The organism is Paenibacillus sp. KN14-4R, from assembly GCF_052180255.1.
In the GTDB taxonomy this organism is placed as follows: Bacteria; Bacillota; Bacilli; order Paenibacillales; family NBRC-103111; genus Paenibacillus_AM.
Map to the genome: position 1 here is coordinate 1,913,773 of NZ_CP197466.1, position 56,520 is coordinate 1,970,292.

The following is a 56,520-nucleotide window of genomic DNA, read 5'->3' on the forward strand; positions in this document are numbered from 1 at the left end:
TCGACGCTGCTGAATATGCTCGCTGGCCGCATCGAGCCCGATAGCGGGCTCATTGAAACGGGTCAAACCGTTAAGCTCGCCTACTATACGCAAGAAAATGCGGAGATGGACGAAGACATGCGTGCCATCGATTACATCAAGGAAGTCGCTGAAGTGATACGCACGGCAGATGGGGGTACAATCAGCGCGGGTCAAATGCTCGAACGGTTTCTTTTTACACCAAATCAGCAGTGGACACCGATCCGCAAACTCTCAGGAGGCGAGCGTCGTCGATTGTATTTATTACGTACCCTAATGGGAGAGCCGAATGTATTGTTCCTCGATGAGCCTACGAATGATCTGGATATCGAGACATTGACAATCCTTGAAGATTACTTGGATACCTTCCCAGGTGCAGTCATTACGGTATCTCATGATCGGTATTTCCTAGATCGTACTTGTACGCACTTGTTCTCATTCGAGGATAAGGGTCACTTAGAGCCTTACATCGGAACGTATTCCGAGTATCTTGAAGCTCGTAAGGAACGTGAAAGTACTACAACCTTGCAGAAAAGCGGAAATGCTTCAGATAAAAACACTTCCAACCCAAGCGCGAAATCAGCAATCCCATCCACTTCTGACTCCGATCGTCCTAAGTTACGCAAGCTGAGCTTCAAGGACCAGAAAGAATGGGATGGAATTGAGGACCTGATCGCTTCATTAGAAGCCAAATCCGAAGAGTTGAAGCAGCAGATTGATCAAGCTGGAAGTGACTCGATGCTTGTGCAGAAGCTGTTTGCAGAAGATGAAGAAGTCGCGCAGCAATTGGAACAGGCAATGGAACGTTGGACGATTTTGTCCGAGATGGTTGAAGAGATCGAGCGTAATAAATAAGCGATCAAGGAAATGTCGCTATCCGCTGCTTCTTGGAATGAGGAAGCAGCGGATAGCGTTTCGTGTTATAATAGAAGAAATTTTGAATAAGGGTGGTTCTTGAATTAATGATAACAGTAACAGATGTAACTTTAAGATATGGAAAGCGTGCGCTTTTCGAAGACGTAAATATTAAGTTTACGCCAGGCAATTGCTACGGCCTAATCGGTGCGAACGGTGCAGGTAAATCTACTTTCCTTAAAATTCTTTCCGGTGAAGTGGAGCAAAACAAAGGTGAAGTCCACATCCCTGCGAACGAACGTATGGCTGTTCTAAAGCAGAACCATTACGAATACGATGAGTTCCCAGTACTTGAGACAGTCATTATGGGACACGCGAAGTTGTATCAAATCATGAAGGAAAAAGACGCAATTTATGCGAAGCCTGATTTCAGTGATGAAGATGGTATGCGTGCTGCTGAGCTTGAGGGAGATTTTGCAGAGCTAGATGGTTGGCAGGCGGAGTCCGATGCAGCTGAATTGCTAATCGGTCTTGGTATTAATCGTGAATTGCATGATCAAAAAATGGCTGAGCTAAGTGGTAACGAGAAAGTCCGCGTATTGTTAGCGCAAGCGTTGTTCGGTAGCCCAAACATTCTACTACTCGATGAGCCTACCAACCATTTGGACATGGAATCCATTAAATGGTTAGAAAACTTCTTAGCACGGTACGAAGGTACTGTAATCGTAGTATCTCACGATCGTCACTTCTTGAACCAAGTATGTACGCATATTGCGGATATTGATTTTGGTAAAATCCAAATGTATGTGGGTAACTATGACTTCTGGTACCTATCTTCTCAATTGGCATTAAAGCTTGCACGTGAGCAGAACAAGAAAGTGGAAGAGAAACGTAAAGAGCTTGAAACGTTTATCGCACGTTTCTCCGCGAATGCTTCTAAATCCAAGCAAGCGACATCCCGTAAGAAAACACTCGAGAAGCTTACATTGGAAGATATTAAGCCATCTACTCGTAAATATCCGTTCATTAACTTTAAACCTGAGCGTGAAGCGGGTAAACAGCTTCTTGCAGTGGAAAATCTTTCGAAATCCATTGATGGTGAGTCAGTCCTTAATGACCTTACTTTCACAATCAACAAAGGCGACAAAATTGCTTTTGTAGGTCCGAATGGACTTGCGAAATCGACTCTTTTCAAAATTTTGATGAATGAGCTTGAAGCTGATGCTGGAACTTACACATGGGGTGTGACTACATCACAAGCGTATTTCCCGAAAGACGCTTCGGAATATTTTGACGTCGATATGAATCTGGTTGACTGGTTGCGTCAATACTCCAAAGATCAAGATGAGTCCTTCATTCGCGGCTTCCTTGGACGTATGTTGTTCTCAGGAGAAGAAGCTTTGAAGAAAGCGAATGTCTTGTCCGGGGGCGAGAAAGTTCGTTGTATGCTATCCAAAGTGATGTTGAGTTCTTCTAACGTTCTTTTGCTTGATGAGCCTACCAATCACTTGGACTTGGAATCCATTACGGCATTGAATAACGGTTTGGTTGATTTTGACGGTACACTCTTGTTCGTATCCCATGACCATGAGTTTGTACAGACAATCGCTACACGGATTATGGAAATTACACCTAAAGGTCTCATCGATAAGATGATGACTTATGATGAATATTTAGCAAGTGATGAAGTGAAAGCACTTCGTGAAAGCATGTACGCTTAAGTAAGCGAGGGATGTTCACATGTTCGATCCGACTATTTTTGATAATTTAAAAGTCGTCCTTGAAGGCGCTGTGTACGATCTTGATTTGGAGGGGACCATTCTGGTAACCTCCCGTCAAGACTTTGTTGATCTATCCAGTATGTCACGGACGTATCAGATTGGATTTGCAATGAAGGGTGATCAACCCGTTGCGTTCGCTGAACTGTCCCTACATGCATCTTTAAAGGACTTATCGGTTGAAATTCTTGAAAATGATTCCGAGCAAACAGGATGTACGCTGGGGATTAAGTTTCTAACACAAACCCGAGACCCACAAACCTTGTGCAACTTGATTGAGCAAGAGATGACTTTACAGTGGAGCGGTAGACCTAGCTTAGAGCAGACCATATCTTATACGCATGGAGCAGCTCAGCCTATGTTTACGATCATGGTGGCTCTTTCGTTCGGTAGAAAAGTGAATGAAGCGCACGTACAGGATTTTCCGGAACTGATTGATTACGCGGCTCGGAGTTTAGAATGGTTGACAGAACAAATTAGAATGCAAAATTAGGTGAATAAGGATGAGAGAGCTTGCTCTTACAGAAATTCAGCGCAAGCTGACGACGGAATCGGATGTATTCGCTCTATTCTTGTATAGTCCGCTTTGCGGAACGTGTCATGTTGCTCATCGTATGCTCGATGTCGTACTGATGATGGAACCTGAGCTTCCGCTTTTTAAAAGCAATATCAATCTCATACCGCAGCTATGCGAGGAGTGGCAAGTCACGTCTATCCCGAGTATTGTCATCTTGGAAAATGGTAATCTCGTAAACAAGTTCAATCGGATGGAATCCGTAGAGCGCCTCTTAATTGCTCTGCGACCTTTGTTATCCAAGTAACGCGAATTAACGATTTGAAAGAAGGCTACTGTTCATGTTAGAAGTTGGAGAAATCGTAACAGCAACTTATAAAACGGGTGAATACATCGGTGAGATTGCAGAACCTGCTGGAATGAGCAAAGTTGCGGTCAGAATACTTGCTGTACGCAAACATCCTGAGCAAGGGAACCTACATCAACCTCATCATGGTGGAGCGGTGATGTTTCATCAACGTAAGGCACTTGCTCATACGGAGATTGCACTTGTTCCTTTGTACGCAGTGGAGCGTTTTAACGGTGAAGTTCCTGACTACCAAACTTCGCTTCAAGCAGCTTTTGAACAAGTCGTTATGGAACTGAAAATGATGTCTACACAGTGGGCGGAGCGTTCGCTCCTTGAACTGGAAGATCTTCGCAAAGAATACAAATTTAATTAGGTCTTTCTCTTAATAACGATAGAGTGTAAAAATTCTATCGTTATTTTCTACGTTAAAAATATGGACTGATATACTGAATCATACTTGAGATGTATTGTTTTAATAAGTTATTTTACATATAATTTTTTATGGATAAAAGCGGTAAATTAAGAGATGAGTAGAGGGAGGAACTTCAATGTCACATAATGAATATGCATTTGAGATTCAGGGGTTAACGAAGCGTTACGGAACCCAAACAGCGCTTGAGAGCGTTGGATTTGCCGTGAAGAAAGGATCTTGTTTTGGCTTACTAGGTCCTAATGGAGCAGGGAAATCTACAACGATGAAGATATTAACTGGGATCATTCAAGCAGATAGTGGGAAAGTGGTAGTCCTGGGTCAGGAAATCCAATCAGAATCTGACTTGATTCGTAAACAGGTGGGTTATGTTCCACAAGAAATAACACTTTATGAGACACTTAGTGCCCATCAGAATCTAGTGTTTTTTGGTGAAATGTACGGTGTACGGGGTGCAGAATTAAAGGTACGTATTAAAGAAGTGCTTGAGCAGGTTGGATTGTCGGATCGGGCCAATGATGCGGTCAAGACATTCTCTGGCGGGATGAAACGTCGTATTAACATCGCAGCAGCACTCTTACATCGTCCCAAGCTTGTGATTCTAGATGAGCCAACTGTAGGGATTGATCCACAGTCACGTAATCATATTTTTGAAATGATTCGTCAACTGCGAGATCAAGGAATTACGATTGTATATTCGACTCATTACATGGAAGAAGTGGAAGCATTATGTGATGATATTGCGATTATTGATCACGGCAAAGTTGTGATCCAGGGCAGCCTAGATGAACTGCTTCATCAATATGCAACGAGAGCGATCTATGTGGAGATAGAAGGCAGTGAGGAGCCTCCAAAGCTTACGAGAACGAAGAACATGATAGCACAAGATCGTGGATGGATTGTAGAAACAGATGAGGTGCTCCCAGCACTACAAGAGATGAGTCAAGCTTTAATCGAACGTGGGGATATCGTGAAATCGTTAGAAATATTACGGCCTTCATTAGAAAGTGTATTTTTATCTTTAACCGGCACATCGCTTCGGGATTAAGTAGTACCTAATTGATACATAAAGGAGCCCTTAATCGATGATTAAGAATATGATTCGGAAAGAAATTTTATTATTATTGCGTGAAAAAGGAACCTTTTTTTGGTTAATCATACTGCCAATTTTATTCATCCTAATCTTCGCTTCAATTCTCGGCAATCAGGTAGATACGATCAAGGTCCGTTATTATGATGCGGATCAAAGTAAAAGCTCACAAGAACTGGTAACAGGTCTGAAGGAGTTAAAAGGTTTCGATGTTGTGATGGATGACAAGGTGCCACTTGAAGAGCAGATTGAAAAAATTAAGTCTGGAAAAACGACTTCTTTATTAGTTATTCCAAAAGGTTATGAACAGACGCTTAAAGCTGCTCAGAAGCCAGCTGAATTAGAATTTTATCGGGATGTAACTGCGGATACAGCTGTTGCGCCAATTAAAAGCGTGCTACAAAATGTCTCATACAACTATAGAGAAGTGAAATTGCAAGGTGAGCTGAAGAAGACTGGCAAGTCAGATAGTGAAGTGACGGCGGCTATGGCGTCTCCTTTTACAATTAGAGAAATGAAGGAAGATGTTAAGAAGGTAGATATCATCTCTCAAGTCGTGCCAGGCTATACGGTTATGTTCGTATTCTTCATTCTGATTACGATGGTACGCCGTTTGATCAAAGATAAGGAATCTGGCATGCTTTCTCGATTACGCAGCACAACGATGAAGCCTGTTCAATATCTAATCGGCATGTGGGTTCCTAACATGCTGGTTGTCATTGTTCAATGTGCAGTTTTGCTATTATTCGGTAAGTTTGTATACGGAATGAACATTGGGAATCCAATTGCAATGGCTTTGATCGTTCTTTGTTTATCTTTTTGTGCAACTGGAATTGGCCTAGCGCTTTCGATGATTGCCAAGAGCGAGAACCAAGGTATGGGGTTCACACAAATCATCACCATGGGCGGTGCAATTTTAGGAGGACTGTGGTTCCCTATTGATTTTATGCCGTCCTTTGCACAGATTATTGGTAAATTTACACCTCAATATTGGGCCCAACAGGCTTTTCAAGATGTAATCATTCGTGGATCGAATATGGGTGGCGTATGGGTCAATCTTGTTATATTAGTGGGAATTGGAATATTAGGTTTATTAATAGCAACTGCTAGATTTAAAAAGTTTGTTACGAGTGCAACGAGCTAGATTCGAATAGTATAGAGATTGACGGAGGCAGATAGAGCACATTCTATCTGTCTTTTTATTGGAGAAAAAGCTTCATAACCTTAGTGTCGTGCCGTGACCGCGATGAATGAAGTAGAATACTGTAGGTTTATAAAGTGCCTATCGCAAATTGATAGGCTTTTTTACTTGGTTTATCAAAGTGAGGTTGATGACGGATGGTGCTACCAGTCTATCATATTAAAGTGAGTCAAAATGTGCTGGCACAGCTTCAGAAGGATGTTTGGAGTAATACATTTGTTCCTGCTTTTATCATGAAGAATGGACGGTCCGAATCAATTCGAATTCGGTACCGAGGCGGTCATACACGTGACTATCCGAAAAAGTCTTATGAAATAATAACGAAAAATAAACGCATACATCTGAATGCAGAGTATGATGATCCTTCCATGATTCGCAATGCACTTTCCTTTTATTTTTTTGAACAAATTGGGGTGCCGAGTCCTAAAACTAGACACTGTCAGGTGATGATGAATGGTGAGAGTTTAGGGGTATATCTTGAGATCGAAGCAGTAGATCGTCAATTTTTCAATCGCAGGCATATTGCGGTTCAATCTTTGATGTATGCGGTGAATGAAAATGCGAATTTCGACACAAAAGTAGGGGAGTCACAGCGACCCAAATATAGTTTATTTGATGGATACAAGTTGATGATGGGGAAAGATCGAGATCGACAGCATTTCAAATTATTTATTTCGCAAATTAATCAACTTCATTATCGATTATTGAAAAGTTATTTAGCTGAAAAGCTAGATGTGAACAATTATTTATTGTGGCTAGCTGGCGCTGTATTAACAGGTAATTATGATGGTTTTGATCAAAATTATGCTTTCTACCGCCATCAAACGAAAGGATTTTATCGGATTATCCCTTGGGACTATGAAGGAACTTGGGGAAGGAATTGTTATGGGCGACCACGTGAAAGTAATTTAGTTCATGTGATGGGATATAATTTTTTAACCAAGCGAGTGCTTGATATCCCGTCGTATCGCAAGAAGTATAAGAAGATACTTACTCATCTATTAAATACTCATTTCACATTAGTTAATATAGAACCTATTATCAATCAGATGTATGATCGTATATCATCTGCTATTGCTAATGATTCAACTCGTAAATGGTCGATTTTTATTTTTGAACAGGAGCCTGAAATGATAAAGAATTATATCATAAGCCGAAGAATAGATGTCTTACAAGCTTTATCCAAACTTTGAATATATAAAATAGACACAAACATTTTGATTGCGTAGCTAGATGACTCATTCTATAATGGAATGGCTAATTGATAGAGACATAGGACTGGAGCGGGCAGACACAATGGATTGGGAGATTTTAAGTATGATTGGCACGATTGCCTTTGCCCTCAGCGGAGCAGTCATTGCCATGGAAGAGGAGTACGATATTTTAGGCGTTTATGTATTGGGCTTGGTAACGGCGTTCGGAGGCGGAGTAATACGAAATGCACTAATCGAATTGCCGATGAGCTTGTTATGGCAGCAAGGCTTGTACTTTAAAATCGCACTCATTAGTATTACAATTGTATTTATTGTTCCAAGGCGTTACATTACGCACTGGCGGACAATGTGGGACCCATTAACTGATGCGATTGGATTATCGGCTTTCGCGATTCAAGGGGCAATCTACGCGACGAATAAGGGTTTGCCGATTTCTGCAGTCATTGTAGCTGCAATGTTAACGGGTATTGGCGGCGGCATGATCCGCGATGTGCTAGCTGCACGTAAACCTCTTGTTCTGAGAGATGAGATCTATGCGGTGTGGGGATTGTTAGCTGGGTTATGTATTGGATTTGGATGGCAACAAAATGCGCTGATGCTGCTCTTGCTCTTTATTCTGATTGTGGGTCTTAGAATGGTGTCATTACATTATAAATGGAAGCTACCGCGCCGTTCATTGCGCGAGAAAGCGAGGGTCCAATGAATTCGTTTCAAGATGAAGTGAAGATTGATGCAAGTCAACTTGAAGAGCGTGTCCAAATCGTCAAAGAACTGCTTGATGTAAATCATGAATACTATTCTGTCGTAAAAGATAGCTTTACTGGCGAGCATTACTTACATTACGCCTACATGCATCTGAATGTAGTAGAGGCTGGTAGTGAAGAGCAGTTTCATCATCTCATGCCGATCAATGAAGAGGATGTCATGGGACTTTTATTTGGTGAACAACCTTATTCCTATCCAAAATATTGGACAAGATCTTTTTTGCGTAATGGACCATCCGGTTATTATGTATGGTTTGATCCTACTTTTGAAGCAGAGCAAGACAAGAATGAACAAATCGGTGAAGGAATTATTACAAAACTGCGAGAATTCAAGCAATCTGGTTCGATGAATGAGGATGCGGTTCGTCGTTTGCTCGATGAATTAGATAAAGCGGGGCAATAAGGGGGAGAGTCTATTTGCTAGACTCTTCTTCTTGCATATAGGGTGTGTTCAAAAAGTCTAGCGAAGGAGCACTTTTTGGAACACTCAAAGATAAGTTTATCAGGGAGGGTTTTCATTTATGTATGGTGCACCACTTTCAGCTCAAGCGAAGAAAATATTACTACTAGGTTCAGGTGAATTAGGGAAAGAAGTTATTATTGAAGCACAGCGCTTAGGCATTGAAACAATTGCAGTGGATCGTTATGAGCATGCGCCTGCGATGCATGTTGCCCATCGTTCTTATGTGATCCCAATGCTTGATGAAGAAAAGCTGCGTGAAGTTCTGATAAAAGAACAACCTGATTTGATCGTTCCAGAAATTGAAGCGATCGCAACGAACGTACTTGTCGAGTTAGAGCAAGAAGGTTTCCGCGTCATACCAACGGCGAACGCTTCGAAATTGACAATGGACCGCGAAGGGATTCGCCGTATGGCAGCAGAGACATTAGGATTACGTACAGCCCAATACGCTTTTGCTGATTCGTTAAATGAACTGCAAACGGCGATTGCACAAATTGGTACACCATGTGTGATTAAACCAATCATGAGTTCATCAGGTAAAGGTCAGAGTGTTTGCCGCTCCATGGATGACGCGGCAAAATGTTGGGAAATCGCGATGGAAGGCGGACGTGCGAAGAAAACAAGAGTAATCGTGGAGCAATTCGTTAAATTCGAATCCGAGATTACACTGTTAACTGTTCGCTCCATCTCAGGAACAACTTTCTGTGCGCCAATTGGCCATGTTCAACAAGATGGTGATTATATTACTTCTTGGCAGCCACACGCGATGAGCGAGGAACAAATTGCAGAGGCACAGCATATCGCGGCGCAAATAACGGAAGCACTAGGTGGTTATGGACTTTATGGGGTGGAACTATTCCTTGCTGAAGATGGTGTTTATTTCAGTGAAGTATCCCCGCGTCCGCACGATACAGGAATGGTGACGATGGTCACACAGGATTTATCAGAATTCGCTCTTCATGTTCGAGCGATTCTCGGGTTTCCAATTCCAGAGATTCGAATGATTGCCCCAGGCGCCTCGCATACATTGAAAGCGACAAGGGAAACTAGTCATTATACGATTTCGGGTGTTGAACAAGCCCTGTCTCTACCTCACACACAAGTAAGAATTTTTGGGAAACCAGAGACAAAAGTAGGTCGTCGTATGGCGGTTGCACTCGCGACTGCAAATACGGTTGAAGAAGCGCTGCAGACGGCTGCTAAAGCTGCTGGATATCTGCAAGTGCACGATGAAGAAGAAGGAGTGGAATAATATCATGACAACGAAGCATCCAAGTGAATCTCGCTCTATCGTGACTGAGCTAATCATGCCTGGTCAGACAAATTACCATGGGACTGTTTTTGGTGGACAGCTTTTTCATTCCGTTGATTCAATTGCGTCGATTGCAGCAATGCGTCATAGCAATGGGGGGGTTGTTACGGCTTCCTGTGAAGCACTGCAATTTCTTTGCCCGGTAAACATCGGCGAAGCAATCGAAATTACAGCAGCTGTCATTTGGACACACCGTTCTTCAATGGAATTGTATGTTACTGGCATTGCGGAGAATTTATTTACAGGTGAAAAAAGGAATGCACTTACCGCCCATTTGATATTTGTGGCACTTGATGAAAAAGGGAAGTCTAGACCCGTTCCTCAAATTGTCCCTGAAACGGAAGAAGAACAACGTTTATTCAAGCTTGGCGAAGCCAGATACGCTGAGCGTAAACGCAAAATCGATGAAGAACGTCTGAAGTAATCTAGCCCTAAAAAAAACCTCTTTTTCCATCTTTGGTGGAGAAGGAGGTTTTTTTGTGTCCACAGCCCATCCACTTTCATAGGCTAATGCTATGTGGCCCAATCAAGTAGCAATTAAGGGGGTGTCGGTAATCAAGAATGTGAAACTGGGTGTATGGAGTGGGAAAAAATGGATGGTTATTCCCTTGATCGTTCTATTGGCATTAACAATTGCGGCATGCGGGTACTCATCGGCCCCAAGCCAATCATCAAAACCACTTGAACTAATTAATGTTTCTTATGACCCAACACGTGAATTTTATCAGAGCTTCAATCAAGCTTTCGAAGCGTATTGGAAACAGCAGCACAATCAGACTGTTGTGTTTAGGCAATCCCACGGGGGGTCTGGCAAACAAGCAAGGACCGTGATTGACGGTCTTCAAGCCGATGTTGTTACTTTGGCACTAGAAAATGATATTAATCAGATTAAGAAAGCAGGACTGATTCAAGGAAATTGGCAATCGCGATTACCGGACCGCTCAGCTCCATACACTTCTACAATTGTATTTCTTGTGCGCAAGGGGAATCCGAAAGCGATTCATGATTGGGCGGATTTGATCAGGCCGGGGATTGATGTCATAACCCCAAATCCCAAAACATCGGGGGGTGCGCGCTGGAACTATATGGCAGCATGGGGGTATGCACTTCGAACGAATAAGGGAAGTGAAGATAAGGCGAAGGACTTTGTCACGTCCCTTTACCGCAATGTCAAAGTCCTTGGAACGGGTGCACGAGATTCAACTACGACCTTTGTTGAACAAGGTATAGGCGATGTATTGATTACGTGGGAAAACGAAGCGATGTTAACTACAGCGGATGTTGGTAAAGATGACTATGAAATTGTACTGCCATCCATGTCCATTTTGGCAGAACCGCCGGTTGCAGTTGTAGATAAAGTGGTCGATAAGAAGGGGACTCGTGAGGTAGCAGAAGCTTACTTGCAATATTTGTATACGAAAGAAGGTCAGACGCTTGCAGCTCAGCATTATTTTCGACCAACAATGCCAGAAGTAGTCGAACAATTTCGCAATACGTTTCCAAGAATTCCTTTATTTCGAATCGATGATCCCGATATAGGTGGATGGGATCAAGTTCAGAAAAAGCATTTTAGTGATAATGGAGTCTTTGATTCTATTTATAAGTTATCGAAGTGAAGTGAACAAGGAGTTGTGAAGTATGGCTAAGCAAGCAAAAAGACGCTCAATATTACCTGGTTTTGGCTTATCCCTTGGTTTTACACTGTTATACCTAGGGATGCTTGTCCTGATCCCTCTTTCGACCGTATTTATCACCTCATCTGGGATGTCATGGTCAGATTTTTGGCTTACCGTCACAAGTGACCGTGTAGTGGCCTCCTATCAATTGAGTTTTGGCACGGCTTTAATAGCAGCTGCGGCAAATGCTGTTTTCGGATTTATCGTTGCATGGGTACTGGTCAGATACTCTTTTCCTGGGAAAAAGATTCTTGATGCACTTGTAGATATGCCTTTCGCACTACCAACAGCTGTAGCGGGTATTGCTTTAACCTCTTTGTACTCACAACATGGCTTCATGGGTAGAATCTTAGAACCGATGGGAATCCATGTCGCTTTCACACCTTTGGGAATTATAGTTGCTCTTACATTTATTGGAATTCCGTTTGTCGTACGCACACTTCAACCTGTTATACAAGAGTTGGATCTTGAGGTGGAGGAAGCAGCCGTAAGTTTAGGAGCAACACGCTTTCGGACATTTGTAAAAGTAATCTTCCCTTCATTGATTCCACCTCTTTTAACTGGATTTACACTCGCTTTTGCAAGAGGCATTGGAGAATATGGCTCAATCGTATTTATCTCGGGTAACATGCCGCTTAAGACCGAAATTACACCGCTTTTTATCATGACGAAATTAGAGCAATACGATTATGCAGGAGCAACCTCTATTGCACTTGTTATGCTCATCTTTTCTTTCATTTTATTACTTCTTGGTAATTATTTACAATGGCGCGCAGGAAGGCGCGTTACGCTGGGTTAGGGGGTTAACATGTCGAATCAACTTACTTCTGAGCTTCGAATATCACCTGCAATCAGACGTCCCCATTTAAGTGAGTCACCAGCTATTCGTGTGCTATTAATTGGTGTTACGTTAGTGTTCTTAATCCTATTACTCGTGCTGCCTCTGATAACCATTTTCATTCAAGCGTTCTCCAAAGGGGTATGGGTGTATTTCGCTTCCCTCTTAGATCCAGACGCAATGTCCGCAATCCGTCTTACATTGACTGTAGCTTTGATTGCAGTACCGATGAATGTATTGTTTGGCTTGTCTGCTGCTTGGCTCGTCTCGAAATTTAAATTTCGAGGCAAAAGTATTTTGCTCACGCTCATTGATTTACCTTTTGCCGTGTCTCCGGTAATCGCAGGTCTTGTGTTTATCTTATTATTCGGAGGTCGAGGTTGGTTTGGGCCGTGGCTGGCGGATCATAATATTCAGATCATTTTTACACTATCAGGAATGGTTATTGCTACGATTTTTGTGACAAGTCCACTTGTTGCCCGTGAGTTGATTCCATTAATGCAGACTCAAGGTACACAAGAAGAAGAGGCAGCTGCATCATTAGGTGCAAAAGGTTGGCGAATTTTCTTTCGAGTTACACTTCCGAATATTAAATGGGGTCTTTTGTATGGAATTATATTATGTAATGCCAGGGCCATGGGGGAATTTGGGGCAGTATCTGTGGTATCCGGGCATATTAGCGGGTTGACGAATACGATTCCATTGCATATACAAATCTTGTACAACGAATACCAGTTTGCCGCATCATTTGCAGTTGCGTCATTACTCGTTTTACTTGCAGTAATTACATTGATAGTAAAAAGTGTTTTTGAATGGAAGTATCATGGACATGGAATTCACAAAGAAAGTGGGGAACGTTAGATGCAGATCGAAGTTCGGTCTCTGCGCAAAAGCTTTGGGGGGTTCCAAGCGGCAAGAGATGTGTCTTTTGAGATAGAAAAGGGACAGTTAATCGGCTTTTTAGGTCCGAGTGGCGGTGGGAAAACGACCATGCTGCGTATGCTTGCAGGACTGGAGCAACCAGATGAAGGTGATATTTACTTTGAAGGTCTACGGGTGAATGACTTGACCCCACAACAGCGCCACATTGGATTTGTTTTCCAAAATTATGCTTTATTTAAGCATATGAATGTGTTTGAGAACATTGCGTTCGGTCTTCGAGTCCAAAAATGTACAAAGAAAGAAATTACGATGAGGGTTCAGGAACTGCTTGAACTAACGGGGTTATCCGGTTTAGAGAAACGTTTACCTCATCAGTTATCAGGTGGTCAGAAGCAGCGGGTTGCATTTGCACGTGCACTTGCGCCTCAGCCCCGGGTACTATTACTTGATGAGCCATTCGCAGCTATTGATGCCAAAGTACGGAAGGAATTGAGAAGTTGGTTAAAAGAAACGATTGAGCGTGTCGGAATTACGACGATTTTTGTAACACATGATCAAGAGGAAGCGATTGAGGTTGCCGATGAAATCATGATAATCAATCATGGTTCTATCGTTCAAAAAGGCAGTCCTTATGAGATTTATAAAAACCCACTGACACCATTTGTGGCTGAATTTATCGGCGATTCCACTGTACTAGGGGATATTTCCTATTTACGCGGTTTTGAACACGTCGAAGGCGATGCGATAATACGACCGGAATTTGTTGAAATTGGCAATGAAGATGAAATTTCTTGTCTCCATGCAGCGGAGCTCGGAATCGTACGTAATGTTTGTTTTCGCGGCACGAGTTGGCAGATTGAACTTGAAGTTCGCAGTCACGTACTTGTCGCTTATCGCTCCTTAGAGAAAGAAATGCTTGAGCCGGGTTGTGAAGTATATGTACTGATTCACCGTGTATATGTGTTTAATGAAGTGAAATCAGGTGCGGTTGAGAATACATGCAAGCACGTAAAGGTGAAACCCCCCGTATTAATTAGCAATATCCGTTAAAGAGTAGCTTGCAAGCATCATGTATTTGGCTGTTTCGCATCTTGGGATTTTAGAATGCGAAGCAGCTAAGCACAAGGTGATCAGAGAAACAGTAGCCAGTAGGAATTGTAACCTAATTCTGCGCATATGTGGTAAAATAAAAAAGATTAGCTTATGCAGAATGTGAGGGAATGATTCAATGATTACAGAAAAATTTACTTTTATGGATCCACAAAATAATGATATATTCGTTTATTGTTGGAAGCCTGAGGCTGAAGTAGAACCTCGTGGTGTCGTACAAATCGCACATGGTATGGCAGAACATGCCTACCGTTACAAAGAGCTTGCTAAGCAATTAACGGCAGCTGGGTATTTTGTCTTTGCCAATGACCATAGGGGTCATGGCCGCACCGCCCTTTCTCCAGATGATTACGGTTATATTGGATATGACGGGTTCTATTGGATGGTTCATAATCTAGGGCAATTATCGGAACTGATTCGCGATCGACATAAGGACCTACCTCTTATTCTTATGGGGCATTCCATGGGTTCTTTTATGGTGCAAAAATATATGTATACATATCCAGAAAATGTAGATGCCTTTATTTTATCTGGAACCAATGGGAAGCAATCGTCACTTCAGCTATCACTTGGAATCATGCTGGCTCGTATGCAATCAAAGCGCAAAGGTGAGCGTCATCGTAGCCTGCTCATGAACTCATTATCTTTCGGAAGTTTTAATCGTAGTTTTAAACCGAATCGTACGGAATTTGACTGGCTCTCTCGTGATGAAGAGATCGTGGATCAGTATATCGATGACCCGATGACCGGTTCTGTATTTACAGCAGCCTTTTTCCGCGATTTCCTCTCTACCTTAAAAGAATTGCACAAACGTAAAAATATGGACCGTATTCCGCGAGATAAGCCTGTATACATTTTTGCAGGAGATAAAGACCCTGTTGGGGGAAATGGTAAGGGAATATTAGATTTGGTAGCGCGATACAACAAGCTAGGTCTAACGAATTTCAGCTATAAACTGTACCCGGAAGCGCGCCATGAAACCCTTAATGAAATTAATCGCGAGGAAGTAATGAAGGATTTAATAGAAAAAATAAATGAAATGGTTGATAGCATTACGGCGTAACAAACAAACTCCCTTCACATTGAACTTAAAGTTCAAGGTTGTAAGGGAGTTTGTTTGTTGATGTTGATAGGATTGATATCATCCATATTATCGGGATCGGAACCAAGTGCGTAAGTTCCAGATATAAAAACGTCTAATTAAGTGTCTCATCGGCTGCATCAATAAATATACAGCAATGAGAAGAAGAATACCGAACCCACATATCGTAATCGAGAGGAAGAATTCAGATCCAATAAACATACCAGCAAGCATAAAATCAATTACCGCGATTAAGGGTGCGCTCGTTGCAATAAGAGCACTTAAACCTAAGCAAAAGTATATGGCTAATATAACAATACTAAGTGGCAGCGTGAAAACAATATGAAAGAGTATAAAGCCAATTAATCGGGGGAATGGAACATATCGTTTATTCACTTAATCACCTTACCTTTGAATGACCGTGATATTACCCACGTCCGAATGCACTTTAATGATATCTTTGGTCAATCCAGCTGATTTGGGCTCTGTAATTTGACCAAGATTCGTTTTTAAATCAAAACTTCCCTGAAATCGGCCGGGTAAATTGACTGTAACACTGCCGACAGAAGTCTCAATTTGGGTGGAAGCTGGAGAGTCTTGAAACAAATTAACTTCACCAGAGCGTGTTAATATGTTGGAATCACCGGACATGTGATCAATATCAACGTTGCCGCTGCTAGTAATCGCATAGAGCTTGCCATTTATCTTATTGCCCGTGATGATTCCCATATCGGTTTGAGCTTTAACTGCAAGTGCCGTTAGATTGCTTAAGGTTATTCCACCAAGTGCGGTATGAATTTCAGCGTTTTTCACAGATACATTGTTTAAGACAACATTTCCGTTATCTGCTGTCACTTTGAGATTTGAAATCTGCGCTTGATCGGTTAATGCTACAGTTACTTGATGATGGAGAGACGTTTCTGTTAGTTGCACATGAAGGAGTCCAATATTTTTCTCGACTTTAGAATTGATCTCTAGTTTTTTGTTCGATATGGTGGCACCTTGAATTTGATTGATTGCTTTTTTGGGCGCATTGCCTTTAATTTCAATATAGTTCGTCCCATTTGTGCTTTTTGTAAATTGAATAACAGATCCATAATTGCTATTAATAATTAATTGATCGAGTTCGTCAGCGTTAAAAAGCCACTTGCGCTCATAGTGAACTGCCGGTTCTTCTTCACTAAATTGAAATCCATAACAGAGCATACCCGCGACACCAACAACAATTAACCATACGGCCGTCCAGACTAGCTTTTTTATCATGGTTTATGCGTCCTTTCCGTGGGAGTGCTATGCTATCCTGATTATTTCCTACGTTTCCACGGTTTGATACATCTTGTCACAAATGTTTGCTGCCAAGCCCTTGTGTAGACTGTGTATATCACTTATCGTAACACTAGTATGAACAAAATGAAAGTTAACACAGTCAGCGAGGGATATGGATGTATCGGATTCTAATTGTTGAAGATGAAGAAAAAATTGCAGTGATTATGCAAGAAATGCTTCAAAAATTCGGCTATGAAGCAGTACGCGCGACTCAATTTCGTGATTTGAAAAATGAATATATGAAGGCTCAGCCTCATTTAGTGCTTCTGGATATTAATTTACCTTTTTACGATGGATACTATTGGTGCAGGCAAATCCGTACGGTATCGAATGTTCCGATTCTTTTTGTATCTGCCCGTTCAGGGGAAATGGATCAGGTGATGGCGATTGAAAATGGCGGAGATGATTACTTATGCAAGCCTTTCTCTCTCGAAGTAGTGTTAGCCAAAGTAAAAGGTGCGCTGCGCCGTGCATACGGTGAGTATGCGGCTGTTTCATCCGCTACAAGAGAAATTATCGAATATGGTGATTTACAACTGCATATTGCGAAGCAGCAACTTATCTATGGCAGTAAAACCGTTGATCTGTCCAAGAATGAAAGTCTTCTCGTGCAATGCCTGATAGAAAATGGTGGTTATATTGTTGGACGAGAGCAGTTATTAGAAGCGCTATGGGACGATTTGACGTTTGTGGATGACAATACATTAACGGTGAATGTAACGCGTGTACGTAAAAAGTTAGAGGAGATCGGACTTGCTCACAGTATTGAAACCGTGCGGGGTCAGGGTTACCGCTTTGAAATTTCCCAACAAGGCGAGGATCAGGAGTTGGCTCGTTCATGAGTTTTTGGCGGTTTATTTCGGATCGAATCTTATATATATGTGCTTTTTATATGGCGGCAATCTTAATGTTACTTGTCGTGTGGCTCGCATTCTCTCAACAATTCACTCCAATTGGATGGGAAAATATCACTTACATGTTCCTCCTATGTACAGCTGTGGTTGTCGTTACATTAGTCATAGACTGGCTAAGGCAGTATCGTTATTTTGAATCGATTAAACGGGCTATCGAACACGAAAACTCACTGGAGGCAAGCGTACTGTTATTACCACCCGTCACGAATGAACAGGCGCAGATTCATGCTTATATACGAAAGGGCAATAAAACATATACCGAAGAATTACTTCGTTTAAGCAAAAGACAGGAGCTGCAGCAGCATTTTACAAATCAGTGGGTGCACCATATGAAAACGCCAGTATCTGTAATTGAACTGTTAAATGAACAAGCATCAATTACAGAAATGAATGAAGAACAAGGTCTATTATGGAAAAGCGTCGCTGAAGAAAATGTAAGGTTAGCGCATGGTTTAGATATGATGCTGCATACCGCTCGTCTCGATAAATTCGAGCTTGATCTTCATGTTCGTCGGTTGCCACTGGAGAAAATTGTTCGTGAAATCATTCATTCATATAAAAAGTCATGTATTCGTGATGCTGTTTTTCCTAAAATTGAGGCACCTTTAGAGACTTACATAGAAAGTGATGAGAAATGGCTGCGCTTGATTATTAACCAGCTTGTATCAAATGCTATTAAATATTGTCGTAAGCTACCAGGAAGTAAAACCTTACATTTTATAATTGAACAAGACTCCCAAGAAGTTCGTTTGCGTGTACGAGATGAAGGAATCGGGATTGCATCACATGATCTGCCACGCGTGTATGATGCCTTTTTTACAGGTGAAAATGGACGGACATCCAGTGAATCAACAGGCATGGGGCTATTCTTAGCTAAACAAGTTTGTGAACGACTGGGACATCAAATCGAAATTCAGTCAGAGCTTGGCAAGGGAACGGAGGTTACGTTAACATTTACTTCGTCCACATTTCATAAAGCGTACATGACAACTTTGTAAGGTTCACTCGTAGAATGAAAGGAAATTCGATGGGTAGTCGTGGATCAATCCTCTATACTAAATTCATAACCACAACAGGTAACGAAATGAATGGAGGAACAAGATATCATGAACGTACTAAAAGCAGAAGGTCTATCTAAGGTTTATGGTTCGATGGGAAAGCTGACATATACAGCACTTGAGAACTTGAATCTTAGTGTAAATAAAGGTGAATTCGTTGGCGTAATGGGTCCGTCAGGAAGTGGTAAAACAACACTACTTAATCTTTTATCCACAGTGGACAAGCCAACTTCAGGCAGCATCCTAATTAATGGAAAAGAACCTGGAAAGCTTAATAATAAACAACTTGCGTTATTTCGTCGCAGAGAACTCGGATTTATATTTCAAGATTTCAACCTATTAGATACATTGACGATTAAAGAAAATATTTTACTTCCGCTCGTATTGGAAGGCGTATCGATCAAAGAAATGAATACTCGTGTTGCACACTTTGCGAAGTTCCTCGGGATTGAAAAAATGCTAGACAAGCGTACATACGAAGTATCAGGGGGTCAACGCCAGCGTGCGGCAATTGCAAGGGCGATGATTCATGATCCCGCAATCTTGCTTGCGGATGAGCTTACAGGGAACTTGGATTCGAAGGCTGCGAAGGATGTGATGGATTCCTTGCAGCAGCTAAATGAAGAGCAGCAGGCAACGATCCTTATGGTGACGCACGATCCTTTTGCGGCGAGCTATTGCGAGCGAATTATTTTCATCAAGGACGGTCGATTGTTCACCGAAATTCGTCGTGGAGACAACCGTCAGACATTTTTTCAACAGATTTTAGACGTGCTAAGTGTACTAGGAGGGAATTTCAATGACGTTTCTCCAGTTCGCGTCTAAAAATATTCGTGGAAATTGGCATCAATACATCGCTTTTTTCTTGAGTAGTGTATTCTCAGTTCTCATTTTCTATATTTTTTCAGCATTTATCTATCACCCCGATGTCGTGAATGGCTACATCCAAGCGGCAGATAAAGTAAAGTACGGCTTAATTGCTTGTCAGGTCATTATTTTGATTTTCTCGTTATTTTTCGTGTTGTATTCGATTCATGCGTTTCATAAGTCTCGAAATAAGGAATTCGGTCTATTGCATCTGTTCGGTATGACGAGAGGTCAGTTAAACCGTATGGTGATTTATGAGAATATTGGCATCTCGATTCTTTCGATTGGAGTCGGCATTGCTGCAGGTATTTTATTCTCAAAGTTATTCTTTATGGCCCTGTTCGCGTTGCTGGATATGAACGTTCCGATTCGTTTCTATGTGGTTGCTAAAGCGATTTTATACACAGCGGCATGGTTCTTTATCTTATTCATGTCGATTACATTGATGTCCCTAAAGCGTATGGGCAAAATGGAGGTCATTGAACTTCTTCATGCAGCAAAAAAGCCAAAAGATTTACCGAAAACGCATTGGTTGCTTGTGCTTCTTATGATTCTATGTCTAGGTGTTGCTTACTATTTGGCTTATCACGTAGATATGAGTAATATTCTTATGTTCATTTTACCTGTAACCGTCTTAGTTATTGTGGGTACGAACTTGTTCTTCTCACAAGGAACGACCGCGATTTTACGTAGGCTCCAAGCATCATCTGTATTCTATTTCCGTAAGACGAACATGATTATTGTGTCCAACATGATGTTTAAGATCAAAGATAACGCGAGAGTGCTGTTTATCGTATCCATTCTTAGCGCTGTCGTGATGACTTCATCAGCAACTCTATATGTGATTTCCCAAGGGGCAAAAGAACAATTCATGTCTCATATGCCACAGACGATTAGTTATTCAGAAATAGGTTGTAAAGGTCATTCCGTCATTGATCCAGACAAAATCAAGTCTTTTATGGAAAAAGAAGGATTTGGCATGGAATACGAGCTGCATGTGCAAGGGATTCTTGCAACAAGTCCTACTCATCCCAAAACAGTATTCGTAATCTCAGAGGATGATTACAATCATGCAGCTAAGTTGACACGTGGTGCTGAACCCGTTCATGTGAAGCGCGGTGAGACGATCTTCGTCTATCCGTATATTGAAGCGAATGATCAGTTCTACAGCAAGGGTGGGGAGTACAAGGGTACTTTACTTGGTAAGCCATTCGATATTCATGTAGCTGGACAATTAAATGGAGCTGTCATTTCACCGCAAGGGGAAGCGTCTTACTTATTCATTATGAATAATGAGCAGCACCAAGACTATATGAAGGCTGCGTCTGACCAAGAGGTCATTACGATTCATGGTTTGGAACCTCAAAATTGGGAAAAATCATTGCCAGCTATTCAAAAAATGGAAAAAGAATTATTCAATTCTCAGCAACAAACGGACGTAGTGGAGCGGGTATCTCAATATTTAAATCTTAAACAATTAAGTGCATTAACGTTGTTCATAGGTTTGTTCGTCTCGATCCTATTCTTCATTGCTTCTGGTTCGATGCTTTACTTCAAATTGTTCACAGAACTTGCGGAGGATCGTCGACAATTCAATGCCTTATCCCGAATTGGAATGTCCGTACAAGAAATATCTCGTGTTGTAACCATGCAAACAGGCGTCCTATTCTTCATCCCGCTTGTCGTCGGCGCAGTTCATATGCTATTTGCGATGAAAGCACTGAGTAACATCTGGAATGACAACACGATTTGGTATGGCGTGGGTGTCATGGGCATTTACATTGTGATGCAAATGATTTACTTCTTTGCTGCTCGTAAAATGTACCTCAAGCGTGTGCTGAGCGGCATCGTGGATTAATACAGAGTGCAACTTGTGGGGGCGAGTTGTCTAAGCCCTTCCATCCGCTGTTCAAAAGGTATCCTTGGATACCTTTTTAAAAGGCGGAGCGCTTCGCTTTCCAGGACTTAGACAACTCTACTTTTAAAGGACCTTCGGAAAATGTGAGTCAAGTTCATAATTACCTACTTACTAATTGGCTTAAACATAATGATTACCGATTATCTGAAGGTTGGAACGGTGATAGGGGCTCTTGGTCCAACCATCTAAATCGAGGTATGAACATTACAAGGGTTGAAACACTTTATAAGGGCGAGATCTCGTCCCAACACTTCATTCGTTTTTGACCCAGTGTTAATCTTTTAAGTATAAAAGAAAGCTCATCCCCGATGAACTGGGATGAGCTTAATATATCAACAATATATTCCTGCTTCGGCATGCATCCTCGGTTGCTAGAGGCATTTCGGAGAAGTTGATTCCGGTGAAATGACCGTTTGAATTTATAAATTCGTATAAATAAATGGATCCAGCCCTTACTTCCTCCATTCAAAGGAGGTAGAAGGACAGGACCAATATTAGTAATTACCCCAAAGTTACATAAATTTTTCATTTAAATAATGTAATCGCACCAGTAAACAGGTAAACAATAGCCCAATATTGCAATGGGATAAAGAATAAAGTGTGTTGATTACCTAATTTAAATTGAGCTCCTGTTTTCTCACTAGTAAAAACTTCGTCTTTACGGCTATTTAAACGTTTTCCGATTGACCAAACTGCAATACCCGATAAAATTAGACCTACAAAATTAATCCATGAAGCTATACTATCATTAAGTTCCATCGAATTAATTAATACTAAAACCAGAAATGGAATTATTAAACCCAAAATGCCCCAGCCTTTCCAAATAACCATCATAATCTCCCCTTTTAGTGTTTGCAAAAAATTACATATTAGCCTCATTAATTTAATATTATTAACTATTAATTGTCAAGGAAAATGGTGGGAGATAGACTAGCAAATGAACAAGTAAAAGAGTTAGTGTATAAATTCTACAATAAAATCAAAAAGGAATATCAGATGTGATCTTATTTAGAAAAAACTATAAAATTATTTTTGATATTAAGTCGAATAAAATGGAAAAATATTATATAAATAGCTAAGAGATAAAGGAGAAGAGCAGATTTGGTGGCAATTCTAGAAGTCAAGGACTTCGTATAATACCGTATCTCCTCAGCGGGTTGCACCCTTCGTTCGCAAGATGTGGTAGATTGAGAGTGGGTTCAGCGAACAACCTAGCGAGGCTAAGTTTTCGTTGGACCCGGTGCGTACGCGCCTTTAAGCCACTCGGGTTCGTAGAAACAAGAATGTTAGCTGAAATACCCCCAAATCAAATCATAAACCTTAGCATCAATGAGTAGATGAATTAGCTTGATTTGTGACTTTGAATTCGAGTGGGGTTACATAAATATTTAGGAGGGAAATAGTGTGAGTGATAGATTTCAATTAGGACACGTTACATGGACAAAAAACGCCCGTTTCAGGGCGTACTTTTTAGTGTCTTCCTCTGTAACTTTCCCATACTTGACGGTTAGAATTTTAAAATCAGGTTGTCGAGGCATTTCTACTTTCGCGTTTTCCCAAGACACATTTAATAAAATATCGCCTCCCTGGCCATTTAAGATAATGTAAGCTTACGAAAAGAAGTGTTAGTATATCGATTTTCATCATATTTGCTATTGTATTCTCATATTCCTTGCTATCTAAATATCGGAACCACGACAGATAATGTTGCTGATACTTAGTGAGTCAGCCCTTTTGAGTCTCATAGGAACTGAATGCCCTCCACGAATCGGTTCAAAGAACGTTTGAATTAACAATAAGATTTAACATAGCCATAAACAAAGAAAGCGACCCTTATGGAGGTCGCTTTTTTGCTGTGCAACGAATGCTTTGAAAAAAAGCATCTTCGAGTCGAACGGAGAGTGATCAAAGTTCTGGAAAGCGAAGCGCTCGCCTTTGAAGAAATGTTCCAACACCAGCTTCAATAAATTCAGGGAACATTTCTTCAACAGCGATGGAAGGACTTTGATCACTCGGCTTTAATCACGTAAAAGTTTCTATGTACAATCCTGCATGAAGCAGTCGCGGTAAACCCGCAATTTACAGCCATGCAGTTACAAGTGGTGCGAGAGCAAGCGTTGATCCACCCGCAATAATAATCGATAAACTTGAAACGGAGCCTTCAACCGTACCAATTTCATACGCTTGAGCAGTTCCCATCCCATGAGCACCCATACCAAGTAGGGTACCTTTGGCAAGTTGAGATTTGATTTTCAAGTATCGAATCATGAAAGGACCCATAATACTTGTAAGTCCCGTAACGATAACGAAGATAGCCGTCATACTTGGAATGCCGCCAATCGTCTGGGAAATATCCATCGCAATCGGAGTCGTCACTGAACGTGGTACCAAACTTTTCAAAATCGATGAATCAAGATGCATCAATTTACCTAACCATACAGTTGATACGATCGCAGCAAAGCTGCCGATAACCAGACTGCTAATAATTTCTATGGCATGTTTCTTAATGATGGATGCATATTTGTATAACGGTACAACGAAGGCCACGGTTGCAGGGCCTAACATGCGAGAGAGCCAGACATTTCCTTCCATCCAATGCGTGTAATCTATATGTGTAATCTCTAGAATTAAGATAATCGTAATCATGGACAGAATAACAGGTGATAAGAACGGATAAGACCAACGTTTATATATTTTCTTCGAGATGAAGTAAACCGCAACTGTCAGTAATAAATAGGCAACTGGTAACATTATAACTCCACCCCGCCTCTAAATTTGACTAATATTTCGGTAATTTTTCCTGTAACCCCCATCACGAAAATCGTACTTATCACAATAATCAATAAGAATTGCAAGCCGTATGAGCGTACAAGGTCGCCGTAGTTCACAATACCGATAGCCGATGGAATAAAGAATAATAGCATTTCTCCAATCAGCCATTTGGAACCTAACTCCAACCATTCAACCTTGAGTATGCGAAAATGCAGCAGAGCAAAGACGAATGCAATTGCTACAAAGGCTCCAGGTATTTTCCAATGTAAGGCTGTGACGATATAATCGCCAATTAGCCAGAACAAGTAGAACAGAATAACTTGGGCAGTTCCTACTATAAATTTTTTCATCGATGTCATCTCCTCTTGTTGTAAACCAAGTATACAATGACCAATGTATAAGGTAAAATATATAGATCGCATGTGATCCATGCATTCTATCTATAGATGGGGGAGTTTACATGGAGCTTCATCATTTTATTTATTTTAAAGAAGTAGCTGAAAAAGGTGGATTCACGAAAGCCAGTCAGCATCTTCACGTGAGTCAGCCAACCATTAGCAAGATGGTTAAAGATTTGGAAGACGAACTTGGTGTTCAATTATTTGAACGTAAGGGCAGGAGCATTCATTTGACTGATGCAGGGAAAGTGCTGCTCGATCAAGCCAATAAGGTGCTGGATGCATTTAACAATGTGCCCACAGAATTGTCTGAAGTCATTCACCTGCAAAAAGGTTCCATTCGACTCGGACTGCCGCCGATGATCGGGTCGATCTTTTTTTCAAAAGTAATCGCCCAATTCCATAAGCAGTTTCCTTCGATTAAAATTCAAATTATTGAAGCGGGAGCGAAAAAGGTAACTGAATCCATTGAAGATGGCAGTTTGGACCTTGGAGTCGCTATTTTGCCAGTTGATGTATCCAAGTTCGAAATTTTCTCCTTTTTCAAAGAGAATTTAATGGTACTTGCTCACCCGAGTCATTCGATTGCAAATAGGCCTATATTGGAATTGCATGAATTAAAGGAAGAGCCGTTTATTTTACTTTCCGAGGACTTTGCCCTGCATGATATTATTCTAAACTTGTGCGCACACATCGGATTTACCCCGGAAGTCGTGTGTAAGAGTTCACAATGGGATTTTATTGGCAAAATGGTATCTGCAGAGCTAGGGATCTCCTTTTTACCTGAGACAATCTGCGGTTTGGTAGAAAAAGAGAACGTAAATATCATTCCGCTTGTAAATCCAAGTATTCCGTGGCATTTGGGTTTGATTTGGGGTAAAGATCGATACTTGTCCTATGCGGCCAAAGAATTTATTCAAGTGACACGTTCTATGCTGCAAGAGGAACCTAAGGTGTAAGGTCTTGGTTATAATTGGTTGTCGATAATTATGTTGTTGGTGTATTCTAAGAACAAATGCCCACAGAGAGAAGGTTACATAAGCATGTTAATAAAGCTATGGGAGCTGTTCCTAGGGTTCGGAAGATCGACACTATTGGGCTACGGTGGGGGACCATCCATCATACCGCTGTATGAGCATGAGGTAGTAGAGAAATTTCATTGGCTAAGTAAAGATGAGTTCGGTCAAGCACTTGCTTTCTCAAATGCACTTCCTGGTCCGATTGCAACTAAATTAGCTGCTTATGTTGGGTACCGGGTGGCGGGTTGGATCGGAGCAGCAGTTGCTTTAGGAGCCGTTGTATTACCGACAGCACTGCTGATGATCGTCTTGGTGTTCGTCATGAGTAAGTTGCAGAACAATCCTGTCATTAAGGGGATGATTCGCGGCATTCAGCCTGTAATCTTCGTGATGATGGCTATGCTTGCTTATGAATATGCCAAGTATGTGTTTGAACCAAGTACAGGAACGATTAATTATGTTCCCTTTCTAATTGCAGTTGGATTCTTTATTCTGATTCAATATATGGGTATTAGTGTGATCTGGGGGATCTTAGCTGCACTTGTTGCAGGGGCGCTCTTTCTTCGATAGACGCAAATTAGTAAAGATTGCAATTTTTTACGTGGATTTTGAGGCAAATATTACTTATACTAAAGGAAAAAACAAAAGGGAGAGAAAACCGATATGAATTATCAAGAAATTACGACACTTGAAGAGTGGAACGCACTTTTGCAAGACTCCGAACATAAAGGGATTGTTATTTTCAAACATAGTACGACTTGCCCAGTATCGGCTTCAGCACACGAAGAGTTTGAACAGTATTTAGAAGGAACACCGAATACGGATGTGGCCTATTACTTGGTGAAAGTCATTGAGTCTCGCCCAGTATCGAATCAAATTGCGGAAGATCTACAAGTAAAACATGCATCCCCTCAAATCATTTACTTTGAGAAAAAGCATTCCGTATGGAACACATCCCATTGGTCCATTACAGTAAAACACATGACGGCAGTTTTAAACTAAAGGTGCGATAAATGGTATCTGACTCCTTGTAGGGAGTCTTTTTTCATGTCAATTCGATGCTATTGTTCAGTCATTCGTGATGAGGAGATTAATCATGCACACAACAAATAAACCGCGGGTTCCGCTTTCTTTATTGATGGTCGTTGGGATTATCGCGATTTCATTTTCAGCTATTTTTGTCAAGTGGTCGGAGGCTCCTGCACCTGTCATTGCGATGAATCGCTTGTTGCTGACGGTACTTGTGATGCTGCCATTTATTTTTAAATATGTACCCGAGTTTCGTAAAATTTCACTTAAATCTTACGGTTTACTGGTTGCATCGGGTGTTTCATTAGGCCTACATTTCTTATTCTGGATGGAATCTCTTCGCTTTACATCCGTTGCATCTTCTACTGCTATATTAACCTTAGAACCTGTTCTGGTGATGGTAGGTTCCTTCTGGATATTCCGGCACAAGACGAGTAAAGTTGCTTTGTTTGCGATGGCAATTGCTGTCTTTGGAGCAGTCTTAATCGGTTGGGGAGATTTTAAGTTTTCAGGGGATGCGCTTCAAGGGGATATTCTGTCTTTCCTGGGAACCGTTGCGGTTGCAGTCCATATGATTATTGGTAAAAGCTTAATAGAGCACATGTCCGCTTACGTTTATTCACTCTTCGTGTTCCTAATTGGAGCAATTGTCCTCGGTATTTATAATGTAGGAGCAGGCTATTCCTTAGTCGATTATCCTGCACATGAGTGGGGCTTGTTCTTGCTGCTTGCGATTGTACCGACGATTTTCGGACATTACTTGTTTAATTGGCTGCTGAAATACATGCAAGCGACTTCAGTGTCGATGTCTGTACTTGGTGAGCCGCTAGGTGCTACGATCCTTGCTTATTTCCTCCTGCATGAGAACATTACAGCTATTCAGCTTGTTGCCGGTTTGCTGCTATTAGTTGGAGTAGGTGGGTTCATTCATAGTCAGGAAAAAGGCAGCTCAAGCGAGCACCCGCCACTTGCTGAGCGTGCTCTTCAAAAAGAAGCAAGTATATAGAAAAAGACGTGCTGACTTCATCGTTAGCACGTCTTTATAGTTTTTTACACTTATTTCGCTGCCAGTGCTGTTTCAAACTCTGCCTTTATAGCTGCAAGGAGTTCAGGCTGTGTAAGGACATCGTATGCGGTAGAAGCAAGTACTTTACCTGTAAGCACCATCGCATCTAGTGCCTGATCTAACATCGCTAGATCACGGAATTCTTTGGTGTGCAGTAAATGTTTTTCACTGATCACTTTCATAAATGGATGAATCGTTGGACAGTAGATCGATACATTGCCAAGATCAAGAGAGCCGTGGTCCTTACCATTTTCGATTTGATCTTCACGAATACCTAGTTCGAGCAGATTACGCTCGTATGTTTGAGAAAGTGTCTGATTGGTTAGCAATTCATCATAAGAGTATTCATAATTGCTAGTTGTTAGTGTACAACCTGTTTGAAGCGCAGCACCTTGGGCACACGCCATTACTTTTTGTACAACTTCATTCGTATAAGCACGTGTTCCAGCACGTACATAGAATTGAGCAACTGCGTAGTCTGGAATAATGTTCGCTGCTTTACCACCTTCGGTAATAATACCATGGATACGAGTATCGCTGCGCAGCTGCTGACGAAGGGCATTAATGGAGTTAAATAATTGCAAAACTGCATCTAATGCGTTAATGCCTTCATGCGGGCTTGCTGCGGCATGAGCGGGTTTACCTCTGTATTCGAATTGAATGGCATCGATCGCAAGCGACTCACCTGAACGTTCATAGGTGTAATAAGGATGAGCCATAAGTGCAGCATCAACGTCCTTGAAAAGTCCTGCTGCAGCCATTGGCACTTTAGCGCCCTTCGTTTCTTCTGCAGGGGTACCGTATACACGAATCGTACCACCAATTTCATCAATAACTGATTTAAGCCCAATCGCAGCGCCGATACTCATTGTACAGATTAAATGGTGACCACAAGCATGTCCAAGTTCAGGCAAAGCATCAAACTCTGCGAGGAACGCAATAGTTGGGCCTGGTTTTGTTGATTTATAAGTAGCAATAAATGCAGTTGAAATATCAAGTACCGCGTGTTCAACCTCAAAACCTTGATATTCTAGTTCTTTAGTCAATTTCTCGTAGGCTTTAAATTCTTCATGTCCCAATTCTGGATTTTCTCCAATAAATTGAGATATTTGTTTAAGACGCGCCGCATTGGCATCAATTGCTGCATGTATAGTAGCTTTCATTAGCCGCATACTCCTTTCAAGAGTCAGAAAGTTGTGTTACTTGAATATCTCTATTGTAATACAAACCAGATATGGCTTCCACTGCAGCTTCCTACTCCTCCATTAAGAACGCTCCTAATTTATTGCCCTTACGAATATATATGACTAAACAGAGTGTGTTCAAATGGCAGAGCTAAGCGCGAAGAACACAGTCAAATAACCAAATAGGGAGTGATGTATCTTGAATCTTTCCTATTCTTATTTAGCATTCGGTGATTCCTTAACAGCTGGTAATGGTGCTGCAGATGGTTGTGGTTATGCCCCTACGGTGCATCGTTTTCTTGCAGCTGATTTTGGAGAGCGGGTTCCATGTTCAATATGCGGCACGAGCGGTGCGACTTCAGCTGAATTGTATGAACAGTTGCAGACAGACGAGAGCTTAAGACAGCAAATTGAACAGGCGGGGATCATTGCAATTACGGCAGGTGGTAACGATTTGATGCAAGCAGCAGTCCCTTTTTTCACTGAGGGAGAATCCAGGCCATTAACTTCAGCGCTTCAGCAATTTGTCACGAATAATCGTAAGATCCTTGCACAAATTCATGCGATTAAACAAAGGCAAGATACCCCTCCCCTTATTCTCCAAATCGGCTTGTACAATCCATTTCCACAATTTCCGATTGTTGTTGAGTGGATCACGAGATTTAATCGGCATATGCAGCGATTTAAGCGTTCAGGTGCTATATATGTGAATGTATACGACGCTTTCTTGGGCAGGGAGAAGATGCTGCTATCTGATGATCTCGTGCATCCGAATGAAGAAGGCTACCTCGTGATGGGTGAACAGGTGAAGCAAGCGCTAGCTGAACCGCTGCACCGTGAGGTGCTTCAACGTATTTTTACTTGATCGATGATCTATTCAAGACTTCACTGCACCCATAACAAGTAATTGTTGATCACGATAAAATGACAGATCGACCCACCAAGGACGAACAGATGCCACACCGCATGATGATAACGTAATCTTTTCCACATAAAGAAGAACGTACCTACGATATAGAAAAGATCGCCAACAATCAGCCACATGACACCAATCAAAGGAATAATCTGCATAAAGGGTTGTATAAAGAGAAGTGTGAACACGCCCATCGCCACATAATAATAGGTTGTAAGTAGTCGATATTTCGTAAACCAGCCCCAGAAAGTTAGTGCAATACCGACTATGGCCATCAGCCAAATAATAGCAAGCAAGGTCCAGCCAAGGGGTGTTCGCATCCCAATAAAGATGAACGCTGTATAGGACCCAGCGATAAATAAATAGATGGCTGTATAATCCAGAAGCTCAAATCGGGGACCCCACTTGGTGGAAGTCACACTATGCAGCAAAGTAGAAGATGTGTAAACATACAGCATCGTAACACCAAAAATAATGTAACCGGCGATGTGCCAAGACGTCCCATATGTATAAGCACGATAAAGTAAGGCGTATAATCCTACAATAGATAAAGGGATACCAATACCATGTGTCACGGCGCTATATAACGATTCACGGGATAAGGAATTCATCACAAGCCCTCCTTGTTTCCTTGCAGATCGTACATCATACTGTTTTTCTAGGCGGAATGTTCCTGTCCATCGGGATATTCGCCTATTTTTTTGCAAACACTGCTTGTATAACTGTTTCAGAAATTGTCAATTATTAATGCCTTTAAATGTATTGTATATTTATAAGTTTGGATGTATAATAACGCCTATATTAATTATCAGATGATCAATAACATCATGTATACAGAGGGGTTAAGTCAGATGAAAAAAATCGTACTTTCTTTATTATCACTTACTTTAGTATTTGTATTAGGCGCATGTGGACAGAAGAATAGCGCAAATCCAGCCGCGTCAGACGCACCAGCGAAGAAAGAAAAATTAGTACTCGGTACGAGTGCAGATTACCCGCCATATGAATTCCATAAATCCATTAATGGTAAGGATACAATCATTGGTTTCGACATTAGTATTGCTGAAGAAATTGCAAAAGAAATGGGTAAAGAACTTGAAATTAAAGATATGAAGTTTGATGGTTTGCAAGCTGCACTTCAAGCAGGGAACGTAGATATGGTTCTTGCTGGATTTTCCCCAACAGATGAGCGTAAAAAAAACCTAGATTTCTCTAACATTTACTACACGGCGAAGCAAATGATCGTTGTTCGTAAAGAAGATAAAGATAAATACAATTCACTAGCAGATCTAAAAGGGAAGAAAATCGGGGTACAAAAGGGCTCCATTCAAGAGCGTTTAGCAGGCGAGCAAATTGAAAATGCAGAATTGAAACCACTTGGTAAAATTTCTGATATCGTTCTTCAATTGACGAATAAAAAAGTGGATGCGATTATTCTTGAACTTCCAATAGCTAAATTCTACACAGATCGCCAAAAAGAATTAAGTTTATCCAATTTTGAATTGGTGGTAGATGAAGCAGGTTCTGCAATCGGAATTAAAAAAGGCAATGAAAAGCTTGTTGAACAAATCAACAAAACTTTGGACAGACTAATCCAAGAGAAGAAGATCGATCAATTTGTTCAAGAAGCTAACAAGCAAGCTGAAGACAATTAAGCATTACCCTGAAATAGCGGTACGCTGCCGCTATTTTTTCTATTTAAAGATTAGATCGGACGAGGTGAGAGGTTAAAGATGAATTTTACTTGGTTAGATAAATATTGGCAGTATTTTGTGGATGGAGCATTGACAACTTTAGAGCTATCTCTATGTACGATGGTTCTTGGTATCGCGGGTGGTATCATTCTTGCGTTAATGCGTCTGTCATCCATAAAGCCGCTCAAATGGTTTGCTGCATCCTATATCGCATTTATTCGTGGTACGCCGCTGCTCGTGCAGTTATATATTATTTTCTATGGAATGCCACAAATTGGCGTGCAAATGCCAGACTTTATGGCAGGTGTACTCGCATTATCCATTAACTGTGCGGCTTATGTAGCGGAAATTTTCCGTGGCGGTATCCAATCTGTGGACAAGGGTCAAATGGAAGCGGCCCGTTCACTAGGTATGTCTAATGGTCTTTCGATGCGTTTAATTATTCTGCCACAAGCATTACGTAACATCTTACCTGCTCTAGGTAATGAGCTTATCGTCATCATCAAAGAGTCTTCAATTGTATCGATTATCGGTATTTATGATTTGATGTATAGAGCAGATACGGTAAGAGGCAACACGGCACTTCCATTCGAACCGCTTATCGTGGCAGCGCTCATTTATTTTGTTATGACGTTTACCCTGTCCAAGTTGCTTGGAGTTGCTGAACGGAGGATGAGGACTAGTGATTAAGGTACAAGATTTACACAAGCATTTTAAGAAATTAGAAGTCCTTAAAGGGATTGATATGAATATTAGCAAGGGTGAGGTTGTCGTTGTTATCGGGCCGAGTGGATCGGGTAAAAGTACATTCTTACGCTGTCTGAATTTGCTGGAAACACCGACTCAAGGCGAGATTATTTTTGATGGCGTCTCGATTACGGACAAGAGTACGGACATTAATAAAATGCGTCAGCGCATGGGTATGGTGTTCCAGAACTTTAACCTTTTTCCTCACTTGACGGTGTTGGCCAATATTACACTTGCTCCGCGCAAGTTGAAGAATATGTCACCTAAAGATGCCGAGATCATTGCTCGTGATTTACTTCGTAAAGTTGGTCTTGAGGATAAGGCGAATAACTATCCAGGGCAACTATCTGGTGGACAAAAGCAACGGATTGCCATTGCACGTGCACTTGCGATGCAGCCGGATGTTCTATTATTCGATGAACCGACTTCCGCGCTTGACCCTGAGATGGTTGGCGAGGTGCTTGAAGTGATGAAGAGTCTAGCTAAAGACGGTATGACGATGGTCGTTGTTACACATGAAATGGGCTTCGCAAGAGAAGTGGGTGATCGTCTTATTTTCATGGATGGTGGAGTCGTTGTTGAACAAGGCGACCCTACACATGTATTTACAAACCCGAAGCACCCACGTACGAAAGAATTTTTAAGTAAAGTACTATAGTGGGAATGATGCACGATATAACCGATGTTTCCTTAAAAAAGGAGCATCGGTTATTTATTGTGGTATAATGAGGAAAATTTAAAGGAGGATGTTCCAATGAGCCTATATTCCATTCCAGTTACAACAGCAAAAGGTGAACAGACGTCACTTGAAACATATAGAGGTAAGGCCCTTCTTATTGTAAATCTTGCTTCGAAATGTGGATACACACCACAATATGCAGGTTTGCAAAAGTTGTATGAACAATATAAAGATCAAGGATTAGCGATTCTTGGCTTTCCTTGTAATGATTTCGGCGCACAAGAAGCGGGTACGATGGAAGAAATTCAAGCGTTCTGTTCTTTGAACTATGGTGTGACATTTGATTTATTCGAGAAAGTTACCATTCTAGGCGAGGACAAACATCCGCTATATGTTTGGTTAACCGAAGCTGCTGAGCCGCAGAGCGATGTGCGTTGGAATTTCGAGAAATTCCTCATTTCCCGTAATGGTGAAGTAACTGGTAGATTCGGCAGCGGGGTTACACCGGAATCCGATGAGCTCGTACAAGCAATTACTCAAGTGCTTTCTCAATAATTGGAATAAGAATCGCCATGTGCCTGACAAGTAGACTTTTTACGTTTCACTGCTTTACCCAGTACGCACTGCAATCCTCTAGGCGATCCATAAACCCATACTCAATTAAGTAGCGGCGTAAAGTCACATATTCAGTCGGATGAATCTTTTTCAAAATCGCATTGACTTCAATTTCAGTGTAATTATGATTTGGTTCGAAGAATGTATGAATATGTTTCAGAATGGAAACTTTACGCTTCTCCTTCTTTGGGAACTCACGTAGTTGACCTTCTAATCCATCTGGAAAATAGGACCTGAGAATCTCCTCATTCTCCTGCTCCGTAATCGCATATCGTTCATCAATCATCGTTGCGGTACGATGAATATCGATGAGTCGCTGAGAAGGAACTGTCTGATCTTCCAGCGATTCCATAATCGCGAGAAACAGTTTCGCCTGCTTTGCTTTCTCACGGAGAGTAAAGCGATGATTACGGATCGTAGAAGCGCTGCCTCCACCTAGTTGTTGAACAATTTCCTTATCGGTTAATCCTTGTTGAAAAGATTGAATTAATTTTTTTTGCAAATCAGTAAGTCCAGTTAACTTCTTATCTAATGAAAGTAAATAATGCCCCATTGAAATATGCTGTGTCTCAATATGTTTACGGATCGACTTGTGTGCACTATAAAATTGTTCTCCAGCAGGATAGATAACGCCATCCTCAAAGGTTTTTCCACAGACTAAACAGATAAATTCCTCTGCGATTTCATCAAATACATATCCTTGTTTTATTTCTGAAAGGGAAGCGGTCCAGAATCGATCATTTGTATTTTCCATAAACGAATACCACCTATGTTTGTTTAATATATAGATATGATATTACATTGTTTATTTGCATTCAAGTGAGTTGGGGGATCGAAATGAGTCTGTGGTGAGCTTTCACTGCAGACTTTTTTATCGTGATCATTATACTTGAGCACCACTTCATGGTATGATGGAGTTTAAACCCCCATTTTTCATCGGTGAACCGAGCCAAAGTGGGGGTTCATTCTCGCTAAACGAGGGGTTAGTCGTTTGAAAACGTTAATTATTGCTGAAAAACCGGATATGGGTCGCAATATTGCGGCTGCTATTGAACCGCGCTCACTTAATAAACGAACCTATATCGAAGGTGACAATTACATTATTACATGGGCAATCGGGCATTTAATTGAACTTGCTGAACCTGATGCTTATGACCCTAAATATAAGAAATGGAACATCGGTCATTTACCTATTATCCCAGAGACATTCCGCTTGATTCCGAATCCACGGACTAAGGATCAATTAAATGTGATCGCAGATCTAGCCAAGCGATGCGAAGCGATAGTGAACGCATGCGATGCCGGGCGAGAGGGGCAGCATATTTTTGCACTTATTATGCGTTACTTGCAGCTTCGATTACCAGTCAAACGCCTCTGGATCTCGGACTTAACTCCAGAGACGATTCGCCAAGGGTTCGCTGAGCTTAAGGAAGGATCGGAATATGCGAATTTAACGAAAGCTGCACGAGCAAGAAGTGAAGCTGATTGGGTAATCGGGATGAATGGAACAAGAGCGTTCACGACGAAACATAATGTATTGCTTTCTGTGGGACGCGTTCAGACGCCAGTACTGGCATTGCTTTATGAGCGTCAGAAGTTGATCGAATCATTCGATTCCCTAACCTTTTATGATCTGGAAGCAACCTTTAAGCAGAACGAGACGGAATATAAGGGCATGTGGCAAGGGGATCGGTTAACCGATCCGGAACGTGCAGATAAGCTTTTACAGAAGGTCAAGGGAAAAGATGGAATCGTCCAATCATATGAAGTGAAGGAAACGAAGGAATATCCGTTTAAGCTCTATGATCTGACACTATTGCAGCGTGAGGCAAATGCACGTTATGGATTTTCGGCGAAGAAGACGCTCGATCTTGCGCAAGCTTTGTATGAGAAACATAAGGTCATTTCTTATCCGCGTACGAACTCGAACTATGTGACAGAGGCGAATATTCCTCAAATGCATAGTGCATTAAATGCGCTGCGCGGAACTGCCTATGATCAATGGGCACAAGGTGCGAACAAGTCACTCGTGCATGTGAATAACAAGTCGATCTGCAACCCGACGAAGGTTGAGGATCATCATGCCATTTTGCCAACAGGTAAACGAAGTACAACGCTTTCTACCGATGAGAATAAACTATTCGATCTCGTGATTCGCAGATTTTTATCTCAGTATTACCCGGCAGCCATGTACAAAGCGCACACGGTTATGACAGTGGTCGAGGGGGAAGAATTCAAGACGAATATTAAGCAATTGCTATCCAAGGGTTGGAAAGCGATTTATGATGAATTGAAGCAGGAGAAACGAACCAGTAAGAAAAAGGAGGAAGATGAGGAAGAAGAAGCGGCTGAAGTGACAGATGATTTTTCCGTTGTGGAGGGACAAGCTTCAACATGCACAGACGCACTTGTGAAAGAGAAGATGACCCAACCGCCTAAAGCATTCACGGAAGGAACTTTGCTTAAAGCGATGGAGAGCGCTGGGAAATCGGTTGAAGATGAAGAATTGCGCGAAGCGATGAAAGACTCTGGTCTTGGAACGCCTGCGACACGTGCAGCAACGATCGAACGATTGAAGAACGTCGGGTATATCGAAGCACAGGGTAAACGGATGATGATCACACTCAAAGGTCGAACGGCGATTGAACTGATTCGAAATGCGGGTGTTGAGCTGCTAACTTCTCCTGAGATGACTGGGCAATGGGAGCGGCGATTGAATGCGATTGCGAAAGGCGAAGCTTCTGACGAAGCCTTTATGCAGCAGGTAAAGAAGTTCGCTGGATTTATCGTGGAAAAAGTAAGACAACAAAGTCGCGCTGCACAGACTGATTTTGGTGAAGTGCAAGACGGGGCTGACAGTGGAAAAAGCGGTAAGGGCAAGGGTACAGCTGCATCAAAGCCAGCAAAGGGTAAGTCTGCAAGTCGAGGAAAAGCAGCAGAAGAAGCGAGTGGAGAAAGAAAATCTCGTGCATCAGCCTCAAGTGCTATCGCAGCATGTCCGCGGGAAGGGTGTGGAGGCACCATTTTTATGGGGAAAAAGGGTTATGGGTGCTCGCATTACAAAACAGGCTGCGGCTTCGTCATATGGAAAGAGAGCTTTGGCAGAACATTGACTGATACGCAAGTTAAGGCTCTAATTGAGAAAGGCAAGACTGCGAAGTTGAAATTGAAGACCGATAGCGGAGATGAGATCGATGGAAGAATTCTGTTAATGAACCCATCAGCAGGCACGCTATCAATTGAGAGAGTTTAAGGGGAGTAAGTAGATGGATCAGGTGATGGTGTGGAAGAATCGATTGCAAAATGATTGGAAAACCGTAATGAATAGCGAATGGGAAAAACCTTATATGCAGGATCTGATTGCATTTTTGGCTGATGAGTATGCGGAGCATGAGGTATTCCCAGCGCAAGAGCATATTTTTGCTGCACTGGATGCTACGTCTTTCCAGGCGACGAAGGTTGTTATTCTCGGGCAAGATCCGTATCATGGAGCAGGCCAAGCACATGGAATGAGCTTTTCTGTGCAGCCTGGAGTAGCGGTTCCTCCATCACTACGCAATATGTATAAAGAGTTACATACCGATCTGAATATCCCGATTCCAACACATGGATGCTTACGTGCATGGTCCGAGCAAGGTGTGCTATTATTGAACACGGTGTTGACAGTTCGTTCAGGCGAGCCATTGTCTCATCGAAAACGGGGTTGGGAGACTTTTACAGATGTGATAATTCGTCAATTGAACGAAAAAGAGCAGCCTATCGTCTTCATTCTTTGGGGAAATGAGGCCATCAAGAAAGCGGCTATGCTAGACAGCTCCAAGCATCATATTCTGACTTCTGTTCACCCGAGCCCACTGTCTGCTCGTCGTGGATTTTTCGGGTCACGACCTTTTTCTAGAACGAACGACTTCTTAATCAGCCAAGGTCTTGCTCCAATTGAATGGTCCATTTCGGATTATGAGATTCCTGCAAGTCCACTATAGTCAATAGACATATTATTTTAGGATGAGTAATGCGAATGGGGATCTCCCTTAATGTGTTGCTCATCCTCTTTTGATGCAGCAAGAATTATACATATCACTCACCGTCCGGGCAGGTTAACAGAGAAAGGATATAGACATGAGGGTTATAACTTTGTGTGGTTCTACAAAATTCAAAGACCAATTTGAACAAGCAAACGCATTTCTTACACTTCAAGGTAATATCGTTATTAGCGTTGCCTTCTTTGAGCAAAGCGATGGTTTTGAAATAACACAAGAACAAGCCGAATTACTGGGAAATATTCATTTTAGGAAAATTGATATTTCTGATGAAATATTCGTTATTAACGTTAATGGTTACATAGGCACTAGCACAAGAAAAGAAATTGAGTATGCTGAAAAGAAGGGGAAAGCGATTCGTTATTACTCTGATGGAAAAATTACTTCTTACGAATGCTCGCTAACGGGAAACTATAGCTTCATAAAGACAAGTTAAAAAGGAGTTGTGTGTCAAATGCAAAAAGCAATAATTGTTAGTTACTTGACCGAAAAAAGGAATAATTTAGAAGAACTTAATGAATTGTCATCTCAGGGATGGAAAGTAGTTAGTCAAAGTTCTATGGGAAGTGGAGGAGTGAATACGGTCTATTCCCTCGTAATAGTAGAAAAATAGCTATTCAGCTAAAGGGTAGTTTAGTTGAATATTTCCAAACTATACCTAGTATTTCTATCACTCGAAATAGTGCAATTGTTGAAATATATGGGAAAAGTTCAGGAGGCAGTGAAAATGGCACAAAGACCAGATGTTAACAATATCATTAAAGACCTTCGTGAAACAGGTGTAATTGATTCAACCTCAAAGGTTACTAATAAGATGAAGGGGACCACGGATGGACTTGTATATACTCTTACAGTCAACGACGAACCGAAATATGTGTTGAAGTTGGATAGTGCACAAAATATATCCTTGGTTGAACAATTGCTTCATACTTATAGGCATGCCACTCTACTACCTAAACTTCTCTATACGGATCCTGCAAAAGCATATTTTGTTTATACATACATTACTGGTACAACCCATTATAAAAGAGGATCAAAAATAAACTGGCTGACACTTTTGATCAATGGGCTCATCAATCATTATGAAAATTTTCAACATACGGACAAGTGGGGATTCTGGTTGGAAGATCCGTGTGAAACTTGGCGTGATTTTATTGATCAGGGTGTGGAATATGCTCGAATTAATGTGGGGAGCCTTTTGCCAATTGAGGATTATCATAAAGTGAAATCTTTTGTTAGTAATATATCGAAGGGTGAAGGATATGAAAGATTTTTACTTCACGGCGATTGTGGTGTTCATAATTTCGTGTTTGATCAAAACGCATTAAAAGGAGTTATTGATCCTTCACCGATTGTTGGACCTGTGTTGTATGATTTCATTTATGCTTTTTGCTCCTCTCCTGACGATTTAAACCTAGAAACTTTAATTCCAACATTCACTTTGCTAAATCATGTGCCACCTATGGAAAGATCAATGCTTATCGAAGAAGTGATCATTCAGCTTTATTGTCGTATCGGAATCTGTTTAAAACACCATCCACATGATTTAACTGATTACTTAAAGGCATGGGACTACTGGAAAGCCCTTGTACCTTAAGTGGCCGCTTACGGACCAATCTTCCTGTGCTTATCGACGTGTTTAAAAAGGTCTGGTGCCAAGAGTTGAATAAAAAATCCAAGTGCTTTACAGCACTTGAACTTATCGATCACATAAATCTCCATAGTCACACAATATACTATAGGAGAGGTCAAAAACTATTGAATGTTAAAAGTATCGTTCTCAACTATTATTTTTAATTCGGATTGATCATGTTGAATATGTTTGATGAAAACATTATTAATGACACATATTTTCAAACTACCTGTATAACTTAACTTTCTAACTTTATTTATTTTATTCCAAATAATATTTGAGTCTATGAGATTAGATGTTTTATTGGAATCTGAATTGTAAAATCCATAGTATGATATTCCACCATAGAAGAACCAATATAGGTTATCATATTCATCTTTTTGTATATGACTTATAACCCAATTCGAAGGAAAGGTGTTATTTATTATTTGAATAATTGAATTATTGCTGTCTTTACGGGGTGTTCTTTTGTTGAATACATAAACGAAGGGGGATCTAATTTATTTATAAGTTTTGCTTGATGACGTATAAAGTATGTCTGCCTCATATAAAAAGATTATCAAAATAAGGTCTACAATTAATGAATATAAAATCATTTATTACAAAGAAACTCTGAGAATCATATTAACTTCTCGTAAATTTACGTCAACATTCCATAGTAACATTCCATAGTCCAGATAACTTCTTTGTTCGCAGTAGGGCCATCTAGGTTAGTTATGTTAATTGGTATGTCTTATAAGGAGGTTCAAGCAGTTAATAAGTTCAAAAGTATGCCTCAATTCAAAATGTTTAATATTTCCATTGCTACAGGAACTGGTAGAATACTCAAACTATAAAGAGGTACTCAATACTTCTCATTAGAGTACCTATGAAGTAAACGCAATAAAAGTTTAGAGCACTTACCTAATAGATAGCGCTCTGTATACTATATTTTTGTGCAGAAAAATTCGCTGTTAGAATGTTACGGTGAACCGTATCATAAGTGACGGCGAAAAACATGAGATTGAACTAAACCTGGACTACTTAATTCAAACTCAAAATGAAGATGGTAGTTGGTCACCAAATTGGTCTTGGGGCGGTGGGGATAACGAGGAAGCGTGGCAGTGGACAAAAGTGAAGTGGCAAGGTTAAGCGCACTCTATGGCTCCTTCCAAGGTCTACAATGACATCGCAGTGTTCCTCACTAACAATCCTGAATAACTAACTTTCCGGTCGTCAGATCCTCATTCACAAACGCAAAAATCGTTGGCGAGGCGCCCACCTGCAAGCAGAACGGCTTGAAATTCGCATGTAATTGCAGCAGCAACCGCCAGTTGTTGCTGTCATCCGGCCAACCATCGCCTTGAAAAAAATAGGGCACCCCCCCAATTTTATCGCCATCAACTTCGTCGCTATAGGCGTTTTGCTCATTCTTAGTGAGCGAGATGTAGGACTCGCAAGGGAGAAATTCGGGGTCTTGGGCTTCTTGCAGCTGAGGGATGCCTTCATAAGATCCACCATTGTCATCCCACAGCGTTGGTCCGTTAGCCAATGGGGCTGTATCGACCAGAATCTCGCCTTCCGGCTGGATAATGATCGCATTTTCACCACCATCCGGGTCGATAATATCAGGATCAAAAAAGCCTTCCTCCATATTTTGCGCATGTGTAACAAAGAGATAGGCCATTCGGGAGTCAGGAACGTTTGGGGTGGGGAATAGTTGCGGGTTTAGCTCTATCTGACCAATAAACATCATCGGGCGCTTGTCCCACCCGCTGCTAAGCGGCCATTGCGGTTCTGTCAGCCACACTGGTTGTCCTCCGAATTTCGTTATGGGAGTCCGGATCGGTTTACTGACGCGGGTAACACTGTCGATCTTGTATTTCTTCAATAGTTATCGTATCCCTTCGTTCTGGCATAACATGATTATAATTGATCCATGCTATTTTAAATAGAAAGACAATAGATTTTCTTATTCAGTGCTGAAACAGGCAGACAGTATGTTGCCATATGGTGAGCTTGTCCTTCATCTCAATGGCCTTGATCGCGGTCACAGGGCGGATCACTTCCATCATGTTCAACGTGTGGAAGCCCATTTGAATAACCTCGTCTAGCAGCTCCAGGTCATGCTTGATGCGCTTTGGGCTTTCCTGGTTTGCCAGTGTCTGTTCAAGTGTGGTTTTGGCCCTTGCACGGTCTTTTGCATAAAGTGGGCGACTTCAATTGAATCGAATCGCCATTTTTCCGGTCGTAGGCATAGTGCTCACCGCTATGCCCTTTCAGGAAGATATCCACGTTCGATTTATTTCCCGAATAGAGTCCGGCGATGATATCCAATATACCGCCCTCGGCATTAAGAATGCCCATTCGGTTATGATTTTCGGACATGGCCTGAATTAGCTTTTCGGGGGTGATATCTTGCTTCACGAGTGCGGGCGGGAAAAGCTCCCTGGTCGTATCCAATTTCTTCTGAATGTCCGCCAACTGGAGTCGAGCATCCAGATTAGGCCGCCGATTACTTCGGTGGCCTTCCGTGCATGTAGAAACACAAAAACGATTTTTAGCCAAATTTAAAGAATTGGATGTTGGAAAACAATTGGCTGTATGGCAAGCTAAATAAAGCATGAGAATTTCTTACGCATGAAATGGGACTTAATGAATTCATCCTGATAACAGGATTTGCAGGGAAGGAGATTAACCTATGAAAGATGCGTTGATGGAGAGATTAAAGGTTTTTCTGCAACGGGAGGACAATAGCACACTAGTAGGCATTCCGGCGAGCCAAGAGGAAATTGCTGAGGCACAGCGGCAGCTGAATGTAAACTTTCATGAGGACTATGTACATTTTATCAGGACGTTCGGGGGAGCATTTGCGGGTCTTGCGGTACATGCATTCTCTAATGGCTCTAGTCTTGGAAATGAAACGGTTGTCGATTTGACGCTGGGGTTCCGAGAGCAATTCAAGGAGCTTCCCCTTGCAGAGGTTTTACGAACCGGTTATGTCATCTCTATAGATGGGTCCGGTGATCCGATTATCATCGATCGGGAAGGAAAAGTTTGTATCTGTTATCACGATACCAGGGAAATCAAGTTATTAGCGGATTCATTTGAGATGCTGATCGAGGATAATTTTTATGAATGGTGATTAGTGCAATCCGGTAGACCATCTGTCCGCGGCGGTACCGATAATAAGCCATGAGTGCTGGCGGTAAGGCACCGCGGCGGATTTTTCGCCGATAGACCCGTTAAGCTGAACCGTACCATAAGTGACGGCGAAAATTTTTGTTGTTGATTTGCCTAGAATTGTGGATGATGATGTCTAATAGTGGAGTATTAAGGATCCTGAGACCATTGAACTTAGGATGCTTTTAGTTCTTTGTAACTAGAAATTTGTCCTCAATTTTACATTGACATGGTATGATAAAGGTAATAAATGGATCAGTTAACAGGTCAAAAACGCAGCGTCTTTCGCTGTTCAAACGGCGCGGCGATGAGCACCTGATAAAATCCATGAATCAACTCGCGCACCTGCTCGAAAACGACAGGAGAGGTATTGTCTTTGGCTAGTTCAAGCCCCAGCCGTGACTTTTCTGCTTGTAGTTTGCTTATATCAGCTATGCCTAACCTCTTAATCTGATAATAAGAGGTGGTAGCATGTCGGATTTACGTGTTTTGGTCGGTGAAAGAATAATAGCGATCAGGAATTCACAGGGACTTACCCAGCTTCAAATGGCGGAGATTTACAGCTTAGATGATGCTTATATTGGTGCGGTGGAGCGGGGAGAACGGATCTTCAACGTAGATGCTTTGAAGAAATTATACATTGCAATCCAAGTCGATGCAGCTGATTTATTTCGAAATGAAACTAGGCCATATGCTTATGCATAAGGTTACAATTGATAGCCAAATGTTGATGAGTCCCCAGGAATTTAAATAAATGGAGGATTAGGCAAACCGGTTTTCTTCCTCGTTCTTGTTACCGAAAGAGGGCTTTGAAAGGTCAGTTGGTTCAACAACATTAACTCACTTTACCGAGCTAAAGTCTTATTGGAAAACATCAATCGGTGCAAAGATTTAAATATCATTGATGATGTAAGGTATACTTCGCTTCAAAAACAAATCTCGACGAGAAAGATTCGGACACGTGAGCCCGTTGACGATGTTATTCCTGTTTCTGAACCAAAAGTATGGAAGCAAGCGACTGAAATGATCATTAAAGCTGATGTAAAAACAGCACGTGACCTGTTGTTAGATTTCGATCTACCTGCTGCTATTGTGGAAGAAATCTGTAACCTTAAGCAAGGATTTTTTGGTAAGGATACCGCTGAACCTAAGTTGAAATTGATTAATGGCGGACTCAGCTAATCAATCTTGATAAAATGAGGGGGACATGAATATGGCTGGAAATGAAGGCGGACATCGTGACATTGCGAGCGAAGAGCTGACGGAGGCCGATTTGCCTGGAGAAATGGCAGGCTGGGCGAAAATTGCATCGTTCGCGATAACTTTCGATGAGTTCGATTCTTTCGAAGAATGTTTCGAAGCGTCGGACCGGATCGAGCGAGCGTATGAACAGAACGGTAATATCGCTGGCTGTTCGCTTTGGGATTTGCGGGCATTTCTGCTGATGGAGGAAAGGGGATGCCAGCATCGCGGTGATTGGCCCTTACCGGAGCGTATGCGGCTTATTTACGATGTTGTCAATGCAATACGCGATAAAGTGAGATAATACAGTCATTGACGATCCCGGTTTTTCCAGAATAGGTTAAAGAAGTGATTCTGGCGATGGGGTGAACATAGGAAGGGCAATAGGATAAGAATGCCGAGCGACAGATGCGGATGTGGAAACTGATCGCCTGAAAAGCCAAACATGTTCACCATCGTGAGCGGTAGAAGCTGATCGATCTTGTACAGCTGCACCATACAACCGCTCTCTCTGAAATGAATTGATCATAGTACGAAGGAGCTGCCCGCGACAGCTCCTTTTCGCATTTTTCGCCGATATACCCATTAAGCTGAACCGTACCACAAGTAAAGATAACCAAGGAACGGACAGTGGAGCGTAGTGCGGCCGAATTACAGCAACTGCGGGGATTGCAATTTTCACGGGATAATGTCTGACCGGGATTATGCAAATGAGGATTTGAACGTACTGAATTTCGAGAGGGTCAAATGGGGAGGCGTCCGTTTGAACCACTTTCTTTATTGCTGGCTGGATCTTAAACTATTCAGCAAAGAAGAAGACTTCGAGATTACCAATGAGGATGTTGCCATATTCTGCAAAATAACCAAAGCGTTTCAAGGCTGTGCTGATCATGAAAGTGCCAGGCAGTTGGAAAAGCGCTGGAAGGATGCGATTCCTTCAAATAAGTAGGAGCGGGATGGCAGGGGAGTGATGGTTACTCTCGGGAAGCGATGGAGTTTTACTTCGGCGCGTTTCTGTAGGTAATACTGAATTAACTTATATACCTGCCCGCCCTAATAAGCCCTAAGTCTGTTGTATTTTTCCAAGAAGCTCTCTATACTACTCATAAGACTTGAGGCGGGAGAGGGTAATGGATGATCACTCTGAAAGATATAGGGAAGTTCGCAGAGCTGCCGGAAATTGCGATGCATATATACGAAGGAAATATGTCGGCTCTGGAGACTGCAATTGCAGCAGGCTGGGATATTGAAGAGGGCATCGTACTTAGCAAATATACGACGTTAAGCCCGCTGGATCTGGCACTTGTATCGGAGAGATTGGATGTTGTAAAGCTGCTGGTGGAGCATGGCGTCAATCTGAATGTCAAAAATAATCCGGCTTTTTTGCTGGCAGTACGCTACTGCAAGGAAGACATCGTTCGCTATGTCGCAGCGCAAGGCGCCAAGCTGGACAAGCTCAATCAAGTCCGGTCAGGCGCATATTCGCAGGCCTACTATGGCAACAAAAAGAATATCCCGTTCATCCACGAGCTGGGATTGGATATTAAGCAGCATGCCGGCGCAGTATTGCGTACAGCCGTGTCGGACCATGACCGTGAGACAGTCGCTTATTTACTCGATAATGGGGTGGACATTAATTATAACGAACCTAATATGGTCTATCCTTATCAAGCAACCCCGTTAACAGTTGCAGCGCGTATGGGCAATCTGGCTATGGTAAAATACTTGGTTGAACGCGGTGCTGACGTTACCTTGGCGGAAAAAGACGGCGAGCGGCCGTATACGATTGCGGTCAGCAATAAGCATACGGAGCTGACTGACTATTTGAAATCGCTGGAGCCGGCCGATTTTCATAATGTGGAGAACAAAAAGTATGAGCTGCGAAAGTATAAATTGACAGATGAACTGGTCAGCTTCCTTACCGGAGACAAGCTGCACCTTGAGCTTGCGCCGAATGAATACGGAATCGCGTATATCGATTTCTTCACATTGACCGATACGATTGAGATGAAGATCGGCCGGCAAAAGTTGCTGCGTCTGTCAGCCGATATCGATAATTACTCCCATCTGTATCTAGTGTGGAATCCGAAGAAAAAAGGTCAAATAGGCTGTTATGACGTGGAACATAAGGAGTATGCGAACTTTTGCAGCTTTGCGGAGTTTCTGGTGCAGCCTGAAATGTACCTTATCAAGTATATGGAAGGTGAATTGTAAATTAAGCGCTTCTTACATTTGTGTAACTCCTCCACTTTATTGATTTAATTTGATAACGTCACAATGCAGAGAAGATCAGAGATAAATCCTTCGGGCCTCCTGGTCGAAGAATTCGATTACATTCTTATATTCGGTAATGTCTATATGGTTTTGCTTCATAATCTTCCGAATAAAGATGGCATCCGTAAAGATTTTATTGATAATCATTCCGCACCATAACGGAGTGCCCTTAAAGTAATCTACCAAATCGTTAATTTCGTCAAACTCAAAATAAAGGATATATGAGACATAATTCTGAAGCAGAGTACTGAAACAATGATCGCGATAGGGAGTGGAGCGATTGTCTGAGAGAAAATCTCTCATGATACCGAATAACGTTGTTTTGTTTTCGGAGTAGATATGAATCAAATAATCAACGTCATTGATAAGCTGTATTACAGCCTCTAGCCCTTTTTCCGGAGGCATTGTCAGCTTGGTCGATTTACCCTCTAATGACCTTAAGAGCTCCATAGTAAGATTTTTGCTGGCATTTATTTCATGTGGTGCTAGGGACAATTTATCTCGATGCTTGTCCAGATTCTCGATGTAATAATCGTGAAATATAGAAAAATAATGCTCCATATTTATATTGGTTTTCGTATGAACCAAATCTTGTCCGCTGAATGAAAAGGAGTAGAGGGTCTCCTCATTAACCGGATGAGTATAAAGGAAGAAAAAGAAGAAAAAGTCTCTTAATTGATGTCTCTGTTTGTCGTTCAATCTGGAAGTATCAGTAAGTTGAGCCAACTGGAAGAAACAGTAGTTTTTCATAAAATCATTCATTGCATTGAACGGATTGATCTTGACAATGGACGTCGTGGTGTTGATGGTAAACAACAAATAATATAATATCAGTTCATCATAGACATCGAGATGTTTAAAAATAGTCGAGAGCATAGGCTTCCAGTCCGGGTTCACGGTGTAGTTGGGATCTCTCGGTTGTAATTCGTACACCCACTCTGTAAACGACTCGTTCTTACGATCGGCAAACAATAATTGTGCGCTATTGTCTTCAAGAAGGTAGTATTCCAAACAGTTCGTTCGAACGGATGGTAATCCCCTGTTGAATTTTATATTTAGATATTCGTTGTATAGTAATTGAAGCTTCATCATTCATATCCTTTCATAGTATGATTCTTAGAGATATTCGATATGTAGTCGAGCATTCCTCTTAGTCCAATGATCGACGGGCGTGCCAGGAGAAAAGCTAGGCTTATTCAACTATTCCGTTGATCGCCCTGTTAAGCTTTACAATGTTGATTTGAATGTTACATAGCCTCTTGGCATTCGGAAGTCTCTGAAGGAGGAATTAGTTGAAATTAGGCGTGTTGGGCACTGAATCCAGTGTTTTTCATGTGATGCAATAAGTGGAAAGGATAGAAGTTGGCAATTAGGAGCGGAGGGAAAGCATGCTTAAGTGGAATAGCGATGTATGGGGAAAGCTGACAGGACCGTACAGTTCTGCAGACAACGTGCCTGTGTTATTGCAGCAACTAATGCAGGAGTATAGTCAGGAGGTTTTTGACGAACTCTTTCAGGAGTATTTGTTCCATCAAGATACGATATATACGGCTACCTACGCGGCGATGCCGTTTTTGGCACAGCTAGCATGCTCCACATCGGATGCGGAAGTGCGCAAAGAACTGTTTATCAATTGCGGTATTATCGAGGCAAGCCGCGATGTGCCAGATGAGGCGACATTCCCAGCATCTTGGGCTGAATTAGCTGAGGATGTAGGCAGCTCCGTTTGTACGGAATTGCATCGTGAATATGTAGAGGCAATTGGCAAGCTCAGGGCGCTTACAAAGGAAGTATTTGCCTATACAGCCCAACATTCCATAGATGAGATAGACAAGCGTTACATTCTTGTTGCGGATGCTGCTTATCGGGGCTCATATATCCCTGCCAGCATGTTGAAGACGTTTAGTAGTGGTGATGAGTATGTGGCCGTGTGTCCGGCCTGCAAGGAAGATGTGTTCATATGGCCTAATGAAGATCATGCAGGAATTCTTCAAGCCTATGAACATGATCCCGTGTTTCACACTGGCCAGGAATCACATCTAATCGTTCCGGCAGCGTCATTTGCAGATGAAGAAGTACGCGCACTAGCGGAGCGGGCGGCAGCGATCGGAGAGCAAATATTGGCTGAGCATCTGCATTATTTAGCGGGGGAAACCGTATGTCCGTCCTGTCGTGAGAAAATTTCCGTATGGCCGTCTTTACTTAGCACATTTACAATGTAGAGCGCAAGTTAAGGGAACGGCGAAAAAAGAATATTGTTTACGTTAACCAATCGGATGTTTCTGGGGGGAAGACGGGCCTCACGCACCGCACCCAAATCGCCATTCGAGGTAAGATGCGTGATCCGCACCACGAATACTATTTCGTGGTTGTAAAATAGGATTCCCCTAGAAGTTCCTTCACTTGATAACTGCCTGGTGGAAGTTCTTTTTCAACAAAAGTGTGGATTTCCGACTTTTCAATATCATACATCACTTCAATTTCTTTAGAAAATAATAGCTTTTCTTTTTCAAGCAAGTTAGAAAGGGATGGTTGTTGTTTTGGTTGTATTTCTTCCGTCTCTAGAATTTGCTGTAGGCCCTCAACATAGGACTCAAACGGACGACTACCTACGATTTTCACTCCTTTATTTTCCCTATTTACCATAATGATTGTCGGGAAACCTCTAACTCCAAGTCTTTTAGCGAGACTAAAATCTTCATTCAATAATTGTTGGCCGGTTTGTTGTTCGGCATCTTCTACAATAGCTGCTCCATCAAGTCCAAGTTGATTTACGATGTCTATCATAACGGATTCTTCGGCGATATTCCGATTAAATGCGAACAGAGCTTCTCGTGATCGTCTTAAGTAATCATAGGCTAATGCATCGTTATTATTTTTTTGAATCACTTTAAATACACGAGAAGGCGGGAAGGAGGATTGGACCGGATTGCCCAGCATCAGTGAACCGTCAATCGGCATGCGCGAATATTCGCCAACCTCTCTCCAGTGGCCGAAGACGTCAGCAGGTCCTGATATTCCGTTACGTGGGTCGACAGGTTTATCACTCCATTTTTCTAGTAACCCGCCCATTACCGTGTGAAAGTTAAAATAATGCCCATACTGCTCTTTAAATCGCCGAAGAACAGGATCAAGCGCCCAGCAGTGAGAGCAAATAGGATCCGTTACATAATACACTTCAATGGATTTTTGGGGTTGATTAAAATCAATCATCTGCATTTCTTCCTCCCCAGCTACTCCACATACACCTGTTTCCAAATCGCAAATCATATGATTATCGTTCGCCTTTCGTTTATCCTCATTTACCATGATTGTTGCCTCCTTGAAGTGTCATAAACAAGCGTTACTAGAAACATCGCTTTGCTTTACAAGCCAATTTTAGCCATAATAAATATGTCGGAACACCAATAGATCATTCGATTTGTCGTTTATGCAACACATGGATACAAATGTTTAAAATGTTGGAGGGACATGACATGACGCAATCAAAGACAGATCCCCGAATTTTACGAACTCGTAAGTTAATCATGGACTCTTTTATTGAACTTTCAGGTAAAAAAGAATTCAAAGATATTACTGTTAAGGATATTACAACAGAGGCTATGATTAATCGTGCAACGTTCTATTATCATTTTGAAGATATATATGACTTGCTAGACAAGGTGTTATCGGAAGTTTTATTGATTAATTTAAATGTCATAGACTTTGAGAAAAGCGAACTAAATGAAGCATCAATTATTGATATTTTCGTGGCCGTAACGGATTTCCAAAAAGCTTTATCCAGTCGGTGTCACAGAGGATACGATGAGACCATAGCCCGCATTATTAGGGAACAACTTGAAATCATTTTTTATGGAATGTTGCGAAAACAACATACAACGGAAGAGGATGAATCTCTAAAAATTACAGCTGTCATTTTAAGTTGGGGCGTTTATGGTGCTTCTGTGGAGTGGAGGAGAAATAGTAAGGAATTATCGCCGGAACAATTTATCAAGTCGGCTATTCCTTTTCTGATGTCTGGGATTGAACACATTTGAGACTTTGTTGACTTCAGGAGACGCTACGGAACTCTCGATGGTACCCTTTGATATTGCCGTAGATGGGCCAATAGAACGTGCTTTCCCTTATGATTGACACAGAAAAAATAAAAGTGGTAAAGTTATCCTATTCTAGCCATGTTATTGGAGGATCATTTCATGAAAAAACTAAGTTCTGACTTTGAATATTTAAAAGATATGTATATGGATGGATATTTCCCTAATTTTCTGGTGGATAAAGTCAAAGCCGAACTAGTTAAAGTTGTTGAATTTTTGGAACAAGGTAATCAAGATATTGAGGAAATTCAATTAAAGCTTAATTCCGCCATCCATGCAATCAATGATCTTGCGGAAGAGTTTGACGAAAATGACAGCGAAATTGAAACAGTCGGCAGAGAATCAATTGCACAAACTGTTGAAGATATTTTAGCCTTTTTTGATATCGAAATAGATACAGAAGTAGCCATTCGTGAACGTGATTGGTAGTTTGATAGGGAAATATAAGGCTATTGAAATTATTATTTGATTAATGTTAGAGGAGAGGATACAAAGATGGATACGGATCTATTGAAACAGCTCACTCTTTGGCATAACAAGGACCAGTATGAGAAAATCATTATAAAAATTAAGGAAATACCCGAAGCAGAAAGGGACTATGACTTGGTTTGCCATTTGGGAAGAGCATTGAATAATCAAGATAAATATAATGAAGCCATCAAATGTTTTTTATCTGTGCAAGAGCAAGGTAAGCACGACTCTCTTTGGCATTTTCGAATAGGTTATGCTTATTATTACCTTAAACAGTATAAGGAAGCGGTCGTTGCTTTTGAACAATCTGTAGCGCTAGACCCTAAAGATTCACAAGCCAGCATGTTTTTAAAAATGAGTCTCAATGCCGCTGGTAGAGCAGGAAATGAAACCATCCCTATAGTGAACGTTGAAAAAGATGAGACGTGGTTTGAAGTTGTAGAAAAAATAGAACCTTTTAGGTTAGTTGCGCATGATAGTGGAAGCATATCTTTCATTATTAATGTTGGTAAATATAAGCATGAAATTTTTCAAACACGAGCTGAAGAAGGATTTGAAGGCAATGGCTATGATTGGGGTTCTTTAGTAGCCGTGTTTCTTGAAGAAAAAATGCCCCACTTAGTAGATATCTTACGATTTGACCCGGAAGCGGATATGTTCGTTGCTTATACAGACAATAAAGAAGCATTATTTAGTTTTGCAATCGCCTTTAAGGAAGCATGTGAAGATGACTCATTAATAAAAGACTTATTTTCACGAGCTGAATTAGATTGATTTGAGATTTTAATTTTAATTATGCTTATTCGGTACCTTGTCCGATAGAGTTAAGATAATACTCTTCCCATGACTCTTTCACATTACGACTATGCGGGTTATGTGGGATAATAATCTTTGATGTAGGTAAGCAATAACGATTTTTGTATTCATGTTTGTCCATAACATAGCTGTTCTGGATGCCAGGTTTATCGCCTATCATTTCTACATGCGCAGTACAATCGGGGTTCTGAAGTTACTCAAATTGTAAGCAAGTTACAAGATAAATTTACTTCTAGCTTAAATAATTCAGATGATAGAAACAATGTATTATTTGCGTTGTCCTACTGCCTTTGGGAAACGAAATCCTTAGAAGATTCACTGTTAGAGCAAGTCGCTCAGATCATTGAGAGTGGGAGTGACTTAACTGTCTGTGAATAGCTTGGTGCAACTGTACAATTTATTAACAAGCGAAAAAAGTATTTACATACATTTATCACCAAAATTAGCGTACCCAAAAGTATAGCAAAAAAGAGGGTCAAGCCACCTGCGCAAGTTGAAAGTGATTATCACAATGGTAGCTGCCTTTCTTTTCAATATCCCAGTGGCTTATACGGCGGCATTATCATTATCGACTGCGCCTTTTATCGTAACCGAGGTTCAATACGCATAGCATTCACGGATATTGAGCAGCACTCTGAGCCCGATTATAACGATTTTCTAGCCTCACGCCTGACCAACTTCAGCTGGGAGGGAGTATCTGGTGAGGCAAACAAGTATGCCGCCTTTGAGGGTAAGACTGCCCGCATTTCTACCTATCTGCTCAGCTATGATCATGCTAAAGAGCGTGTTTCTTATTTTGAGTATACCGATATGTTTTTCACAATTGTGGGCGAGCTCCCTATCTACACCCAACGCTTAATATCTACAGTTGGCATTGGAGTTCAATACAATCTTGCTTATCCTGAGTTCACCATCTCTATGGCAAAGACATTGCTAGATTTGAAGCGAAATGAAAGCCTATACAGTAAAACAGTTTCTAAAGAAACGATTACTGAATTAAATAACTTATTAGTCCTTAAAAAGTAGCTGTATATATTAGTAACTTAGAATATAAAGGGGGGTTAACTATAAATACTTTTATTGCAGAACATTGGAATCTTGAAAAGCATGAACTGCCCGGCTTTAATTGCATCATATTTCCAAATGGAGCTGTAACAATTTTAAGTTGTTACAGCGCATATAACCCCAACACAAATGAAAGTAAATTTTATTGCACTCCCTTGTGTGACACAACCATTGAAAGCATATCAAAGTATAATGTTGAATGTTGGACGATCGTTGATGAATGGGTCAGTATTGATTATCAAGACGGGAAAATCTGTGGCGGTGATGGTCAAATGGGGAATGAAGGATTTATTGCTTGTACGGATGCTGAAGACCGTTTGGTATGGGGAATGTTTTTTGAAAATTCAAACCCTATAAAAAGCTTAGAAATTAAAGATAAAATCCTAATCGCTATTAATGAGCATACCCAATTACAAATTGAAATCAACTTAGAAAACCTCACCCAAATTAAAATGACTTTCATAAAACCCTAAAAGGAGCCAACTAATTGATGAAACAAATACCAAGCACGAAATTTCCTAATATAGATTACACACCTGGCGAACCTATTTGGATAGATAACCTAATGCCTGATAACAAGATCCCGTTTTATTTTAATGTGTCGGAAAAACTTACACAAAATGAGAGCGCAATCACTCGTGTTTCCCAGGCACTTGATCAAATGGATGAGTTGGTAAACAAGGCTCGGGCGCATCTAAGAGATATTATTCAAAACACAAAAGACCCTAGTTATGAGTTGCTTCATGATTTCTTTACTTGTCATCTTTTAGAAATGGATGATGAATGCTTAAAAGTAATGTTCGGGATGGAGCAACCTGAAACATTAAGTGAACTGGAAATGGTTGACCTACTTATGCTTAAAAGCTTGGGAAGCAGCTTGGGCGAAGGTTGGTTGGGAAGTAACTTTGAAAAAGAGCAGATTTTCATCATGGATTTTACTTTTGACCCCGGGTATACGGATCAGTTGATTGTTGTCTATTTGGATGCGAACGATAACATACTGACTATTAGTCATGAAAGTTAGCCATCAATGCAATCAATGATTGGTAGTTTGTTGGGGAAATATAACACAAACTACATCAATATACGAGTAAGATGAATCGAATTCATCTTTTTTTGTCTTTTTTCCCTAGGAATACAATCAATTATAACGTCCTGTTTACCTGAATCAATCCATTTTTTTTGCATGATTTCTATGCGTTTCTTGTTAAAATCAATATATTGAAAATCCAACTGTTTCAGCTTAGACATGTCTAATAAAAAATCAAACGCTTCCGCCTTGATCTTCGTATTTATCTCATTCAACTCTAAAATTTCCAGCTTTGATGCCGTTTTTAAGACATCTATCTCTATCAGCGATTTCATGTTTTTCAATCCAGCTAGAATGTCTAGCATTTCATCTGAATAATCCCCTTTTTTTCTGTAACTCCATATGTGCAAAATAAGATCGGGGCGATGGGATAGGACCATTTCATCTAATTTTACTAAATCCGCCAATTTATCTGAATCAAAAGCAAAACTGATCGTAGCACGTCGCCTTAGTTTTTCAACAGCTGATTTCATTTTTTTAGGCGTCCAAGGCACACCATGCATAGCATGTATCCACTCTTCACTCATAAGTTTACCCCTCGCTTCATTTCTCATATAATTGCAATTGATTTGAACTTCATAAGATCATATGGATTATTCTAATATATGGAAACCATTATTTGATTAAACGTAGAGTAGCAGGAAATGAAACCATCTATATAGTGAACGTTGCAAAGGGGATGAGGATTGGGACTAACCCCCGTTTGTCAGAAGTTAATGAAAAAATAAACCCATTTGGGCTAGTTGCGCATAATAATGGAAGCATAGCAATGATTTTAAGTGTTGGCAAATATAAGTATAAAATTTTTCAAACACGAGCCGAATACAAATGCTAATGTAATTATGTACATAAATGCTTGAATAATAATGTACAGATTTGACGAGCTGAATGATACTTGTCTCAAGGGAGAGATGAGTATGTACATCACGTTGAATGTTCAATCCAATATGGAGATTCGTAGTTTACTAGACTTAACTAAATTAAAATCATTAATGGAGAATCTCAATATGAAAATAAATAAGAGTCAGTTAGCTAGAGAGCTTGGTGTAGATCGTCGAACCATTCAGAAATACTTAGATGGGTTACACGAAGAAGATCAAGAGATAAAGGCTCAAAGATTGATGAGTATTATGAAATCATTGCTGCACTTCTATCCACAGACAGTAAGCAAGTGTTCTACTACAAGCGAGTGCTGTGGCAATACTTAACTTACAATCATGGACTGCAATGTTCAGCGTCTGCTTTTCGGGCTTACATCGCTCGTAAGCCAGAGTTTGAAACTTACTTTAAGCACGGACAACGTATACCGTCACCACAAGGAACCATTCGCTTTGAAACAGAACCAGGTGCACAGGCCCAGTTAGACTGGAAAGAAAGTATTCCCTTCGAAACGAAAGACGGCGAGAAGGTTGAAGTCAATGTAGCCGTGCTGCTGCTCTCGTATTCACGATTTAGGGTGTACCACATGAGCGTATCCAAATCGCAAAGCGTGCTACTATCCTTCTTAACAGAAGCATTTGAGGCTATTGGTGGTGTTCCTCATGAGATCCTAACTGACAACATGAAGACCGTCATGGACCGAGCGAGAGGCGAGCATACCGCCGGTAGAGTGAATGCTAAGTTTGCTGGTTACGCAGCCGACTTTGGATTTCAAGTTAGGCCCTGTATCGCAGGGCGTCCTCGTACCAAAGGGAAGGTGGAATCCCAGATGAAAATTCTAGATGAGATTCATGCATACCAAGGTAAATTAAGGTTACCAGAGCTTCAAGTTTACATTCAGAAGCTATGTGATCATGTGAACCAGTCGTTCCATCAAGGAACGGGAAAAGTACCAGTTCTAGCCCTAGAAAAGGAAAAGAACTCCTTACACCCGTTACCAGCGGAGCGTGTAAGAAGTTCCTATCGATACATCATAAGCTTGTAAAGATCAATGCATCGAACATGATCTCCTACCAATCCAGACAATACTCAGTTCCCGCTGAGTATCAAGGAAAAATGGTGGGAATACAAGTCTATGACAACCATTTGTATGCATATTATAACACGAAACTCCTAGTACGCCATCCTATTGGTGAAACGAAATTAAATTACACAGAAGAGCATTACAGGGAAAATTTAAGATTGTCTATGCCAAGCTATCCAGACATTAATGACTTGGCTAAGAAGAATCTACGTGCGATTGGAGGTGCATTTGAATGAATGTAACCTCCTACCAGCAAGCCGTACGAAACCTTGAGTATCTAAATCTGAAGCAAATGGTGGGCCATTTAAATGAAGTGGTCGATTTTAGTATTCATAACCAACTGTCGTTCATGGATACACTTGTGAAGCTCACAGGCTATGAGATTGATGTACGTGAGCAGAACATGATTCATGCGATGGTGAAAGTCGGTGCTTTTCCACATCAGAAGGAACTCTCAACCTTTGACTTTAGCTTTCAGCCCTCCGTGAACCGAGAGCAAATGCTGGACTTTGCTAGCTTACGCTTCATTGAAGGCAATGAAAACATTGTATTCTTAGGTCCCAGTGGTGTAGGGAAAACCCATTTAGCTACGTCAATCGGCATTGCTGCTGCAAAGAAACGAACAAGCACGTACTTCATTAAGTGTCATGATCTGATTCAGAACTTAAAACGTACCATGCTAGAAAACCGTCTGGAAGCAAGATTAAAGCACTACACGAAGTACAAGCTGCTCATTATTGATGAGATTGGCTATCTTCCAATTGAACCCGAAGACGCCAAGCTGTTTTTCCAACTCATTGATATGCGTTATGAGAAGCGCAGTACAATATTCACAACCAATGTTAACTTCAGAGCGTGGGACGAAGTGTTTCGTGAACCGAAGCTAGCCAATGCGA

61 protein-coding genes and 2 pseudogenes (2 of these 63 cut by a window edge) are annotated in these 56,520 nt (G+C 41.2%); 50 read left to right on the forward strand and 13 right to left on the reverse strand.

The features are described 5' to 3' along the window. The 17 genes from ACSBOP_RS09005 to ACSBOP_RS09085 form a co-directional block, all read left to right on the forward strand. Positions 1-873 carry the end of an ABC-F family ATP-binding cassette domain-containing protein gene (locus ACSBOP_RS09005; RefSeq protein ID WP_442604076.1) on the forward strand. Its footprint begins 1,071 nt before the window's first position, so 873 of the gene's 1,944 nt are visible here — the last part of the coding sequence; the start codon falls outside the window, past its left edge; it ends in the stop codon at positions 871-873. A 107-nt stretch (positions 874-980) separates the two neighbouring features. Continuing rightward, positions 981-2,594: an ABC-F family ATP-binding cassette domain-containing protein gene (locus ACSBOP_RS09010; protein WP_442604077.1), complete on the forward strand. Its 1,614-nt coding sequence runs from the start codon at positions 981-983 to the stop codon at positions 2,592-2,594. A gap of 19 nt (positions 2,595-2,613) precedes the next feature. Continuing rightward, complete coding sequence (locus ACSBOP_RS09015; RefSeq protein WP_442604078.1) at positions 2,614-3,144, forward strand: hypothetical protein; 531 nt, start codon at positions 2,614-2,616, stop codon at positions 3,142-3,144. A 10-nt stretch (positions 3,145-3,154) separates the two neighbouring features. Continuing rightward, positions 3,155-3,472, forward strand: coding sequence for a thioredoxin family protein (locus tag ACSBOP_RS09020; protein WP_442604079.1), 318 nt, complete (start codon positions 3,155-3,157; stop codon positions 3,470-3,472). A 34-nt stretch (positions 3,473-3,506) separates the two neighbouring features. Next, positions 3,507-3,887, forward strand: coding sequence for a sporulation phosphorelay system protein KapB (gene kapB, locus ACSBOP_RS09025; RefSeq protein ID WP_442604080.1), 381 nt, complete (start codon positions 3,507-3,509; stop codon positions 3,885-3,887). A 175-nt stretch (positions 3,888-4,062) separates the two neighbouring features. Then, positions 4,063-4,992, forward strand: coding sequence for an ATP-binding cassette domain-containing protein (locus ACSBOP_RS09030; RefSeq protein WP_442604081.1), 930 nt, complete (start codon positions 4,063-4,065; stop codon positions 4,990-4,992). Between the two features lie 37 nt (positions 4,993-5,029). Further along, positions 5,030-6,178, forward strand: a complete 1,149-nt coding sequence (locus ACSBOP_RS09035) for an ABC transporter permease (protein WP_442604082.1) — start codon at positions 5,030-5,032, stop codon at positions 6,176-6,178. Between the two features lie 194 nt (positions 6,179-6,372). Further along, positions 6,373-7,428, forward strand: coding sequence for a CotH kinase family protein (locus ACSBOP_RS09040; protein ID WP_442604083.1), 1,056 nt, complete (start codon positions 6,373-6,375; stop codon positions 7,426-7,428). 103 nt (positions 7,429-7,531) lie between these two features. Continuing rightward, positions 7,532-8,152 carry a trimeric intracellular cation channel family protein gene (locus tag ACSBOP_RS09045; protein WP_442604084.1) on the forward strand — a complete coding sequence of 207 codons (621 nt, stop codon included), beginning with the start codon at positions 7,532-7,534 and terminating at the stop codon, positions 8,150-8,152. Then, positions 8,149-8,616: a hypothetical protein gene (locus tag ACSBOP_RS09050; protein WP_442604085.1), complete on the forward strand. Its 468-nt coding sequence runs from the start codon at positions 8,149-8,151 to the stop codon at positions 8,614-8,616. The genes ACSBOP_RS09045 and ACSBOP_RS09050 overlap by 4 nt, the downstream gene beginning before the upstream one ends. 118 nt (positions 8,617-8,734) lie before the next feature. Continuing rightward, positions 8,735-9,928 (forward strand): formate-dependent phosphoribosylglycinamide formyltransferase, encoded by a 1,194-nt coding sequence (gene purT, locus ACSBOP_RS09055; RefSeq protein WP_442604086.1) that lies wholly within the window; start codon positions 8,735-8,737, stop codon positions 9,926-9,928. A 4-nt stretch (positions 9,929-9,932) separates the two neighbouring features. Further along, entirely contained in the window at positions 9,933-10,412 is a 480-nt protein-coding gene (locus ACSBOP_RS09060) for an acyl-CoA thioesterase (protein ID WP_442604087.1), read from the forward strand. Between the two features lie 172 nt (positions 10,413-10,584). Beyond that, a complete protein-coding gene (locus tag ACSBOP_RS09065) occupies positions 10,585-11,604 on the forward strand; it encodes a sulfate ABC transporter substrate-binding protein (protein WP_442604428.1) in 1,020 nt (339 codons plus the stop codon). Positions 11,605-11,626: 22 nt separating this feature from the next. Continuing rightward, positions 11,627-12,463: a sulfate ABC transporter permease subunit CysT gene (cysT, locus tag ACSBOP_RS09070; protein WP_442604088.1), complete on the forward strand. Its 837-nt coding sequence runs from the start codon at positions 11,627-11,629 to the stop codon at positions 12,461-12,463. Positions 12,464-12,472: 9 nt separating this feature from the next. Then, entirely contained in the window at positions 12,473-13,363 is an 891-nt protein-coding gene (gene cysW / locus ACSBOP_RS09075) for a sulfate ABC transporter permease subunit CysW (RefSeq protein ID WP_442604089.1), read from the forward strand. Next, entirely contained in the window at positions 13,364-14,434 is a 1,071-nt protein-coding gene (locus tag ACSBOP_RS09080) for a sulfate/molybdate ABC transporter ATP-binding protein (RefSeq protein WP_442604090.1), read from the forward strand. Positions 14,435-14,612: 178 nt separating this feature from the next. Further along, entirely contained in the window at positions 14,613-15,557 is a 945-nt protein-coding gene (locus ACSBOP_RS09085) for an alpha/beta hydrolase (RefSeq protein WP_442604091.1), read from the forward strand. A gap of 87 nt (positions 15,558-15,644) precedes the next feature. On the opposite strand, the gene ACSBOP_RS09090 is transcribed toward ACSBOP_RS09085, so the two are convergent. Both ACSBOP_RS09090 and ACSBOP_RS09095 read right to left on the reverse strand, forming a co-directional pair. Next, positions 15,645-15,971, reverse strand: coding sequence for a hypothetical protein (locus ACSBOP_RS09090; protein WP_442604092.1), 327 nt, complete (start codon positions 15,969-15,971; stop codon positions 15,645-15,647). Positions 15,972-15,980: 9 nt separating this feature from the next. Next, on the reverse strand, positions 15,981-16,838 hold the full coding sequence (locus tag ACSBOP_RS09095; protein ID WP_442604093.1) for a DUF4097 family beta strand repeat-containing protein: 858 nt from the start codon (positions 16,836-16,838) through the stop codon (positions 15,981-15,983). 179 nt (positions 16,839-17,017) lie between these two features. On the opposite strand from ACSBOP_RS09095, the gene ACSBOP_RS09100 reads away from it, so the two are divergent. From ACSBOP_RS09100 to ACSBOP_RS09115, 4 genes are all read left to right on the forward strand, one after another. Then, positions 17,018-17,743, forward strand: coding sequence for a winged helix-turn-helix domain-containing protein (locus ACSBOP_RS09100; protein ID WP_442604094.1), 726 nt, complete (start codon positions 17,018-17,020; stop codon positions 17,741-17,743). Beyond that, positions 17,740-18,813: a sensor histidine kinase gene (locus ACSBOP_RS09105; protein ID WP_442604095.1), complete on the forward strand. Its 1,074-nt coding sequence runs from the start codon at positions 17,740-17,742 to the stop codon at positions 18,811-18,813. Before ACSBOP_RS09100 ends, ACSBOP_RS09105 begins: the two co-directional genes overlap by 4 nt. A 108-nt stretch (positions 18,814-18,921) precedes the next feature. Then, a complete protein-coding gene (locus tag ACSBOP_RS09110) occupies positions 18,922-19,698 on the forward strand; it encodes an ABC transporter ATP-binding protein (protein ID WP_442604096.1) in 777 nt (258 codons plus the stop codon). After that, on the forward strand, positions 19,673-21,598 hold the full coding sequence (locus ACSBOP_RS09115) for an FtsX-like permease family protein (protein WP_442604097.1): 1,926 nt from the start codon (positions 19,673-19,675) through the stop codon (positions 21,596-21,598). Before ACSBOP_RS09110 ends, ACSBOP_RS09115 begins: the two co-directional genes overlap by 26 nt. A gap of 585 nt (positions 21,599-22,183) precedes the next feature. Here the strand turns inward: ACSBOP_RS09115 and ACSBOP_RS09120 are convergent. From ACSBOP_RS09120 to ACSBOP_RS09130, 3 genes are all read right to left on the reverse strand, one after another. Then, positions 22,184-22,492 (reverse strand): hypothetical protein, encoded by a 309-nt coding sequence (locus tag ACSBOP_RS09120; RefSeq protein WP_442604098.1) that lies wholly within the window; start codon positions 22,490-22,492, stop codon positions 22,184-22,186. 1,245 nt (positions 22,493-23,737) lie between these two features. Continuing rightward, positions 23,738-24,409 carry an LrgB family protein gene (locus ACSBOP_RS09125; RefSeq protein ID WP_442604099.1) on the reverse strand — a complete coding sequence of 224 codons (672 nt, stop codon included), beginning with the start codon at positions 24,407-24,409 and terminating at the stop codon, positions 23,738-23,740. Beyond that, complete coding sequence (locus ACSBOP_RS09130; RefSeq protein WP_442604100.1) at positions 24,409-24,780, reverse strand: CidA/LrgA family protein; 372 nt, start codon at positions 24,778-24,780, stop codon at positions 24,409-24,411. The genes ACSBOP_RS09125 and ACSBOP_RS09130 overlap by 1 nt, the downstream gene beginning before the upstream one ends. A 110-nt stretch (positions 24,781-24,890) precedes the next feature. Between ACSBOP_RS09130 and ACSBOP_RS09135 the strand changes: the two genes are divergently transcribed. The 4 genes from ACSBOP_RS09135 to ACSBOP_RS09150 all read left to right on the forward strand — a co-directional run bounded on the left by ACSBOP_RS09135 (position 24,891) and on the right by ACSBOP_RS09150 (position 27,882). Continuing rightward, positions 24,891-25,787 carry a LysR family transcriptional regulator gene (locus ACSBOP_RS09135; protein ID WP_442604101.1) on the forward strand — a complete coding sequence of 299 codons (897 nt, stop codon included), beginning with the start codon at positions 24,891-24,893 and terminating at the stop codon, positions 25,785-25,787. An 84-nt stretch (positions 25,788-25,871) separates the two neighbouring features. Beyond that, positions 25,872-26,417, forward strand: a complete 546-nt coding sequence (locus ACSBOP_RS09140; protein WP_442604102.1) for a chromate transporter — start codon at positions 25,872-25,874, stop codon at positions 26,415-26,417. Positions 26,418-26,510: 93 nt separating this feature from the next. Next, positions 26,511-26,849 carry a bacillithiol system redox-active protein YtxJ gene (ytxJ, locus tag ACSBOP_RS09145; RefSeq protein ID WP_442604103.1) on the forward strand — a complete coding sequence of 113 codons (339 nt, stop codon included), beginning with the start codon at positions 26,511-26,513 and terminating at the stop codon, positions 26,847-26,849. Positions 26,850-26,943: 94 nt separating this feature from the next. Beyond that, the gene (locus tag ACSBOP_RS09150) at positions 26,944-27,882 is read left to right on the forward strand and encodes a DMT family transporter (protein ID WP_442604104.1); all 939 of its coding nucleotides are present in this window, start codon (positions 26,944-26,946) and stop codon (positions 27,880-27,882) included. A 50-nt stretch (positions 27,883-27,932) separates the two neighbouring features. Here the strand turns inward: ACSBOP_RS09150 and ACSBOP_RS09155 are convergent, their stop codons facing one another. Continuing rightward, positions 27,933-29,105: a M20 family metallopeptidase gene (locus ACSBOP_RS09155; protein WP_442604105.1), complete on the reverse strand. Its 1,173-nt coding sequence runs from the start codon at positions 29,103-29,105 to the stop codon at positions 27,933-27,935. A gap of 220 nt (positions 29,106-29,325) precedes the next feature. On the opposite strand from ACSBOP_RS09155, the gene ACSBOP_RS09160 reads away from it, so the two are divergent. Then, positions 29,326-29,991 carry a GDSL-type esterase/lipase family protein gene (locus tag ACSBOP_RS09160; RefSeq protein ID WP_442604106.1) on the forward strand — a complete coding sequence of 222 codons (666 nt, stop codon included), beginning with the start codon at positions 29,326-29,328 and terminating at the stop codon, positions 29,989-29,991. Positions 29,992-30,011: 20 nt separating this feature from the next. On the opposite strand, the gene trhA is transcribed toward ACSBOP_RS09160, so the two are convergent. After that, complete coding sequence (gene trhA, locus ACSBOP_RS09165; protein ID WP_442604107.1) at positions 30,012-30,650, reverse strand: PAQR family membrane homeostasis protein TrhA; 639 nt, start codon at positions 30,648-30,650, stop codon at positions 30,012-30,014. Between the two features lie 240 nt (positions 30,651-30,890). On the opposite strand from trhA, the gene ACSBOP_RS09170 reads away from it, so the two are divergent. From ACSBOP_RS09170 to ACSBOP_RS09185, 4 genes are all read left to right on the forward strand, one after another. Continuing rightward, positions 30,891-31,694, forward strand: a complete 804-nt coding sequence (locus tag ACSBOP_RS09170) for a transporter substrate-binding domain-containing protein (RefSeq protein ID WP_442604108.1) — start codon at positions 30,891-30,893, stop codon at positions 31,692-31,694. A gap of 78 nt (positions 31,695-31,772) precedes the next feature. Beyond that, a complete protein-coding gene (locus tag ACSBOP_RS09175) occupies positions 31,773-32,423 on the forward strand; it encodes an amino acid ABC transporter permease (RefSeq protein WP_442604109.1) in 651 nt (216 codons plus the stop codon). Then, complete coding sequence (locus ACSBOP_RS09180; protein WP_442604110.1) at positions 32,416-33,138, forward strand: amino acid ABC transporter ATP-binding protein; 723 nt, start codon at positions 32,416-32,418, stop codon at positions 33,136-33,138. Before ACSBOP_RS09175 ends, ACSBOP_RS09180 begins: the two co-directional genes overlap by 8 nt. Positions 33,139-33,234: 96 nt before the next feature. After that, positions 33,235-33,714, forward strand: coding sequence for a glutathione peroxidase (locus ACSBOP_RS09185; protein WP_442604111.1), 480 nt, complete (start codon positions 33,235-33,237; stop codon positions 33,712-33,714). Positions 33,715-33,760: 46 nt separating this feature from the next. Here ACSBOP_RS09185 and ACSBOP_RS09190 read toward each other — a convergent pair whose 3' ends face one another. Beyond that, positions 33,761-34,528 (reverse strand): DUF2087 domain-containing protein, encoded by a 768-nt coding sequence (locus ACSBOP_RS09190; protein WP_442604112.1) that lies wholly within the window; start codon positions 34,526-34,528, stop codon positions 33,761-33,763. A 237-nt stretch (positions 34,529-34,765) separates the two neighbouring features. Between ACSBOP_RS09190 and ACSBOP_RS09195 the strand changes: the two genes are divergently transcribed. The 6 genes from ACSBOP_RS09195 to ACSBOP_RS09220 all read left to right on the forward strand — a co-directional run bounded on the left by ACSBOP_RS09195 (position 34,766) and on the right by ACSBOP_RS09220 (position 40,578). Next, positions 34,766-37,027, forward strand: coding sequence for a DNA topoisomerase 3 (locus tag ACSBOP_RS09195; RefSeq protein WP_442604113.1), 2,262 nt, complete (start codon positions 34,766-34,768; stop codon positions 37,025-37,027). A gap of 13 nt (positions 37,028-37,040) precedes the next feature. After that, on the forward strand, positions 37,041-37,757 hold the full coding sequence (locus ACSBOP_RS09200) for a uracil-DNA glycosylase (protein ID WP_442604114.1): 717 nt from the start codon (positions 37,041-37,043) through the stop codon (positions 37,755-37,757). Positions 37,758-37,893: 136 nt separating this feature from the next. Then, positions 37,894-38,250: a hypothetical protein gene (locus ACSBOP_RS09205; RefSeq protein ID WP_442604115.1), complete on the forward strand. Its 357-nt coding sequence runs from the start codon at positions 37,894-37,896 to the stop codon at positions 38,248-38,250. A gap of 18 nt (positions 38,251-38,268) precedes the next feature. Then, the gene (locus tag ACSBOP_RS09210) at positions 38,269-38,427 is read left to right on the forward strand and encodes a hypothetical protein (RefSeq protein ID WP_442604116.1); all 159 of its coding nucleotides are present in this window, start codon (positions 38,269-38,271) and stop codon (positions 38,425-38,427) included. A 114-nt stretch (positions 38,428-38,541) separates the two neighbouring features. After that, the gene (locus ACSBOP_RS09215) at positions 38,542-39,411 is read left to right on the forward strand and encodes a phosphotransferase (protein WP_442604117.1); all 870 of its coding nucleotides are present in this window, start codon (positions 38,542-38,544) and stop codon (positions 39,409-39,411) included. Between the two features lie 1,002 nt (positions 39,412-40,413). After that, a complete protein-coding gene (locus tag ACSBOP_RS09220) occupies positions 40,414-40,578 on the forward strand; it encodes a hypothetical protein (protein WP_442604118.1) in 165 nt (54 codons plus the stop codon). 52 nt (positions 40,579-40,630) lie between these two features. On the opposite strand, the gene ACSBOP_RS09225 is transcribed toward ACSBOP_RS09220, so the two are convergent. Next, complete coding sequence (locus ACSBOP_RS09225) at positions 40,631-41,236, reverse strand: DUF1963 domain-containing protein (protein ID WP_442604119.1); 606 nt, start codon at positions 41,234-41,236, stop codon at positions 40,631-40,633. Between the two features lie 359 nt (positions 41,237-41,595). Continuing rightward, a complete protein-coding gene (locus ACSBOP_RS09230) occupies positions 41,596-41,910 on the reverse strand; it encodes a DUF3987 domain-containing protein (protein ID WP_442604120.1) in 315 nt (104 codons plus the stop codon). Between the two features lie 217 nt (positions 41,911-42,127). Between ACSBOP_RS09230 and ACSBOP_RS09235 the strand changes: the two genes are divergently transcribed. From ACSBOP_RS09235 to ACSBOP_RS09260, 6 genes and pseudogenes are all read left to right on the forward strand, one after another. Next, entirely contained in the window at positions 42,128-42,571 is a 444-nt protein-coding gene (locus ACSBOP_RS09235) for an SMI1/KNR4 family protein (protein ID WP_442604121.1), read from the forward strand. 509 nt (positions 42,572-43,080) lie between these two features. After that, positions 43,081-43,314 (forward strand): helix-turn-helix domain-containing protein, encoded by a 234-nt coding sequence (locus tag ACSBOP_RS09240; protein WP_442604122.1) that lies wholly within the window; start codon positions 43,081-43,083, stop codon positions 43,312-43,314. Positions 43,315-43,473: 159 nt separating this feature from the next. Further along, entirely contained in the window at positions 43,474-43,791 is a 318-nt protein-coding gene (locus ACSBOP_RS09245) for a hypothetical protein (protein ID WP_442604123.1), read from the forward strand. Between the two features lie 31 nt (positions 43,792-43,822). Beyond that, positions 43,823-44,155: a hypothetical protein gene (locus ACSBOP_RS09250; protein ID WP_442604124.1), complete on the forward strand. Its 333-nt coding sequence runs from the start codon at positions 43,823-43,825 to the stop codon at positions 44,153-44,155. A 333-nt stretch (positions 44,156-44,488) separates the two neighbouring features. Continuing rightward, positions 44,489-44,871: pseudogene (locus tag ACSBOP_RS09255) on the forward strand (hypothetical protein); the annotation flags it as partial. Between the two features lie 114 nt (positions 44,872-44,985). Next, positions 44,986-46,065 (forward strand): ankyrin repeat domain-containing protein, encoded by a 1,080-nt coding sequence (locus ACSBOP_RS09260; protein WP_442604125.1) that lies wholly within the window; start codon positions 44,986-44,988, stop codon positions 46,063-46,065. A 75-nt stretch (positions 46,066-46,140) separates the two neighbouring features. On the opposite strand, the gene ACSBOP_RS09265 is transcribed toward ACSBOP_RS09260, so the two are convergent. Next, positions 46,141-47,217 (reverse strand): hypothetical protein, encoded by a 1,077-nt coding sequence (locus ACSBOP_RS09265; RefSeq protein WP_442604126.1) that lies wholly within the window; start codon positions 47,215-47,217, stop codon positions 46,141-46,143. A 296-nt stretch (positions 47,218-47,513) separates the two neighbouring features. On the opposite strand from ACSBOP_RS09265, the gene ACSBOP_RS09270 reads away from it, so the two are divergent. Beyond that, on the forward strand, positions 47,514-48,347 hold the full coding sequence (locus tag ACSBOP_RS09270) for a hypothetical protein (protein ID WP_442604127.1): 834 nt from the start codon (positions 47,514-47,516) through the stop codon (positions 48,345-48,347). A gap of 136 nt (positions 48,348-48,483) precedes the next feature. Here ACSBOP_RS09270 and ACSBOP_RS09275 read toward each other — a convergent pair whose 3' ends face one another. Further along, a complete protein-coding gene (locus tag ACSBOP_RS09275; protein ID WP_442604128.1) occupies positions 48,484-49,434 on the reverse strand; it encodes a DsbA family protein in 951 nt (316 codons plus the stop codon). Between the two features lie 167 nt (positions 49,435-49,601). Between ACSBOP_RS09275 and ACSBOP_RS09280 the strand changes: the two genes are divergently transcribed. From ACSBOP_RS09280 to ACSBOP_RS09300, 5 genes are all read left to right on the forward strand, one after another. Beyond that, complete coding sequence (locus tag ACSBOP_RS09280) at positions 49,602-50,162, forward strand: TetR/AcrR family transcriptional regulator (RefSeq protein WP_442604129.1); 561 nt, start codon at positions 49,602-49,604, stop codon at positions 50,160-50,162. Between the two features lie 159 nt (positions 50,163-50,321). Next, positions 50,322-50,648, forward strand: a complete 327-nt coding sequence (locus tag ACSBOP_RS09285; protein WP_442604130.1) for a DUF5713 family protein — start codon at positions 50,322-50,324, stop codon at positions 50,646-50,648. A gap of 66 nt (positions 50,649-50,714) precedes the next feature. Beyond that, positions 50,715-51,464: an Imm51 family immunity protein gene (locus ACSBOP_RS09290; RefSeq protein WP_442604131.1), complete on the forward strand. Its 750-nt coding sequence runs from the start codon at positions 50,715-50,717 to the stop codon at positions 51,462-51,464. 1,379 nt (positions 51,465-52,843) lie between these two features. Beyond that, positions 52,844-53,044 carry a hypothetical protein gene (locus tag ACSBOP_RS09295; RefSeq protein ID WP_442604132.1) on the forward strand — a complete coding sequence of 67 codons (201 nt, stop codon included), beginning with the start codon at positions 52,844-52,846 and terminating at the stop codon, positions 53,042-53,044. Between the two features lie 17 nt (positions 53,045-53,061). Beyond that, complete coding sequence (locus ACSBOP_RS09300) at positions 53,062-53,595, forward strand: DUF2004 domain-containing protein (protein ID WP_442604133.1); 534 nt, start codon at positions 53,062-53,064, stop codon at positions 53,593-53,595. A 50-nt stretch (positions 53,596-53,645) separates the two neighbouring features. Here ACSBOP_RS09300 and ACSBOP_RS09305 read toward each other — a convergent pair whose 3' ends face one another. Beyond that, positions 53,646-54,188 (reverse strand): hypothetical protein, encoded by a 543-nt coding sequence (locus ACSBOP_RS09305; protein ID WP_442604134.1) that lies wholly within the window; start codon positions 54,186-54,188, stop codon positions 53,646-53,648. A 390-nt stretch (positions 54,189-54,578) separates the two neighbouring features. Here ACSBOP_RS09305 and istA point away from each other — a divergent pair. Both istA and istB read left to right on the forward strand, forming a co-directional pair. Continuing rightward, positions 54,579-55,860, forward strand: a pseudogene (gene istA / locus ACSBOP_RS09310) (IS21 family transposase). Continuing rightward, positions 55,857-56,520: the 5' portion of an IS21-like element helper ATPase IstB gene (istB, locus tag ACSBOP_RS09315; protein ID WP_442604135.1), read on the forward strand. Its footprint extends 92 nt past the window's final position; only the first 664 of its 756 coding nucleotides appear in the window; it begins with the start codon at positions 55,857-55,859; its stop codon lies off the right edge, out of view. The pseudogene istA and the gene istB overlap by 4 nt, the downstream one beginning before the upstream one ends.

Bases quoted from the DNA above. Each gene is read 5' to 3' on its own strand.
- ACSBOP_RS09010 (WP_442604077.1), top strand. From the start codon at position 981: ATGATAACAGTAACAGATGTAACTTTAAGATATGGAAAGCGTGCGCTT.
- ACSBOP_RS09030 (WP_442604081.1), top strand. From the start codon at position 4,063: ATGTCACATAATGAATATGCATTTGAGATTCAGGGGTTAACGAAGCGT.
- ACSBOP_RS09080 (WP_442604090.1), top strand. From the start codon at position 13,364: ATGCAGATCGAAGTTCGGTCTCTGCGCAAAAGCTTTGGGGGGTTCCAA.
- ACSBOP_RS09235 (WP_442604121.1), top strand. From the start codon at position 42,128: ATGAAAGATGCGTTGATGGAGAGATTAAAGGTTTTTCTGCAACGGGAG.
- ACSBOP_RS09085 (WP_442604091.1), top strand. From the start codon at position 14,613: ATGATTACAGAAAAATTTACTTTTATGGATCCACAAAATAATGATATA.
- cysT (WP_442604088.1), top strand. From the start codon at position 11,627: ATGGCTAAGCAAGCAAAAAGACGCTCAATATTACCTGGTTTTGGCTTA.
- ACSBOP_RS09240 (WP_442604122.1), top strand. From the start codon at position 43,081: ATGTCGGATTTACGTGTTTTGGTCGGTGAAAGAATAATAGCGATCAGG.
- ACSBOP_RS09155 (WP_442604105.1), bottom strand. From the start codon at position 29,105: ATGAAAGCTACTATACATGCAGCAATTGATGCCAATGCGGCGCGTCTT.
- ACSBOP_RS09205 (WP_442604115.1), top strand. From the start codon at position 37,894: ATGAGGGTTATAACTTTGTGTGGTTCTACAAAATTCAAAGACCAATTT.
- ACSBOP_RS09215 (WP_442604117.1), top strand. From the start codon at position 38,542: ATGGCACAAAGACCAGATGTTAACAATATCATTAAAGACCTTCGTGAA.
- ACSBOP_RS09140 (WP_442604102.1), top strand. From the start codon at position 25,872: ATGTTAATAAAGCTATGGGAGCTGTTCCTAGGGTTCGGAAGATCGACA.
- ACSBOP_RS09105 (WP_442604095.1), top strand. From the start codon at position 17,740: ATGAGTTTTTGGCGGTTTATTTCGGATCGAATCTTATATATATGTGCT.
- trhA (WP_442604107.1), bottom strand. From the start codon at position 30,650: ATGAATTCCTTATCCCGTGAATCGTTATATAGCGCCGTGACACATGGT.
- ACSBOP_RS09300 (WP_442604133.1), top strand. From the start codon at position 53,062: ATGAAACAAATACCAAGCACGAAATTTCCTAATATAGATTACACACCT.
- ACSBOP_RS09170 (WP_442604108.1), top strand. From the start codon at position 30,891: ATGAAAAAAATCGTACTTTCTTTATTATCACTTACTTTAGTATTTGTA.
- ACSBOP_RS09305 (WP_442604134.1), bottom strand. From the start codon at position 54,188: ATGAGTGAAGAGTGGATACATGCTATGCATGGTGTGCCTTGGACGCCT.
- ACSBOP_RS09040 (WP_442604083.1), top strand. From the start codon at position 6,373: ATGGTGCTACCAGTCTATCATATTAAAGTGAGTCAAAATGTGCTGGCA.
- kapB (WP_442604080.1), top strand. From the start codon at position 3,507: ATGTTAGAAGTTGGAGAAATCGTAACAGCAACTTATAAAACGGGTGAA.
- ACSBOP_RS09250 (WP_442604124.1), top strand. From the start codon at position 43,823: ATGGCTGGAAATGAAGGCGGACATCGTGACATTGCGAGCGAAGAGCTG.
- ACSBOP_RS09190 (WP_442604112.1), bottom strand. From the start codon at position 34,528: ATGGAAAATACAAATGATCGATTCTGGACCGCTTCCCTTTCAGAAATA.
- ACSBOP_RS09100 (WP_442604094.1), top strand. From the start codon at position 17,018: ATGTATCGGATTCTAATTGTTGAAGATGAAGAAAAAATTGCAGTGATT.
- ACSBOP_RS09125 (WP_442604099.1), bottom strand. From the start codon at position 24,409: ATGTTACCAGTTGCCTATTTATTACTGACAGTTGCGGTTTACTTCATC.
- ACSBOP_RS09210 (WP_442604116.1), top strand. From the start codon at position 38,269: ATGCAAAAAGCAATAATTGTTAGTTACTTGACCGAAAAAAGGAATAAT.
- ACSBOP_RS09035 (WP_442604082.1), top strand. From the start codon at position 5,030: ATGATTAAGAATATGATTCGGAAAGAAATTTTATTATTATTGCGTGAA.
- ACSBOP_RS09115 (WP_442604097.1), top strand. From the start codon at position 19,673: ATGACGTTTCTCCAGTTCGCGTCTAAAAATATTCGTGGAAATTGGCAT.
- ACSBOP_RS09290 (WP_442604131.1), top strand. From the start codon at position 50,715: ATGGATACGGATCTATTGAAACAGCTCACTCTTTGGCATAACAAGGAC.
- ACSBOP_RS09060 (WP_442604087.1), top strand. From the start codon at position 9,933: ATGACAACGAAGCATCCAAGTGAATCTCGCTCTATCGTGACTGAGCTA.
- ACSBOP_RS09265 (WP_442604126.1), bottom strand. From the start codon at position 47,217: ATGATGAAGCTTCAATTACTATACAACGAATATCTAAATATAAAATTC.
- ACSBOP_RS09110 (WP_442604096.1), top strand. From the start codon at position 18,922: ATGAACGTACTAAAAGCAGAAGGTCTATCTAAGGTTTATGGTTCGATG.
- ACSBOP_RS09015 (WP_442604078.1), top strand. From the start codon at position 2,614: ATGTTCGATCCGACTATTTTTGATAATTTAAAAGTCGTCCTTGAAGGC.
- ACSBOP_RS09120 (WP_442604098.1), bottom strand. From the start codon at position 22,492: ATGATGGTTATTTGGAAAGGCTGGGGCATTTTGGGTTTAATAATTCCA.
- cysW (WP_442604089.1), top strand. From the start codon at position 12,473: ATGTCGAATCAACTTACTTCTGAGCTTCGAATATCACCTGCAATCAGA.
- ACSBOP_RS09295 (WP_442604132.1), top strand. From the start codon at position 52,844: ATGGGGAATGAAGGATTTATTGCTTGTACGGATGCTGAAGACCGTTTG.
- ACSBOP_RS09270 (WP_442604127.1), top strand. From the start codon at position 47,514: ATGCTTAAGTGGAATAGCGATGTATGGGGAAAGCTGACAGGACCGTAC.
- ACSBOP_RS09020 (WP_442604079.1), top strand. From the start codon at position 3,155: ATGAGAGAGCTTGCTCTTACAGAAATTCAGCGCAAGCTGACGACGGAA.
- purT (WP_442604086.1), top strand. From the start codon at position 8,735: ATGTATGGTGCACCACTTTCAGCTCAAGCGAAGAAAATATTACTACTA.
- ACSBOP_RS09135 (WP_442604101.1), top strand. From the start codon at position 24,891: ATGGAGCTTCATCATTTTATTTATTTTAAAGAAGTAGCTGAAAAAGGT.
- ACSBOP_RS09150 (WP_442604104.1), top strand. From the start codon at position 26,944: ATGCACACAACAAATAAACCGCGGGTTCCGCTTTCTTTATTGATGGTC.
- ACSBOP_RS09280 (WP_442604129.1), top strand. From the start codon at position 49,602: ATGACGCAATCAAAGACAGATCCCCGAATTTTACGAACTCGTAAGTTA.
- ACSBOP_RS09050 (WP_442604085.1), top strand. From the start codon at position 8,149: ATGAATTCGTTTCAAGATGAAGTGAAGATTGATGCAAGTCAACTTGAA.
- ACSBOP_RS09065 (WP_442604428.1), top strand. From the start codon at position 10,585: ATGGTTATTCCCTTGATCGTTCTATTGGCATTAACAATTGCGGCATGC.
- ACSBOP_RS09175 (WP_442604109.1), top strand. From the start codon at position 31,773: ATGAATTTTACTTGGTTAGATAAATATTGGCAGTATTTTGTGGATGGA.
- ACSBOP_RS09285 (WP_442604130.1), top strand. From the start codon at position 50,322: ATGAAAAAACTAAGTTCTGACTTTGAATATTTAAAAGATATGTATATG.
- ACSBOP_RS09095 (WP_442604093.1), bottom strand. From the start codon at position 16,838: ATGATAAAAAAGCTAGTCTGGACGGCCGTATGGTTAATTGTTGTTGGT.
- ACSBOP_RS09185 (WP_442604111.1), top strand. From the start codon at position 33,235: ATGAGCCTATATTCCATTCCAGTTACAACAGCAAAAGGTGAACAGACG.
- ACSBOP_RS09045 (WP_442604084.1), top strand. From the start codon at position 7,532: ATGGATTGGGAGATTTTAAGTATGATTGGCACGATTGCCTTTGCCCTC.
- ACSBOP_RS09130 (WP_442604100.1), bottom strand. From the start codon at position 24,780: ATGAAAAAATTTATAGTAGGAACTGCCCAAGTTATTCTGTTCTACTTG.
- ACSBOP_RS09200 (WP_442604114.1), top strand. From the start codon at position 37,041: ATGGATCAGGTGATGGTGTGGAAGAATCGATTGCAAAATGATTGGAAA.
- ACSBOP_RS09260 (WP_442604125.1), top strand. From the start codon at position 44,986: ATGATCACTCTGAAAGATATAGGGAAGTTCGCAGAGCTGCCGGAAATT.
- ytxJ (WP_442604103.1), top strand. From the start codon at position 26,511: ATGAATTATCAAGAAATTACGACACTTGAAGAGTGGAACGCACTTTTG.
- ACSBOP_RS09275 (WP_442604128.1), bottom strand. From the start codon at position 49,434: ATGGTAAATGAGGATAAACGAAAGGCGAACGATAATCATATGATTTGC.